Genomic DNA, 40,756 nt, shown 5'->3' on the forward strand with positions numbered 1-40,756 from the left:
GACACCGGCGGGCAGCCGATTGTGGGAGCGACTCACCGAGCACCTGGACCAGAGTCTGGCCGGACCCGGTCCTGCTGCCCAGTATCAAGTAGCCGCGATGAGGACGCTAGTCAAGGTAGAGTCGAGGACCTGGCATCACAGACGTTCTGACGGCTGCGCCGAGGGACATGATGGGCACATGAACGCGGCAACCCATCGGGAGGTAACGCTCCCGAGCATGCCTGCTGCACATGCGAACCCAGCTGAGCGCCACGCGCAGAGTCTCAGAACAAGCACGCGCAGGCCCGCCGGCGACGATCTCTCACCAATTAACGTGGAGCAAACCTGGAGCACAGGCACGGTGCCAACCGCATCCAGCTGCACAGGACCGCGCTCAACGGCAGCGAACTGCGCCACGCGACCAGCAGGTTCTCCATAACCGCAGGTCAGGGCCATGCTCGGCCCATACTGGCAGTGAGGGGGTCACCTACGCTGTTCTCGCTGGTCAACGACGTGCCCGCCAGTCGCCAGCACAAGTTCGATAGCGGTGATCGAGCCGGTTTGAACGATACCTTTGCAGCACGGAGTCCTCCGATGGACTCGATCGGCGCGGCGATGACATACCTGCCTGACCCGGCTGGCCGACATCGTGGTGCACACGGACCGCAGACCGATACGCATCCTCGGCACCTACATCCCCTCCCGCGACGCCACCGAAGCGAAGACCACCCGCAAGCGCACGTGGATCGATGCCTTCTACCGGGCGTACGAGGCCGCCTGGACGGCTGGTCTAACGTCGGCTTCTACTTCTTCGGCAACTTCGCCCCCAGCCGCGGCCTCAGCTTCGGCAGCAATAAGCATGGCAAGTCGAACATATTTGGGGTTCTCGCCCTCAGTCCGGCGTACTTGTTCGGCGTCCTCGGCCTCTGGGCACTGGGCGAGCTCGGCTGGTCGGCCTGCGGTCCAAGCCGGAGCTGGCCGCGACCGTGCCCTCAACGGCCAGGGCGCCGCCCAGACCGTTCCGACCCCCGAAGTAACCCACTGACTCAGGTCCGGGGGTGGCGCCGCCCCGAAGCCGCCACCCTCTGACGTGCCACCTCCGGCATCCGCTACGCAGAGTGCTCACGTATTCTTCTTCCTGGTTGGCCCCGACCAACTGGCAGACCGGGATTCCGTTGCGCCTTGCCCTGTTCCGCGGCTCCCGGCCCCACCCCGAGCACAAAACGTCACGAACAGGGCCGAGGGTTCCGTGCGTACGGCGGTCGTCGCCGAGGACAGAGCCCCCTCGACTTCTCGTAGGCGCGTGATGGGACAAGACGAAGTTGTCCGAGTTTGCCTGGGCGGGGTTGGCCATCGCGGCCATCGCCGCCCTTTCAGCCATCACGATCGTTGGCATGATCCTCGCCTTCCTCCGCCACCTGGTGGATTCGGGGAAGGACACGAAGGTCCTCACCGATGCCGCGCCTGTCGTCCGGGAACTGGGGAAGATCGTCCGTCCCTGGCTCGGTGGGCTCACCGCTCTCGCTCAGGTCTTCCGCCGCACCCCAAAGCAGGAGGACGCAAACGCCAATGGAGGTGAGCCCTCGGCGTGATCTCCGGCGGGATCCGGCGACACTACTTTGCCGGATCCCGCCGGCGCACCGCTCGAGTTGTCCACTCAAGGCCCCTTCATCCCCACCAGCTGGTACTCCCCCAGCCGGCTTCGCCGGCGCGGAAACGAGCTGCCGTGCCGGCGGATTCGCCGCCACCATGTTGCGCGAACGCCCGGTCCTATCAGGCACACGTGTCAGCGCGGAACGTCGCCGGGAAGCGCACGAAGTCGCCGACCGAGTGCTCGACCAGGCTTCCTCGGGGTTCCGGCGTCTTCTGCTGGCCACGCTCCGACCGCACCAGCAAGGTACACACGAACCGGAGCTCGTACATCTCGCCGAAGATGCGCTCCGACCACTGACCAAGGTTCCGGTCGCTTCGCCTCGTCGCACCGCTGGACCTACAACGGCGTCTCCAAATCAGTGCGCAAGCGCCGCACGGGAATGTCCGGCGCGCCACCCGACAGGCCGAGCGTACCCCCGGTCGGGTTGCGGCCCTCTGCTCTTCGCCAAGGGCACCAGGATCGTAACGCACGGCTGTACCAGACCGACTTCGTCGCGAGAAACCACTGAAATTACGGCATCAGGTTGGGGTATAGGTGACTTCCCCACTACGAATTCCCCGACTGTGGATGTTCGTCGCCGTCGCGATCGTCGTGATCGCTTTGGTCACTGGCGGTTGGCTGGTGTTCAGGCCAGGCACCGAGAGCCCAGTTGCCTCTGCGCCGACAGCGGCCTTACCCGTGCATCCTGGTGGTCCCGTCACATGGAGTCCGGACCACCACGTCGGCATCTCAGTCGGACCGGAGACCGCTCCGGACGGAACAACCGTGACCTTCAGCCCAGCACCTGATCGGCTACCGGAGGCGCCGATCTCTGCAGCCGCAGTAGTGCTCGGCGCGGCCGTGGATATCGCTCCCAGCAATCCTCTTACCGAAGCCGATGTCGTCTTCACCTTCGACCAATCAACCGTGCCATCGAGCGCGGCGTCGCCGGGAAAGCCCCTGCCCACTATCGAAAACGCGGGTATCGAAGTCTTCAACGAGGCGATCGGAACCTGGATTGCCATCCCCAGCACCATCGATCGGGAGCACAACCAAGTACGTGCGCACGCACCGCACTTCAGCGACTACCGGCTCGCCATCGGCAAGATCGGCTCAGTGCTGATCAACGGCGCTAAACGCGGCGTGACCGTCGTCTACGACGCCACGATGTCGCTTGTCGACCACTTCCGACAAGCTATCTTCGGTCTGTTCACCGACATCTATCGCGACCTCACCGGCACCTTCGACGACAGCAAGTACCGGTGCGACACACAAGATCCCGCTTACCAAGTCGATATAGCGGACGCAACCCGTCAGCACAAGATCGCCGCGTGCGTCAAGAAAGCCGATGGCAACACAAGCCAGGTTCTGATCAAGAACGGACTCGCCGCACCCCTGGTCTTCCACAGCACCGTGACGGGAATCTCGCCAGAGTTTAGCTCGGAGACCGATGTCGTCGCGATGGCACGCAACTTCGCGGGGCTCCTCCTCGGCAACGCCTACGTCTCCGGTCTCGAAACAACGTCGTTCAGCATCAGCCCGAAGGCTCCGGATACCGTCAACATCGACGGATCGGTCTCCTGGGTCGCGGTTGCCATCGACATGGCTCTGGCCGCTGTCACCGTCATCCTGCCCGAAAGCAAAGCCACAACGACCGAATACCGCACTACGCTCATCGAGGTCCAGAAGAGACTAATGGTCGAGCTCAGGCGGGGCACGTTGCGTATCACCGCCGAGCGCTCGACCACGATCCTGCAAGAAGTGATCCGCGAGACCAAGGTTTCGTCAACCGCTGCGGGACAGGCCACCTTGGTGCTCGACACGCTCAACTGCGTTGCAGCCGGCACAAATGCGACAGTTACCGCGCACGACTGGGTCGCAGCGACCGAAGCTATCACGACGATCATCAAGAACTGCCTCTCGACCGCAGCCAAAGCGGTCAGCTTCACCGATGTGAAAGTCATGCTCGACGCGCTCGGATCCATCGCGTCGACAGTGAAGACGATTCCCGAGATCGGACAGCTGGCCGCAATGCGGATTCTTGCCCTCTTCGGGCAAGACGCGACCACGGTCAGGTTCACGATCAGACGGGGCGAACCGTGGTCGGCCCGATCGTTGACGTTGACCTCGCACGGGCTCGGCGCGGTCAAGATCGGCATGACAGCCGCCCAGGCACAGCGGGCCGCAGGCGTGGTCACCGCAGGACCCAACGGCGCCGGATGCCTCATGTACGGGACCGGAACCAACCCGAACGACGTCGGACAACCGAGCTGGCGCACAGACCAGGCCGGGCACGTTGAACTGATCTTGACCGGCGGCCCCTTGTACGGTCGAAGCCCGTCACAGAGTATTCACACGCCCGAAGGGATCGGGCTAGGTGATCCGCTCGAAAAAGTTCTCGCTGCCTACAAGAGGCACGCGGATCGTCGCATCGACATCTACGACACCACCGTGGTGACCGTGGACAGTGGCGACGGCACCGCACTGCGATTCGACTTCTCAGACGGCTTGACGGTCGCCAGCATGGAGGCCGGCCGCACCGGCGTCATCGGTTTCACCGAGACATGTGGCTGACAACCTCGATCACCACGTCCCACAGGTAGTGGTGGTCAACCATCACCGCACCGTCCTCCGAGCGCCCGCCCAGCTCGGAGGGAGTGATCACGTCCGATCCCGAACCCTGATGAATCGGGTTCGCTGGTGACCACCGCGATGGTGAACCCGCCGTCCGCGATGGGTCGTGGGAAGCATGCGTCCCGACCAGGACGACCCAGGGTTACCAATCCGTTACGTCCAAGCCATCCACGAAGTACCGAAACCACGGTTACAGCAGGTCGACGCGCGGTCGTTGGACGATCGTCAAGATAGACACTAAATCGCCCCTACCCATGGGTAGCAAAAAAGCCCAGGTCGTTGACCTGGGCTTTGCTCCCCCGCTTGGACTCGAACCAAGAACCCTCCGGTTAACAGCCGAATGCTCTGCCAGTTGAGCTACAGGGGAATGTGGCTCACTTCCGGTGCCGGTCTCTCCGACCGACAAGAAGAACTTTAGCCCATGCCCGTACCGCCTCTGACACCACCCCCCACTTGGCGCAACCGCCCCCGCGGGGGCGGTTTTCCTGGACAATGGACAGTCGGACGACCTAACGACGGAAGGCGTGGACGCGGATGAAGAAGTTCCTGCTGGGGGCAGGCCTGGGGTACGTACTGGGCGCCAAGGCAGGGCGGGGGCGGTACGAGCAGCTCGTGCGCACCTACCGCCGGGTCGTCGACCACCCCATGGTCCAGGGCGCCGCCGGTGTTGCGCGGGCCAAGATCGGGGAGAAGCTCAAGCGCTGACGCGGGCCACGAAGAACACGCGGCGGAACTCGAACCACGTCGTGCCGGCGGCGCGGGCCGGGTAGGCCGCGGCCAGGCGCGGGGCCAATGCCGCGCGGAATCGCTGCCACTCCGCGTCGGTCAGGGCCGCGCGGATCGGGCGCAGCGCCGTGCCCGTGATCCACTCCAGCACCGGCGAAGGGCCGCGCAACGGCTGGACGTACGTCGTCTCCCAGGCGTCGACGTCGCAGCCCGTGTCGGCCAGGAGGTTCGCGTACTCCAGCGGGGTCGACACCGCGTCGTCCTCGCGCAGCACCACCTCGGCCAAGCGGGACGCCCAGGCCGGGTCCGCCGCCAGTTCGCGCGTCAGCACGTGCGATGGCGCTCTGAAGTTGCCCGGGACCTGCACCGCCAGGTAGGCGCCCGCGGGCAGCGCGGCCGCCCATCGGCGGAGCAGCGCAGCGTGGTCCGGCACCCACTGCAGGACGGCGTTCGACACCACGACGTCGGTGTCCGGCGCCGGCGTCCAGTCGCGGACGTCCAGCAACGCCGCGTCGAGGCCGCGCGCGCGGGCCGCGGTCACCATTTCGGGTGAACTGTCGCCGCATTCCAAGGTCGCCGAGGGCCAGCGGTCCCGCAGCGACACGGTCAGGTTGCCCGGGCCGCAGCCCAGGTCGACGACGCGCCGCGGTGCCGAAGCGCCGATGCGCGAGATCAAGTCGTAGAACGGCCGGGCCCGCAGGTCGGCGTAGTCGAGGTACTTGCCCGGGTCCCACACGGTCGCCTCCCAAAACAGTACGCCTGTACTGAGTACGAGCGTACTGCTACTCGGCCGGGTTGACCAGCTTCGCGGCGGCCTGCTCGGCGATGGCCTCGACCAGGGCGATGTCGGTGCCGGGGTCCGGCCGGACCTGCAGCACGGTGCCGTCGCGGCCGGGCACCTTGCGCTGGACGAACCACGCTCCCCCGGACCCGATCTCCTGCCGGTGCCGCGAGCGGATCGAGCCCTCGACGCGCTGGTAGGCCTCGCGCGGCACCTTGCCCGGCGACGGCAGCCGGAAGCGCACCGGCGGGAGGTCGGCCAGCAGGACCGCCGCACCCGCCGTGCCCACCTCGGACGACTCCGTCAGCGTGAAGACGCCGTCCGCCCAGGCCGCTTTGCCGATGAGGTGCCAGCCGACGCGGCGAGCGCCGTCCTCGGCGGGGATCCACAGGCCCAGGGCCGTCACCACCAGGTGGCCGCCGCCCTCGACCGGGGCGCTGTCCACGGCGTCTTCACCCGGCGCGAGCGAACCGGCGAAGTCCGCGGGCGTGCGGTCGCCCAGCAACCGGCGCAAGAGATTCATCTCAGCTCCACGCGCCGGCGGCCGCCTGCTCGCCCAGCGACTTCTTGTACTGCTCCAGCGCGACGAGGTCGCCGAACAGCGCGCGGTAGTCGTCCGGCGCTTCGACCGGCGACAGCCGCTGCAGCTTCCCCTTGATCTCCGCGATCTGCCGCCCGACGAGGCCCTCCTGCAGCCGCGCGAGGATCGACGAGATGTACCGGGAGTCGACTTCGTCCTTGGCCTGCAACGGTTCCACGGCCAGCTCCGACAGCACCCGCCGGACCGTCCCTTCCGGACAGTGCGGAGCCGCCGCGTCCAGCAGCGCCGGGCCGGTCAGGCCCGAACCCGCGCCGCCGGCCTTCAACACCGCCTCGTGCACCGCGACGTACACCGGGTGCGTGAACGCCTCCAGCGGCAAGGCGTCGTACTCCGGCCCGGCGATCGCGGGCTGCTGCAGTGCGGCCTTCAGCGCCTCGCGCTGCACGGCGAACCGCGGGTCCTTCGGGGCCGGACGCGCGACGTCCTGAGCCGCCGGAGCCGCGGGAGCGCCGACGCGCGCGGGCTGGCGCAGGGGCGCCCCGCCACGCTTGTCCGTCGCGCCCGCACTGCCGCGGACGCGGTTGACTACCTGCGCGACGTCCTGCCAGCCCACCCACCAGGCGAGCTTCGACGCGTAGCCGTCGCGGGCCGCGCGGTCCTTGATCGACGCCACCATCGGCACGGTCTTCTGCAGGGCCGCGACCTGCCCGTCGACCGAGTCGAGGTCGTAGTTCTTCAGCGTGCTGCGGATGACGAACTCGAACAGCGGCGTCCGCCGCGCGACCAGGTCCTTCACCGCGCTGTCGCCCTTGGCCAGGCGCAGCTCGCAGGGGTCCATGCCGTCCGGCGCCACCGCGATGTACGTCTGGCCGGCGAACGTCTGGTCGCCTTCGAACGCCTTGAGCGCCGCCTTCTGGCCCGCTTCGTCGCCGTCGAAGGTGAAGATGACTTCGCCGCGGAAGGCGTCGTCGTCCATCATCAGCCGGCGCAGCACCTTCATGTGGTCTTCGCCGAACGCCGTGCCCGACGACGCCACCGCCGTCGGCACGCCGGACGCGTGCATCGCCATGACGTCGGTGTAGCCCTCGACCACGACCACCTGGTGCCGCTTCGCGATCTCGCGCTTGGCCAGGTCGAGGCCGAACATGACCTGGGACTTCTTGTAGATCGGCGACTCGGCGGTGTTGAGGTACTTCGCCGAGATGCGGTCGTCGTCGAACAGCCGCCGTGCGCCGAACCCGACGACCTCGTTGCCGACGTCGCGGATCGGCCAGACCAGCCGCCGGTGGAACCGGTCCATCGGGCCGCGCTGGCCCTCCTTGGACAATCCCGCCGTGAGCAGCTCCTTGACCTCGAAGCCGCGGTTGAGCAGGAACTTCGTCAGCTTGTCCCAGCCGCCGGGTGCGTACCCGCAGCCGAACGTCTTCGCCATGGCGGCGTCGAACCCGCGCTCGGACAGGAAGTCCCGCGCCGGGCGTGCCTCGTCGGTGACCAGCTGCTCGGCGTAGAACTCCTGGGCCGCACGGTGTGCCTCGATCAGCCGGCTGCGGCTGCCGCGGTCGCGCTGGATCGTCGCGCCGCCGCCCTCGTAGGTGAGCCGGATGCCGACCCGGTCGGCCAGCCGCTCGACGGCCTCCACGAACGTGATCAGGTCGATCTTCTGGACGAACTTGATCACGTCGCCGCCCTCGCCACAGCCGAAGCAGTGGAAGGTGCCGTGCGTGGGACGGACGTTGAACGACGGGGTCTTCTCGTTGTGGAACGGGCAGAGCCCCTTCAGGCTGCCCCCACCGGCGCGGCGCAGGGCCACGTACTCCCCGACGACCTCGTCGATCCGGTTCCGCTCGCGCACCTCCGCGATGTCGCTCTCCCGAATCCGTCCTGCCACGTCATCCACTCTAGTCTTGCCACTTGCGGCACACTCGGGGCATGGCCTCCACGCCCACCGCCCAGGACACCCTCGCCACGGAGTTCGCCGCGCACCGCAGTCACCTCATCGGGGTGGCCTACCGGCTGACCGGCACGCGCGCCGACGCCGAGGACGCGGTCCAGGAGTCGTGGCTGCGGCTGGCCGGCCTGGACGACGCCGGCCGCGCGGCGATCCGCGACCTGCGGGGCTGGCTGACCACGGTCGTCGGCCGGATCTGCCTCGACCGGCTCAAGTCGGCCGCGGCGCAGCGGGAGCGCTACGTCGGCAACTGGCTGCCGGAGCCGGTCGTCACGCCGTTCGGGCGGCCGGTGAGCGAGGACCCCCTGGACGTCGCGGTCCGTGACGACGGGCTGCGGATGGCCGCGCTCGTCGTCCTCGACAAGCTGACGCCGGAGCAGCGCGTCGCGTTCGTGCTGCACGACGCCTTTTCGGTGCCGTTCGCGGAGATCGCGGACGCCCTCGGCGTCTCGGTCGACGCCGCGCGCCAGTACGCCTCCCGCGGCCGCAAGGCCCTCGCCGACGCCGACCCGGCGCCGCGCGTCCCGCTGGACGACCAGGCGAAGATCCTCGAGAAGTTCGTCATCGCCCTGCAGGCCGGCGACATCCAGGCGATCACCGAGCTGCTCGCCCCGGACGTCGTGCTCATCGGCGACTCGAACGGCAGGGGCCGGACCACGCGCCAGCTCATCGTCGGCGCGGACAAGATCGCCCGGTTCTTCGTGGGCCTCACGAGCAAGTACCCGCCCGGCGTGCTCACCGGCGGCACGCCGGTGCTCGTCAACGGCGATCTTGGCGTGTACCTGGCGCCGCAGCCCGGCCAGGACGGCTTCTTCGCCCTCGACGAGCACGTCCAGGCGATGACCGTCCGCGACGGGAAGATCGTGGCGATCTACGACGTCGTGAACCCGGACAAGCTGGCCCGGATCACGCGTCCCGGCGCTTGACCTGCACGATCCCGGCGGCCAGCAGCACGAGCGCGAAGACGCCGAAGTAGGCCAGCGCCCAGCCCGGGCTCAGCGGCGAGTCGGACAGGACCGCGGCGTTGCCGCCGTCCCGGCCCGCGTTGGCCTCCCCGCTCCCGCTGAGGAACTTCGTGACGGCGTTCAACGGCAGCCACTGGTGGATGGCCCGGCCCGCCCGCGGGATCAGCTGGACGACGTTCTCCGCCATGAGCGGGTAGACGACGAGCACGGCCACGGCGCCGGCCGTGTACCGCACGAGCAGGCCGACGCCGACCCCGCAGACGGCGGCCAGCGCGAACACCGGTCCGGTGCCGGCGACGATCCGCCAGTCCGCGGCGCTGTCCAGGGCGAGGTCGGCCTCCGGCGCGAGGACCCTGGCCACCAGCCAGGCCGTGAACGCGGCGGCTTCGCCGAGCAGGAAGGTGTACCCGGCGACGAGCGCGGCCTTGGCCAGCAGCACCGGGCTCCGGCGCGGCACGGCCTGGAAGGTGCCGTGGATCGTGCCGGAGTGGTACTCGCCGGTCACCGCGAGCGCGGCCAGCACCAGCACGGCGACCAGGGCGAGCTGCGAGCCGAACTGGGTGCTCGCGACCGTGGGCGGCAGGCGGGACTCGCCGGCGCTGAGCGCGGTGATCGCGGCCGGGAAGGCCAGTGCGACCAGGGTGAAGACACCGCACACCCAGGGGGTGGCGATGCTGAAGAGCTTGATCCGTTCACTGGCGACGAGGTGCATGCCGGAACGGTCCCGCGGCGGACCCCGGTGGCGCGTCCCACCGGGGTCGGGTTCGGCGCCTCCTACGGGAGCGGGACCCGGCACGCGTCGCCGGAGGTGAAGCCCTGGTCGACGATGCCGAGCGCGCTGTTCATCCGGGCCCGGGAGTTCTCCAGCGCGATCTGGTAGGTCAGCTCGAGGACGCCGTCGCGGCCGAACTCGCGCTCCAGCTCGGCGACCTGGTCGTCGGTCACCGTCACCCGGTCCGACGACATCGCGTCGGCGTAGGCGAGCGCCAGCCGCTCCTGGTGGCTGAAGGCGGGCGAGGTCGCGTAGTCGTCGATCTTCGTGAGCCGCTCGATGTCGAGGCCGTCGTGCTTCTGCAGCATGGTGCCGAAGTCGACGCACCAGGAGCAGCCGATCCGCGTCGCGACCCGGTAGACGGCGAGCTCCCGCACGTTCGCAGGGATCTTCTTCGCCGCCCGCTCGGCCAGCAGCTCGTGCACCACGGACGTCCGCAGCAGGGCGGGGTGGTGCGCGACGACGGCCATCGGCTCGGGCACCGCGCCGAAACGGCGGCCGGCGATCCGGTAGACGAGCTTGAGGAAGAGCCCGGCTTCGGACGTCTTCTTGGCGGGGATGCGCGGCATTTCGGTCTCCTTCGTCTCGGTGCTACGAACTGGACGAGACGGCTTCCGGAGACGTGACGACCGGCGACGTGAGCCACGCCACCAGCATCGTCACGGCCGCCGCGGCGAACACGACGGTGAGGCCCGGCGTGGCCAGCCCGCCGGTCGTGGCCAGCGCGAGCCAGCCGAACACCGCGGCCCCGGCCAGGCCGCCGGCCTGCCGGGCGAAGGTCAGCGACCCCAGTGTGACGCCGAGCAGTGCCCGGTCGGCCCGCGTCTGGCCGAGGACGGTGTAGGCGGAGGTGCAGACGGCGAAGGCCGCGCCGATCGCGAACAGGCCCGGGGCGAGGAGCCAGGGTTCGCCGTCGAGGGCGGCCGCCACGGCGATCGCGGTGAGCCCGGCCGTGCCGAGCAGGCAGCCGGACCGGCCCCACGCCGTCATTTCCGGGTGCCGCCGGGCCAGTGCGGCGAAGGACGCCGACAGGACGAGCTGTCCCGCGGTCATGGCGACGAGCAGCAGCCCGGTGCCCGCCGCGCCCGCACCCGAAGCGGCGACCAGGGCGACGTAGGTGAAGGTGCCGTAGAGCGCGGCACCCGCCAGGCCGTTGACCACCACCGCGCGCTTGAGGACGGCGTCGGCGAACACCTTCGGCGAGATCAGCGGGCTCGGCGTGCGGCGCTGCCGCCGGACGAACAGGAAGCCCGCCACCACGGTCGTCCCGAGCAGCACCGGCGTCCACAGTGGACTTTTCGCGAGCGCGTCGAAGGTGCCGAGCGCGACGACGGCGGCGCCCGCGACGGTCAGCAGCACGCTGCCCAGGACGTCGAACCTTTCCTCGCCCCGGCGTGGTTTCACGGGGAGCCCGCGCCACCCGAGGACGAGGGCGGGCACGCTCAAGGGCAGGTTGACCAGGAAGATCCACCGCCAGCCGGGCCCGGCCGCGAGCAGTCCGCCCAGTGGCGGCCCGCCCAGGGTGGCGGCCGCGAAGACGGCCGTCTGCCAGCCCTGGCGGCGCAGCAGCTCGTCGCGGTCGAACAGCTCGCCGAGCGCGCTCATCGCCGTGACGATCAGCCCGCTCCCGCCCAGGCCCTGCAGCGCGCGGGCGGCGATCAGCGAGCCGAGATCGGGCGCCGCGGCGCACCACGCGGAGGCTGCGGCGAAGACGAGGACCGACAGCGCGAAGGAGATCCGGCGGCCGTACAGGTCACCGAGCCTGCCGTGCAGCGGCGTCGCGACGGTCAGGGTCAGCAGGCCGGCGGCGGTGACCGCGACGAGCCCGGTCCGGGCGTGCAGGTCGGCGCCGATCGACGGCAGGGCGGCGGTGAGGACCAGGCCGTCCAGCTGGGCCATGGCCATGCCGAGCAGGAGGCCGGCGTAGGCGAGGTTCCGAGATGTGTGCATAAAGCACACGTTATAACGTGTCTTATGCACACATCAAGCGAGGGCGGCCCGGCCCTGTTCCGCCTGGTCCGGCACTGGGCGCGCCAGTGGGCCCCGGACGTCGTCGAGCGCTTCGCCGCCGGCGCGCCGCCGTCGTGGACGGTGCCGAACCTGTTCGTCATCCAGGCGATCGACGGTGCGGCCGGCGAGGAGGTGACCGTCGCGGACGTGGCGCACCAGCTGGGCATCGACCGCTCGGTCGCGAGCCGGATGGTGAGCGAAGCGGCGCGAGAAGGTTTCGTCGAGCGTTCGACGTCGACGCGCGACGCGCGACGCGCGGTCTTGACTCTCACGGACGCGGCGAAAGAGTTCCTCGACGCTTCGCGGGCCCACCAGCGTCAGGCGTTCGAAGCACTGGTGGGCCACTGGCCCCAGGAGGACCGCGAGCGGTTCGCCGGCTACCTGAGCCGGCTCGCGGACGAGGTCCTCGGTTAAGCCAGGATCGCGTTCAGCGCTTCCCAGGCGTGCCAGGCCCGGGTGACGCCGAACTGGGCGTTGAACCGCAGGGCCGCCCGGACGTCCTCCGGCGACGCCCCGCCCCGCAGCGCGCGCCCGACGTGCGTGCGGAAGGTGTCGGCCAGGGTCTGGTAGTGGACGTCGACACTGAGGCTGACCAGGCCGCGCTCACGTTCGCTGAGCGTGCCCGGCCCGTGTCCGGTGCGCATCCGCGACTGCAGGTCGAAGTAACCGGTGAAGTGCGGGTCCAGCTCGGTCAACCGGGCCCGCACCGCCTCCGGCAGCGGGCTGGGTGCCGCGTCCGGGCCGGTCGACACCAGCTCCGCAGCCAGGGGTTCGGCATCCGGACGCGCCAGGCCGAGCTCCGTCTCGAGTTCGGTGATCCGTTCGATCCCGGCGGCGGCAGCGTGGTAACCGCAGTCGTACGAGACGAACCGCAGCAGTTCGCGGATGTCCGCTGTGGACACCCCGGCCGCGAGCCCGGTCCGCACGTGAGCCGCGAACGCGAGGCCGAGGCTCGCCTGGCAGACGTCGGCCGTGACGCACAGGAACGTCTTCTCCCGGTCGGTCAGCTCGGGAATCGACCGGACGTACTTCGCGGTGGCCCCGACCATCTGGGCGAAGACCGGGTCGAGCGCGGCCAGCCGGTCGAGGTTCGACGGCGTTTCGGTGGTGGTCAAGTTCATGCTCCCTCAGGTGGATGAACATTCGTAGCGCTACAGTTGTAGTGCGAGTGACGCTACACCTGTAGCGCAATGGGTGTCCAGCTACACTGGGTGCCGATGGAAGAGACCAGACGCCGCCCGAACGCGCGCGGCCAGGGCGAACTGCTGCGCAACGAGATCGTCACGGCCGCCGTCCGGATGCTCGACGAGCTCGCCGACGACGAGGCACTGTCCCTGCGGGCGGTCGCCCGCGAGGTGTCGATCGCGGCGACGTCGGTCTACCTGCACTTCCCGGACCGCGACGCCCTCGTGCTGGCCGCCATGCAGCGCTGCCACGAGGAGCTGGTCGGCGTCGGCGACGAGGCCGCCGCGGCGGCCTCCGGCCCGGCGGCCGCGCTCCGCGCCCGGATCCTGGCGCAGGCGGCGTGGGCGCAGGAGCATTCCGGGCTCTACAAGGTGCTCCACGAGAGCAAGGTCCACCGGCGGCTCGGAATGCCGTTCAAGGAGGTCATGGTCGCCCGCACGGTCGAGGCGGTCCAGGCATGCATGGACGCCGGCGTGGCCCCGGCCGACGACCCGACCACGGTCGCGATCGACCTGCGGACCGCCGTCAACGGCATGCTGGCCCAGCGGATCAACGAGCCCGACCTGCCCTGGCCGCCCGCGGGCGAGCAGCTGGACCGGTTCCTGGTCAAGCTGGTGGGCCTGCGGCTCTAGGGTCCGGCTACTCCCCCGCGCTGCCGTCGATCGACTCGCGGAGCAGGTCGGCGTGGCCGTTGTGGCGGCTGTACTCCTCGACCATGTGGACCAGGATCCAGCGCAGGGTCGGCGCGCTGCCGTCCCGCCGGGGACGCCGGGCCCGCTGCGCCAGGTCGCCGTTCGCCAGTGCTTCCGTCACCGCCGCCCGTGAGCGCTCGACCGCGTTCGCCCAGAGTCCGCGCAGCTGGTCCGGGGTGTCGTGCGCGGCGGAATCCCAGTCCCAGTCCGGCGTCGCCGCCCAGTCGATCGCGTCGAACGGAGCCATCCGGTCACGGCCCTGCAGCACGTGGCCGAACCAGTGGTCCTCCACGTAGGCCAGGTGCTTGAGCAGCCCGCCGAGCGTCATCGTGGACGGCGGGTGCGTCGCGCGCAGGCCCGCCGCGTCCAGTCCGGCGCACTTCCAGGCCAGCGTCGCGCGGTGGAAGTCCAGGAAGCCGAGGAGCGTGGTCGCTTCGTCACCGTCGAGGGGCGGTTCGGGCCGGCCCTGTTCGTCCACAGTGGTCACGACGCCGACGCCGTCAACGGGCGGACGTCCCAGATCCACACCCCGCCGACGAACTCCGCGGGCTTGCGCAGCAACAGCTCCACAGTGGACTTGAGCGCTTCTTGGTTCTGCCGCGGCCCCACCACGAGCACGTTCGCCTTCCAGGCCCGCAGGTCCGCGAGCGCCTGGGTGCGGTCGGCCTCGGTGACCTCCGCCGCCTGGCCGGTGCGCTCGACCTGGGCGAACAGGTCCGACGTCGGCAGCGGGACGGCGCCGTAGCGGCCGCGGCGGTCGTCCGGGGACGTGGGGCCGACGAAGTAGCCCTCCGGCATCGGGTAGCCGAGGCCCGCGTCGACCTGCCAGTGCAGCGGCTCGGCCTCCCCGGTGCTCGGCAGCGGCACCGGCACCAGCGAACCGCCCGGGGCGACGTACTGGCGCCAGATCCCGTCGGCGAAGAACGGCGGCGAGAGGGGACGCTGGTGCGTCACCAGCTCCGTCGGCGCGATCGGCAGCAGCACCGCCACCACCGCGCCGATCCAGATCATCCGCAGCGGGAAGGCGGGTTTGCCGTCGGACGGCGCCGGCTGCTCGGCCGCCGCCGTCCAGACCCGGTGCGTCGCGATCGCCAGGAGCGCGCCTGCCACCGGGATGCAGCCCATCGCGAGCCGGGACTCGAGCAGCGAGTCGAGCAGCGGCAGCTGGCCCAGCCACTTCCACGGGCCGGCGAAGCCGGTGTCCTCGTGCGCCACCGTGATCTCGACGCCCAGCGACAACACGGCCATCACGTACATCGTGATCGCGAGCGCCCGCGAAACGACGTCGCGCCACAGCCAGATCGTCAGCATCACCATGAGCGCGATCAGCGGCCAGCCGAAGAAGGCGTTCTCCTCGGTGCGGTTCATCGAGACGTCCGCGGCCGCCTCGGGCGCGCCGGCGACCGACTGCGTCGCGAAGCGGGTGAACGCCGCGGTGTCATTGCCCGCCGAACCGTGCAGCAGCGAGTGGAAGCTCTGCGGGCCGAAGAACTGCCAGTACAGCGGGAATCCGGCGATCAGCAGCGCGACGACCGCGCCGCTCCCGATGCCCTTGCCCAGCGGCGCCAGCATGCCGCGGATCTCCGCGCGGCGCGGGATCAGGTACGCCACCACGAAGACGAGGAAGGTGAGCGCGAAGATGGCCAGGGGCTCTTCGCCCAGCAGGATCTGCCACGCGACGAGCAGCCCGAGCATGATGCCGTTGCGCACCGGGCGCTCGTTGCGCGCGATCTGGATCGTCTTGAGCGCGATGAACGGCAGCACGAACAGCACGACGAAGTTCGGGTGCGCGTTGCCGTGCGAGATCATCGGCGGCGCGAAGCCGCAGAAGGCGCCGCCGATCGCGGCCGCCGTCCGGTTCGGCACCAGGTGCCGGGAGAACACCCAGTACCAGCCGGTCGCGGTGCCGGCGAGGCCGGCGGTGAGCACGATCGCCCAGGTCAGCGTCGCGCCGAAGGTCAGCGTGATCGGCGCCAGCGGGATGTTCAGGCCGAACATCGCCGCGTTCGCCGCCATGTTGACGCCGAGCGGGTAGTTCTGCAGGTCGGTGGTGAACGGGTTCTGGAAGTGGAGGACGGCCTTCGCGACGACCGTCGAGTACCACTCCCACTGGCTCTGGTCGGCCCCGCCGTTCCAGAGGTAGCCGCGCTTGAGGTCGAACCACAGCCCGTTGTAGAGCAGGATCGTGAACAGCAGGAACCCGCCGGTGATCGCGGAGTCCTGCCACGCCCAGCGCTTCGGGCCTTCGGGGAGTTCGGGAGCGGGTGGCACCAGCTCGGGGACGGCTTCGGACTTCAAGCTCACGGTTCGACCACCCTGGCGACGAAGTAGAGCGCCCCGGTCCCGGCGTGCCGGACCAGCAGCAGGAACGGCCGGTCCACCGTGACGGCGACCGGGTCGTCGATCATCATCGAGGTGAGGCGCATGACCAGCGCGGTGGCCGCGGCCCCCTCGAAGCCCTGTTCGTCGACGCGCAGCACGGCCTGGTGCACCACCTCGGACACGAGCAGCCGCGGATCCGGCGTGAGCCCGCTCAGGTCGGCCTTGTCGGTGAACATCGTCCGCACACCGAGGCCGCGCAGCACGCCGCCCAGCAAGCTGGACACGTCGAGCGAAACCTTGGGAAGCGCGAGTTCCACCCGCTTGAAGCGGATTTCGCCGAGCAGGCGCGTCAGGGACGGCTGGTCGAGCCGGGGTTCCGCTTCAGCGAGTTCGCCGTCGGGCAGCAGCACCACGGCCTGCAGGCCACCGGCCGCGGCGAGCTGCACCACCTGCCAGCCGTCGCGGTGCGCGTAGCCGAGACTCTCGCTGAGCCACATGGTCGGCACGTCCCGGGTGCCGGACGGCGCGTGGAACGCCGCGTCCGAGGTGTTGGCCTCGCGGAACGGCAGTTTCCAGGCGGCTTTCAGGTAAAGCGCGTTGACCAGCACGGCCGCGACGTCGGAGTCGATCGAGCCGGGCGGCAGCAGGTGCGGGATCAGCCCACGGGTGGTGCGCTCGACGTCGTCGTTGATCAGCGCGCGAGCGGCCTCGGGCTCGTTTTCGAAGGGCGCGCTCGCGACGGCGGCCCCGGGCCACTCGGCGAGTTCGGCCTTGAAGGAGTCCTCGAGCGGAAGGCGGTCGTCCGCCCACAGCGTGTTCGCGACGGCCAGCTCGGGCTGTTCCTTGCTGTGCGTCTCTTCGACGAGCTGGGCGGCCTCCCGCAGCAGGGCGGTCTGCTCACCCGGGTCGCCGAGCAGGGCGACCAGCTCGTCGCGGGTCTGCCCCCGGGCCGCGCGGGCGGCGAGGGTCAGCGCGCTGGCCACGGAATACGGCGAAAAACAGGTGTTCCCGCCCCCGGCACCGAGGGCCGAGTGGACGGCGAGCGCGAACCGGAGGTGGCTGTCCGTGGCCATGCGGGCGAGACTACCGGAACGCCACCCCCACCGGCCGCCTGCGCGCAAGTCCACCCGAGGATGACAAATCCCCCGACCGCGGCCCGGAGCCGAATGCCGGATCGCCGGACGGCGCCGACCGGCCGGTGTCAGCGGTGGAGGCGGGTCACGTGCCAGGAGTACCAGGCGTGGGCCTGGGCGTCGGTGAGGGAGGCGACCTGGTCGACCACCACCCGGAGCAGGGCGGCGTCGTCCGCGGCCGCGTTCCAGGCCGGGGCGAACAGCGGGTCGAGGGACTCCGGGGCCCGGCGCGCCAGGGCGTGGACCAGCTCGGCCAGCAGCTCGCGCTGGCCCTCCTGCATCGCCAGCCGGCGGCGGTCGCTCATCACGTACCGCAGGGCCAGCGCCTTCAGCAGCGCCACCTCCGCCGCCACCTGCTCCGGGACGCACAGGTTCGCCCGGTAGCGCCCCAGCGGCCCCTCGCCGAACTTCTCGCGCGTGCCGGTGACCGCCGCCGTCGTGAAGCGGCCGACCAGCTCGCTCGTAAGCCGTTTCAAAGCGACCTGGGCGCCCGGCGAACCGTCCGGCTCGGCCGAGGCCAGTGCCGCCACCACCGGCAGCGCCAGCAGTTCCGTGGCCGCATCCTCCAAAGTGGACACCGACTGCGCGGAGAAGTGCTTGGCGGCGGCCTCGGCGACGGCCGCGCGTTCGTCCGGGTGGGCGAGCACGCGCAGCTTGATCCGGCCGGCCAGCACCCCGTCCTCGACGTCGTGCACCGAGTACGCGACGTCGTCCGCCCAGTCCATGATCTGGGCCTCCAGGCACCGCTGCTCCGCCGGCGCCCCCGAACGGAACCACTCGAACACCGGCACGTCGTCGCCGTACACGCCGTACTTCACCTGCCCCGGCCGGCGCGGCCACGGGTACTTCGTGGTCGCGTCCAGGCACGCGCGGGTGAGGTTGAGCCCCACCGGGTCACCCTCGGCGGACAGCAGCTTCGGCTCCAGCCGGGTGAGGATGCGCAACGTCTGCGCGTTGCCCTCGAACCCGCCGCACGCGCTGGCCACCTCGTCGAGCGCACGCTCGCCGTTGTGCCCGAACGGCGGGTGCCCGATGTCGTGCGCCAGGCCCGCGGTGTCCACCAGGTCCGGGTCGGCGCCCAGCTCGTCGGCGATGCCGCGGCCGATCTGGGCGACCTCCAGCGAGTGCGTCAGCCGGGTGCGCGGGACACCGGTGACCTCGGCGCCCTCCCCCGGCCCGACCACCTGGGTCTTGCCGGCCAGCCGCCGCAGCGCGGCGGAGTGCAGCACCCGGGCGCGGTCGCGGGAGAACGCGCTGCGCCCGTCCGCCCGGGCGCCGGGCAGCGCCGCACCCTTCGCCGGCTCCGGCAGCAGGCGGGCGGTGTCGTGCTCGGTGTAGTCCACCCGACCAGCCTAAACGGGCCCACCGACAAAACGCCTAACCCAGGAACGTCGCGAACAGGTCGTCGGCCGGGGTCTTGGTCAGCCGGTAGTACAGCAGCGCGCCGGTCTCACGCACGATGTACCGCACCTGGGTGACGCGCTCCTGGACGATCGGTCCGCTGTGCGTCGGCGCGGTCCAGGCGTCCAGGCCCAGGTCGCCGGCCATCGTCCGGGCGCGGAAGGAGTGCCACGGGTCGCTCACCAGCACCGCCGTGCGCCAGCCGCGGGCCTCCACCTGCTGGGCGACCGCGCGCAGGCTCCGCAGCGTGTCGCTGCCTTCGCCGACGGCGAGCGTCGCCGTCGCCGGCACCCCGCGCCGGGTCAGCCAGAGCTGGCCGGCCCTGGCCTCGGTGAAGTTGTCTTCGGCCTTCTTGCCGCCCGCGGTGACGATCGTCTTCGCGACGCCGGCGTCGTAGAGCTGCTTGGCCTTCGCCAGCCGGGCCGCGTAGATGTCCGACGGCTTGCCGTTGTACTGGGCCGCGCCCAGCACCACGATGACGTCGGCGGGGGTCCGGTCGTTCTCGCGGGCGACCTGCCAGACCCGGAACGCCGTGCCGCCGACGAGCGCCAGCAGCAGCAAGACCGTGCCGAGGGCGATCCGGCGCGCCCAGCTCGCGAGCGACGGTTCGGTGCGTTCAGCGGTACCCATCCGCGCCATTCTTTCAGAAGCGGCTCAGAGCCAGCCACGCTCCTCGGCGACGCGCACGGCTTCGGCCCGCGTCCGGGCGCCGGTTTTGCCGATCGCCGCGGACAGGTGGTTGCGGACGGTGCCTTCCGAAAGGTGCAGGGCGCGGGCCACGTCGGCCACCGTGCTGCCGTCCTTGGCCTCCCGCAGGACGTCCCGCTCCCGGCCGGTGAGCGGGCTGACCCCGGTGGCGAGGGATTCCGCGGCCAGCGCCGGGTCCACCACACGCAGTCCACTGTGGACCCGCCGGACGGCTTCGACGAGCTGCTCCGGCGGAGCGTCCTTGACGACGAACCCGGCCGCGCCCGCCGCCATCGCCCGGGCGAGGTAACCGGGACGGCCGAACGTCGTGCAGATGATCACCCGGCACGACGGGAGCGCGGCCCGCAGGTCGGCCGCGGCCGCCAGGCCGTCCTTGCCCGGCATCTGGACGTCCAGCAGCGCGACGTCCGGCTTGGTCTCGCGCGCCGCGGCCACCACCTCGTCGCCGGAGCCGACCTGCCCGACCACTTCGATGTCGTTCTCGAGGCCCAGCACGGTGGCCAGTGCCCCGCGGACCATGGCCTGGTCGTCGGCCAGCAGTACCCGGATCAAGCGAGTCCTCCCGCGGGTTCGGCACGCACGGCCGGGGTGGCCGGGCTCGGTTGGGGCAACGGGATCTCCGCCCGCACGAGCAATCCTCCCCCAGGCCGGGCCGACGTCCGCAGCGTGCCCCCGACCGCGTCCAGCCGCTCGGAAAGCCCGCGCAGGCCGTTGCCCGCGACAACGCCGGTGGCGGTGCCGTCGTCCTCGATCTCCAGCCAGTTGCCGCCCAGCCGCACGCGCACCCGGTCGGCCCCGGAGTGCCGCAGCACGTTCGTCACGGCTTCGCGCAGCACGTAGCCGAAGGTGGGCTGGAACTCCGGCCGGACGTTGTCGACGGCGTGCGGCAGGTCGGCGTCGATCTCCGCGGCCCGCAGCGCCGCGCGGGCGCCGACGAGCTCCGCGGACAGCGACACCTCCCGATTCGCGGACACGGTCGCGCGGACGTCGGAGAGGGCACTCCGGGTGAGGCTTTCGACCTCGCGGATCTCCTCCACCGCGCGCGGGATGTCGCCGGCGCTCTCCAGCACCCGCCGGGCCAGCCCCGCCTTGACGGTGATCGTGGTGAGGCTGTGCCCGAGCAGGTCGTGCAGGTCGCGGGCCAGGCGCTCCCGCTCGTTCGTGACGGCGAGGGTGGCGATCTCCTCGTTGGCGAGCTCCAGCCGGCGGATCGCGCGGATGAGGCTGGACATGAAGAACATCGCCAGGGTGACCGACCCGACGGTGATCAGGTCGCCGTAGTCGTTCCCGAACCGGCCGGCCAGCAGCAGGATCCCGGCCGCCAGCACCAGCGCCGAGCCGTCGAGGATCACCACCCACGCCGGCGGCACCAGGAAGACCATCGCCGCGGTGCCGTAGAGCAGGACGAACGGGCTGGCGGGCAGGACGGTGACCAGGGTGAGACCCAGGGCCAGCATCACCACCCCGTAGCCGAAGCGGGCCCGGCGGCCGCGGTCGAACGCGAACGGGAAGAGCGCGTACGAAAGCGCATAGCCGTAGACGAGCGCCCACAGCCCGATCAGGCCGGGTGTCACGTGGTCCGCCGTCAGCAGCCGCTTCGTCACCGGGATGAGGTAGGGCAACGTGAACGCGATCGAGAAGATCGGCCACCGCAGCTTGTCCGGGCCGCCGCCGCCCCGGCCGGGGACCGGGTCATCCCACCACGCTTCCCGGTTCTGCAAGCCGAACCGGTGGTCCGCGCCCTCGCCCTTCGCCATGGTTCCTCGTCCTTCCGGCCCTCAGACGCGGGCGCTGTCCTTACGGTAACGCCTGATCACCAGCGCCCCCAGCACGACCGTCCACGCGGCGAGCACACCCGCGGCCTGGGGCAGCGAAACCACCATGTCGGTGGTCACCGCGGGCCGCACCACCTGTAGCACCCAGTACGTCGGCATGATCTGCGCGACGTCGTGCATCCAGGCGGGCATCGTCTCCAGCGGGATCCACAGGCCGCCGAGGAAGCCCATGCCGAGGGTGACGATCATGCTGATCGGCTGCATCGAGTCCGGCGTGCCGAACTGCCCGATCAGCAAGCCCAGCAGGACCAGCGGGAGCGTGCCGAGGAAGACGCCGGCGAAGATCCGGACCCAGCCCGCCGCGTCTACGTGCACGCTCTCGACGGTCACGGCCAGCAGCGGCACCAGGACCAGCGCGGGCAGCCCGACGAGCATCCCGGACAGCGCCTTGCCGCCGAGGTAGCCGAACCCGGTCAACGGGGTCAGCCGCAGCTGCCGCTGCCACCCGAGCGCTCGTTCCAGGGCGAGCCGCGCGCCACTGGTGTTGGCCGCGGCGAACGTGCCGAAGGTCATCATGTTGATCATGATGATGGCGGCGATCTTCGCGTGGTCCGGGTCGCTCGTCTTGGTGAAGACGTTGGCCTGCAACAGGAACATCAGCACCGGGAAGGCGATGACGAAGACCAGGAACCGCGGGGCGCGGAAGTTCCGGCGGATCTCGGTGAGCAGGTAGGTGGCGTTCATCGCACGGACTCCGCGGTCTCGTCGGCGGTCAGGGAGAGGAAGGCGCCTTCGAGGCCGATGGCGCTGATTTCGACGTCGTGCACGGCCGGGAGGGCCGCCTTGAGCGCCCACAGCGTGGCGTCGGAGTCGCCGCTGGAGATCGCGACGCGGTCGCCGCGCAGCTCGAACTCCTTGACGCCGGGCAGCGCGGCGATGACCGCGTCGGTCGCGCCCGGGACGGCCGCGCGCAGGGTGCGGCCGCCGGCCAGGGCGCGGACCTCGGCGACGGAACCGTCGGCGACGATCCGGCCGCGGCGCATCAGCACCACGCGGTCGGCGAACTCCTCGGCCTCTTCGAGGTAGTGGGTGGCGAACAGGACCGTGCGCCCGGATTCGGTGAAGGAGTACATCGAGCGCCAGAACTCGCGCCGGGTGCCGACGTCCATCGCCGCGGTCGGCTCGTCGAGGATCAGCAGGTCCGGGTTGCTGACCAGGGCGACGGCGAAGCGCACCCGCTGCTTCTGCCCGCCGGAGAGCTTGTTCGCGCGACGGCCGGCCAGCTCCTCGACGCCGGCGGCGCGCAGGGCCTCGGCCACCGGCATCGGCCGGCGGTGCAGCGCCGCGACCATACCGACGGTCTCCCCGACCGTCAGGTCGTCCATCAGGGCGCCGCCCTGCAGCATCGCGCCGATCAGGCCGGCGCGGACGGCGTCGATCGGCTTGCGCCCGAACACGCGCACATCGCCGTCGCCGGGGCTGGTCAGGCCGAGGATCATGTCGACGGTGGTGGACTTGCCCGCGCCGTTCGGGCCGAGCAGGGCGACCACCTCGCCCGGGGCGATCGTCAGATCGACGCCGTCGACCGCGTGGACTTCGCCGTAGTGCTTCCGCAGGCCGGTGAGGTGGATCGCGGCCCCCGCCGCCACCGCCTGGATGTCTGTTTCTCGCATGCCCCCAGGCTGCCGCCCGGAAGGCCCGGGTCCCCAGACCGTGCGTCACGACTTGGCCGTGACAGGTGTCAGGGGTACCCGGGCCCCGGGTGGTTCAGCAGCCGATGAGGCGACCCGCCAGGTACGACTCGAGCTGGTCGATCGCGATGCGCTCCTGCGACATCGAGTCGCGCTCGCGCACGGTCACGGCCTGGTCTTCGAGCGAGTCGAAGTCGACCGTGACGCAGTACGGCGTGCCGATCTCGTCCTGACGGCGGTAGCGGCGGCCGATCGCCTGGGCGTCGTCGAAGTCGACGTTCCAGTGCTTGCGCAGCGTGGCCGCGACTTCCTTGGCCTTCGGGGTCAGGTCGGCGTTGCGCGACAGCGGCAGCACCGCGACCTTGAACGGCGAAAGCCGCGGGTCGAGCTTCAGCACGACGCGGGTGTCGGTGCCGCCCTTGGCGTTCGGCACCTCTTCCTCGACGTAGGAGTCCACCAGGAACGCCATCATCGAGCGGCCGACACCCGCCGCCGGCTCGATGACGAACGGCCGGTACCGCTGGCCCGAGGCCTGGTCGAAGAACGACAGGTCCTGGCCCGAGTGGTTCGAGTGCGTCGTCAGGTCGAAGTCGGTGCGGTTCGCGATGCCCTCGAGCTCGCCCCACTCCTGGCCGGCGTTGAACGCGAACCGGTACTCGATGTCGACGGTGCGCTTCGCGTAGTGCGAGAGCTTTTCCTTCGGGTGCTCGTAGTGGCGCAGGTTCTCGGCCTTGATGCCGAGGTCGGTGTACCACTCGGTGCGCTGGTCGATCCAGTACTGGTGCCAGCGCTCGTCCTCGCCCGGCTCGACGAAGAACTCCATCTCCATCTGCTCGAACTCGCGCGTCCGGAAGATGAAGTTGCCCGGCGTGATCTCGTTGCGGAAGGACTTGCCGATCTGGCCGATGCCGAACGGCGGCTTCTTCCGCGACGTCGTCTGGACGTTGGAGAAGTTCACGAAGATGCCCTGCGCGGTCTCCGGGCGGAGGTAGTGCAGGCCCTCTTCGGACTCCACCGGGCCGAGGTAGGTCTTCAGCATCATGTTGAAGTCCCGCGGCGGGGTGTACTTGCCGCGCGTGCCGCAGTTCGGGCACGGCACCTCGGACAGGTCGTCCTCGCTGGTCTCCTTGCCGGTGCGCGCCGCGAACTCCTCGGCGAGCTGGTCGGCGCGGAACCGCTTGTGGCACGACAGGCACTCGATCAGCGGGTCGGTGAACACGTTGACGTGCCCCGACGCGACCCAGACCTCACGCGGCAGGATCACCGACGAGTCGAGGCCGACGACGTCGTCGCGGCCCTGGACGACGGTCTTCCACCACTGGCGCTTGATGTTGTCCTTGAGCTCGACCCCGAGCGGCCCGTAGTCCCACGCAGAGCGGGTGCCGCCGTAGATCTCTCCGCTGGCGAAGACGAAACCACGGCGTTTGCACAGGCTGATGATCTTCTCAATGGTGTTCGTGGGCACTCCACGCTCCGAAAAGCTTGCGGGGACGGTTCATCGGACTAGAACGTCCAGGGTATCCGCCGGGGCCCACCGCTTTTCGCGCAGGTGAGCCTACGGCCGCGACACCAGCGACGCCGTCACGACGCGGTTGTCCTCGTACCCCTCGCTGCCACCGACGTACTCGCCGCCGCAGGTGACGAGCAGCAGCTTGTGCGGCCCGGCCGGGTCGAACAGCTGCTCCGACCGGCCGGCGAGGTCCGACTTGTGCACGGTCTCGGTCGCCTCGATCCGGTAGACCCACGCGCCGCCCGCGGCGTCGGTCAGCTTGACGTCCTGCCCCTGCTTGACCTGCCAGAGCTCGTTGAACGGGCCCTTCTTGCCCTTCCAGTTCACGTGCCCGGACAGCAGCGCGACGCCGTGGTCGGCGCCCAGCTGCGCGCCCCACCAGGCGGCCTCGTCGAGCCCCTCCGGGATCTTCAGCGCGCCCGCGGCGTCGAGGTCCTCCTGGATCAGCTTCGCGGTGCCGCCGCCGGGCAGGGAGAGCTGCGCGGGCGCCTTTCCGGTGGCCTGCGGGGCGCCTTGCGGGGCCGGCTGGTTCGCGGCCGGGACGGGCCCACCAGCACCGTTCGCGACGGCGGGTTCATCCTTTCCGGTGAACACCAGCAGGGTCGCGACGAGCGCCGCGACCACGAACGCCCCGGCGCCCCCGACGATCCACCAGCGGCCGGAGCCCTTCTTCGGCTCCGCCGGGTTCCGCTCCTGCATGGGTTGTGCTCCTTCGCTGTCGTGACCAGTGCACGGACAGGCATGCCGCGAAGGGCGCAGGAGGTTGCAGCGAACTCGATCAGCCGGTGGGGCGCGTCACCAGCTCGGCCGTGACCAGGCGGTTCTCGTCGTAGCCTTCGGTGCCGCCGACGTAGTCGCCGCCGCAGGTCACCAGCACCAGCCGGTGCGGCCCGTCCTGCCCGAACCACCGCTCGGCCTGGGACGGCAACGTCTCCTTCGGCAGCGTGACGACGTCGTGGACGCGGTAGACCCACCGGCCGCCGCGCGCGTCGACCACGCTGACCTCGTCGCCGGCACGCATCCGCCACAGCTCGTCGAACGGCCCGCGCCGGCCCTCCCAGTTCACGTGCCCGGACAGCAGGGCCGCGCCGCGGGCCGCGCCCAGCTTGGCGCCCCACCAGGCGGCGTCGCCGAGGCCGCGCGGGATCGGCAGCACGCCCGTGCCGGTGAGTTCGGTGCGGACCAGGCGGGCGGTGGCGCCGCCGGGCAGCCGGACCGTGCCCGGCCGCTGCTGCGCCACGGACTCGCTGTCCGCCGGGAGCACGGCCGGGGCCGCGTCCTCACCCGGCAGCGTGCCGGGTGGCGGGGCCGCCGCGACCGGTGCGGCCGTCGGCGGCAGCCAGGTCAGCACGACGATCCCGGCCGCGAAGGCGGCCACGGCCAGCGCCGCCGCGACGGCGGCCAGCGCGGTGCGCAGCACCTAGCCCGACCCGGTCTTGCGCCGCCTGCCCAGCAGCAGGGCGACCGCGGCGAAGAAGACCCCGCCGAAGAGCAGGCCGATGCCGAGCGGCACGCGGGAGCCGTCGTTGTCGGTGGCCGGGGCGGCCGCGCCCAGGTAACCGGCCGGGACCTGGGTCGGCACCGCGGGCTGCGTCGCAGTCGTGCCACCCGCCGGGCCGCCCGCCTTCGCGACGAACCCCTTCGGGATCGAGCAGCTGACCCCGCCGAGGACGATGCTGGTCCGCACGTCCTGCAGCGCGGCACCCTGCGCGTCCTTGACGTGGGTGGTGATCTCGACCCGCCAGCCGGCGACGGCGGTGTGGTCGCCCCCGCGCCAGCCGTCCTGGCGGATCAGCTGGTCGAACGCGGCGACGCGGGTCAGCTTGAGGTCCGAGACCGTGGTCGCCCGGTCGGCGTTGGTGATGTCGCCGGGCGGGCCGAGCCGCAGGTTCTTCAGCTGCAGACCGGCGTCGCCGCCGGGCACCGGGACGATGCCGAGCGCGCCGCCGGCCTGGCGCACCCACAGCCGGGCGACCGACGAGCCGGCGGAGAGCTTCGCCGGGCCGGTGCAGTCCACCGACGTCTTGGCGCCTTCCAGCACGAGCACGGTGTCGGCGGCCGGCTCGGCGCCGCCCTGCCAGGTGTCCCGCAGCGCGTAGTTCGTCTCCGCGGCGGCGGTGGGCACGGTCGTGGCCTGCAACGCGGCGAAGACGTTGTGGTCCCGGCTCGCGACCCCCGGCGGGTACGGGTTCTGTGACGCGCTGTAGCGGCCGAGGTCGATCCGGTAGTGCCCGCCGAAGGTGGCGCGCTCGCCGTCGTCCTTGGGGACCGAGACGCGGTCCGCGCCGAGCTTCGACTGGCCGGGCAGCAGCGGGGATCGTTGCGTTTCGGTGATCAGGGCGCCGGCGCGCTGGCCTTCGTCCCCGATCCGCACCGAGGCGATGTTCGCGAACGAGACCGGGCCGGTCTTCTCGTCGACGGCCTGGGTCTGCGCCCCCGCGACCCCCACGCCGACCAGCGGGAACACCGCGGCCGCCAGTGCGGCTGCCTTCGTCACGAAACGCGTCATGTCTCCCCACTGCTCTGCTCGGGACGGTCGCCGGCGTCCAGGTCACGGCGAAAACGCTCCGCGACAACCTTGCACCGTCGGCCACGACATGCGAAGCCGCAGGGCCAATATCCCACGAACTCACCCGAACGGGGTAATACGACCGGCCGTACCCCGCAGCTCGACGCCGAGACGGGGGTCCCGGACGGGGGAACACTAGGATGGGCGGCGCCGTTATCGGCAATGACTACGGAATTCATGGTCGCAGGCGGGTGACGAGCAGCGTGGAGGCGGGAATGGCGACGGTGACCGGGAGTGGTGCCCAGCCGGGGCTCGCGGACTGCAGCCCGGCGGCCGAGGCGTCGGCGTCCGCGCCCGCCCACCCCGCGCAGTCGGTGCTGACCGACGCGGGCGACCTGCTGCGTGCGCTGGCGGCCCCGGTCCGGATCGCCATCGTGCTGCAGCTGCGGGCGGCCGATCGCTGCGTGCACGAGCTGGTCGACGCCCTCGACGTCGCCCAGCCGCTGATCAGCCAGCACCTGCGGGTGCTGAAGACGGCCGGGGTGGTCCAGGGCGAGCGTCGCGGCCGCGAGGTCGTCTACCGGCTCGCCGACGACCACCTGGCGCACATCGTGGTCGACGCCGTCGCCCACGTGCAGGAAGGAAAGTGATGAGCACCGCCGCGTCGCGCAGCCAGGCCCCGGTCCCCGGGCGCCGATCCACCCGGCAGCGGTCCGCGGTCGTCGAGCTGCTGAGCACGATCGACGACTTCCGTTCGGCTCAGGAACTCCACGACGAGCTGCGCAAACGCGGCGACGGAATCGGCCTGACGACGGTGTACCGCACCCTGCAGTCACTGTCGGAGGCGGGCGAGATCGACGTGCTGCGCACCGATTCGGGCGAGGCGATCTACCGCCGGTGTTCGGCGCACCACCACCATCACCTGGTGTGCCGCCTCTGCGGCCGGACGGTCGAGGTCGAAGGGCCGGCGGTGGAGCGCTGGGCGGAGAAGATCGCGGCCGAGCACGGTTTTTCGGAGATCTCCCACACGGTCGAGATCACCGGCACCTGCGCCGAGCACTAGTGCGGCGGGGTGACTCCCTGCCGGTCGAGCGCGGTCTCCCCCATGCACGTGAGTTCGCCGGCTGGACCTGCGCCCAGGAGGGACGCCACACCAGCGTCGTGCCGTTCACCCGTGAGCCCAGCAGGCAGTCGATCCCGCCGGTCGACCGATCGCCCGCCCGATAGGCGACGCCGACGTCGTCCCCGCGCAGGGCGACGTCCCGCAGCGGCGCCCGGTCCGCGGTCTGCGTGTCAGGGTTGAACGACCGCGGCGCCGGCATCGAGCGCGCCAACGCGGCGAGCACGTCGTTCTCGATCACGGCCGCGGGAAGCCCGGTGAGCACGGTTTGCAGCGCCGGGTCGAAGCCGTCCGGCACTTCCCACAGCGGGATCGGCGGCGGGTTCACCGGCGTCGCGCCCGCCGGGCAGTCCCGCCGGCTCGGCCCGCTCACCCAGCCGCGGAAGTTGAAGCCGACGTTGTAGCAGGCCGTCCGGAGCCGTGTCGCGCATTTCGACCACCGCGAAGTCCGGCGAACGGCCGAGGTCGGTTTCGAGCGCTTTCCGCGCGTACGCGGCCGCCGAAGCCTGCGGCGGGAGTCGATCTGCGCGGCCACCTGCTCGGCGACCCGGTCGGTCTCCGTGTCCCCAGCCGCACACGCGGCCGGCACGACCGCACACAGCGCGGAAAGGCAAGCCACACCGGCGATCCTCACCGGACCAGGTACGGGGGTTGGGCCGGACGTCAGTACTCGTAGGGATCCTTCGGGGTGGGGACCGGGGTTATCGAGGCCGGGGTGAAGTCCGGGGTGTAGCTGTTGTCCTTCGTCGCCGTGCCGGGGACCACTTCGCCCGTCACCTGGATCCAGGCGTCGCTCGCCAAGTGGTCCGCTTCGCCGCCGCGGAGGCGGACCGTCACCGGGAACGCGTCCGCCGCGCAGCAGCTGATCACCAAGCGGGCCAGCAGCGTGCTGCCGTCGGTGTGGACGACGAATCCCGTCAGGGAAACCGTGCGGCCGTTCAACGTGCCCGCCGAGTCCCAGCCCGCGCGGCTGACGAAGTCGTTCACCGTCAACGGCACCACGTTCCCCGCCGGCAACGGCGGGAACGCCGCCGCATCGGCCACCGCGGCGCTCGCCGGGACGCGGGCCTCCGTGCGGATCACCGAGTCCGCGCCCAGGGCCGGTGGCGCGACCAGGAACACCGCCAGCACCGGAACCAGCAGCAGCCACGCCGGGCGTGCCGAGTGCGCGTGGTCGTCGTGCTCGTCGTGCTCTTCCGGGACGGTCCGCCGCGACGCCACCAGGTCGCGGACGATCGCCACCGCGCCCAGCACCACCATCACCGCGCCGCCCGCGATGATCCACGGCTGCTGCGCCGGCTTCACGTACCGCAGGTAGTCGCCGTTGGCCGCGATCTTGACCAGCGCCCCGCCGAGCAGGATCAGCAGGATGTTCTGGGTTTCCCGCTTCACGCGACCCCCACCAGGAATCCGGCCCCGAGCGCGCAGGCCACCGCCACCACGAACGTCACCGGCGCGAACCGCACCGCGAACGACCGGCCGAACGTGCCCGCCTGCAACGCGAACAGCTTGACGTCGATCGCCGGGCCGACGACCAGGAACACCAGCTTCGGCAGCAGCGGCAACGCCGTCAGCGACGCCGCGACGAACGCGTCCGCCTCGCTGCACAGCGCCAGCACCACCGCCAGCACCGCCATCACCACCACGCCCAGCACGAGCTGGTCGCCCAGCACCCCGAACCACTTCGCCGGCACCAAGACGTTCAACGCCGAGGAGATCAACGCCCCCAGCACCAGGAAACCGCCGGCCTCGACCAGGTCCGTCCGCGCGGTCTCGGCGAACACCCGCCACCGCTGACCGCCCGCCACGTCCGGGAGACGCCGGAGCGCGCGCGAAGTGATCCATTCGAGCTTGCCCCAGCGGGCCCACAGCCAGCCCATCACCATCGCCGTGGCGAGCGAGCCGGCGAACCGCGCCAGCACCATCTCCGGCTTGCCGGGGAACGCGACCGCGGTCGCCACCAGCACCACCGGGTTCACCGCCGGCGCGGCGAGCAGGAACGTCAGCGCCGCGGCCGGCGCCACACCCTGCCCCATCAGCCGCCGCGCGACCGGCACCGAAGCGCATTCGCACCCCGGCAGCGCGACCCCGGCCAGCCCGGCGACGCCGACGGCCGCCCCGGCCCGGCGGGGCAGCACCTTCTCCAGCACGCGCGCGGGCACGAACGCGGCGATGGCTCCGCTGATCAGCACGCCCAGCACGAGGAACGGCAGTGCCTGGACGCAGACGGCGACGAACACGGTCGAGCCGGTCCGCAGCGCGGGCACGTCGAACAGCTGCTGCAGCCAGCCCTGGCCGAGGATCGCGATCAGCAGGATCGCGCACAGCACTTCGACCGAGCTGATCCGGAACCGGCGTGTGCGCCGGCCGGGCTCGGCCTCGGTGTCGGAAACGATGTTCACGACGGCGATGATGCCAGTACCGTCCGACACGACGGGACCCGCACGGTCCGCGAACGGAGGATCACGGTCCGTTTCGGTACCGAATCCTCCGTTCGCGGCGGAAAGTCCACCCCGGACGGGTCAGTCGCCGGGCACGATTCCGGGCAGATCGGTCCGCAGCTGCGAAGCCGTCGACACGACCAGCATCAGCAACGTCCCGAGCGCCGGCGCGTCCAGCCCGGCCGCCGGGAACGCGTACCGCAGCGTCACGTCGACCCCGTTGTCCGAATGCCCGATCCCGAGTGTCCCGAACAGGCCCTGCCCGGCCCGCTCGGCGACGGCGATCGACAGCTCCGGCGCGTCCGCCAAGTCCCAGCCGACCACGCAGGTCAGGGTGAGCACCGTGAGGCCCTCGCCGAGCCGGGTCGCCTGGATCACGCACGGGACGTCACCGTGGGAGAACGTCAGCGCGCCGTCGTCGTCGACGTGGACCTCGAGGTAGCGCTCCAGGGCTTCGCGCGCCCGCGTCAGCAGCTCCGCGGTTTCGACCGCTTCGGTGGCGCTCACGAAGACGCGGCCTGGTCGACGGCGCCGCCGAAGCGGCGATCCCGCTGCGCGAATTCCAGGCAGGCCCGCCACAGGTGGGTCCGGTCGAAGTCCGGGAACAGCGTGTCCTGGTAGACCATTTCGGCGTAGGCCGACTGCCACAGCAGGAAGTTCGACGTCCGCTGCTCGCCCGAAGGCCGCAGGAACAGGTCCACGTCCGGCATGTCCGGCTGGTACAGGTACTTCCCGATGGTCTTCTCGTTGACCTTGTCGGGGTTCAGCTTGCCGTCGGCGACGTCGCGCGCGATCCGCTGCATGGCGTCACCCAGCTCGGCACGGCCGCCGTAGTTGACGCACATGGTCATGTTCAGCGCCGTGTTGTCCTTGGTCTTCTCCTCGGCCGCCTGCAGCTCCTTGATCACCGACGCCCACAGCTTCGGCCGCCGCCCCGCCCAGCGGATGCGCACGCCGATCGAGCCGAGGTAGTCGACCTGGCGGCGGATGGTGTCGCGGTTGAAGCCCATCAGGAACCGCACCTCTTCGGGGCTGCGCTTCCAGTTCTCGGTCGAGAACGCGTACACCGACAGCCACTTGACGCCGAGCTCGACCGCTCCGCTGGCGACGTCGATCATCACCGCTTCGCCGCGCTTGTGTCCCTCGATCCGCGGCAGGCCGCGCTGGTTGGCCCAGCGGCCGTTGCCGTCCATGACCAGCGCGACGTGCTTGGGCACCAGCTCGCGCGGGATTTCCGGCGGCTTCGCGCCCGACGGGTGCGGATCCGGGGCCCGCAGCTCGTATCGCGACGCCTTGCTCTCGCGTCCCCTGCGCAGCACTGCGAGCCTCCCTGACTGGGTGAATCCGATCAGGCCCGACCCTACTGGCCGGGCGCCACCTGTCTTTCGGGGGTTCGGGTGGCGGGGCCTCCGGATGTCACCACCGCCTCGCGTGCGCGTCGCTCGACCAGGGGCAGAGACCGCAGCTGCCGTTCCAGGTGCCACTGCAGGTGGGCCGCGACCAGCCCGCTCGCGTCGCGGCGGGTGCCGGGCAGGGTCGCCTCGGCCAGCGGCCATTCGCCGTGCAGCAGGGCGGTGAGCAGGGCCAGGACCTCGGGGGCGGGGTGCACGCAGCCGGCGATCCGGCAGTCCTGGCACATCGAGCCGCCCGCGGCGACGCTGAACGCCTTGTGCGGGCCGGGCAGGCCGCAGCGGGCGCATTCGGTGAGCGCGGGCGCCCAGCCGGCGTAGGACATCGCGCGGAGGAAGAACGCGTCGAGCACGAGGGACGCGTCCCGCTCGCCGGCGGCGAGCGAGCGCAGCGCGCCGCAGACGAGGAGGTAGAGCTTGAGCACCGGCTCGCCCTCTTCGGCCGAGAGCCGGTCCGCGGTTTCGGCTATGGCGCTGGCCGCGGTGTAGCGCTGGTAGTCGGCGACCAGCGGCAGCTGGAACGCGTCGACGGTCTCGACCTGGGTGATGACGTCGAGCGTGCGCCCGGTGTAGAACTGCACGTCGACGTGGCCGAACGGCTCCAGCCGGGCCCCGAAACGCGACGAGGTGCGCCGCACGCCCTTCGCCACGGCGCGGACCTTGCCGTGCCGCCGGGTCAGCAGGGTGACGATCCGGTCGGCCTCACCCAGCTTGTGCGTGCGCAACACCACCCCGGTGTCGCGGTAGAGGTTCACCACCCCGACATCGTCCCACTTCCGGGCGATGCCGGGGCGGAGCGCCCCGCGGAAGCAGCCGGTTTCAGGAGACGCCGTACGCGATCAGCGGGACCAGGAACGCGAACAGGAACAGGACGCAGCCGAGGCCGCCCAGGATCGAGGAGACCAGGCACAGCGTCTTGGTCGTCCGCGACGCCTGCTCCGCCATCATGTAGTTGCCCTGCATCTTGTACGTGCCGACCTCGTTGGACTTCATGATGGCGAAGATGCCCAGGATGAGGCCACCGAGGAAGAGCGAGGCGATCGCCCAGCCCTTGTAGTCCTTGATCTGGTTGATGTCGCCACCACCGGGCATGCCGTAGCCGGGGGCGCCGTAACCGGGGGCGCCGAAGCCGCCGGTGGGCGGCTGACCGTACGGCGCGGGCTGGCCGTACGGCGCCGGCTGGCCGTAGGGCGCGGGCACGCCGCCGGACGGCGGGCCGTAGCCCGGCTGCTGCGGCTGCTGGCCGTAGGGCTGCTGCTGGCCGTAGGGATTGGTCATGACGTTGTACCCCAACTATTCGTGAACTTCCGCCGGGCGACTCCGGCGGTGGTGCGGACGGACCGGACCGGTCAGCGCTGCTCGTTCGGCGGCTGGCCGAACTGGCCCGGCTGGATCTTCTGGGTCGCCTCGGGTTCACCCTGGGCGTCCGGGCGCAGCATCTGGGTGCGCTCGGCCTGCTCGTCGAACGCGCTGCCGCCGGTGCCCGGGCGCAGCATCTGCGTGCGCTCCGCCTGCTCGTCGAAGGCGCCCCCACCCGGCGGCGGGGCGAGTGGCTGCTGCCCCGGCTGCTGCCCGAAGCCGCCCGGCTGCGGGGGCTGCGCGAAACCGCCGGAGGACGGCGGCTGGCCGAACCCGCCCGGCTGCGGCTGGCCGAAACCACCCGGGGCGGGCTGCTGCTCGAAGCCACCGGACTGCGGCTGCTGGGGGAAGCCGCCGGACGCGGGCTGCTGCGGGAAGCCACCGGAGGCCGGCTGGCCGAACTGGCCGGGCTGGCCCGGCTGCTGCCCCGGCGGCGGGAAGCCGCCGGCGAACCCCGGCGCACTCTGCTGGGCGAACGGCGCGGCCGCGTCATCGGCGTTGATCACGACGGTGCCGAGGATCTTGTCGGAGAGGGTCTGGCTCTTGTCGTCCCACAGCGGCCACAGCCAGCCGACGTAGCAGATGACGCTGTCGACGAAGTGGGCGAGATCGCGCAGGAACGCCATCCCGGGGCCGATCGGCTGCCCGGTGTCCTCGCGGACGAGCTTGATCTTCGCGACCCGCTTGCCGAGCGACTGCCCGGTGTTGCCCTGCTGGATCCACCGGTTGTAGATGGACCAGCCGATCCAGGCGAACCAGCCGAGGCCGCCGATGACCAGGATCGGGCCGGCCTCGCCGACGATCGCCGAGAACAGGCCGCCGATGATGTAGATCACGAAGATCGGGCTGAAGTCGATGAGCCAGCCGAGGGCGCGCTGCCCCCAGCTCGCGTAGTTCCGCGGCGGTCCGAAGGGATTGCCCTGCTGGCCGAAGGGGGCGGGCTGGCCGAACGGCGCCTGCTGCCCGTAGGGCGCCGGCTGCCCGTACGGCGGCTGCCCCGGCTGCGGCTGGCCGAACGGCTGCTGGCCACCGGGCTGCTGCCCGAAGGACTGCTGCCCGTAGGGATCGGTCATTGGGTCTTCCCCTCGCTGGTCACTCCACCGCACGCCCCGTGCGAACCACCGCGGATGTACGGCGCGGTCCGCGGGAGCGTACTCGGTTCGCCTTCGGCCGCGCCGCCCAGGCTTCAGCTGTCCGGGTGAACCGCACGCCGGTCCGACGCGGTGCGTAGCGCGCCGGTTCCCGTCCGGTGGAAATCAGACGCGCAGGCCCGTGAACGGGGCGAACGGGAGGTTGCGGATGACGAACCAGACGACGAACACGATCGAAAACGCCAGCGGCGTCCACCGCCAGTGGAGCCAGCTGTTCATCGCGCGGCCGCGCAGGCGCCCGAGCGTCCAGGCGACGGTGCTCCACACCAGCAGCAGCACGACGACGAGCGACACGGCGTTGTAGTGCAACGCCGCGGGGATGTTGCCGTGCATCAGGCTGTAGGCCATCCGCATGCCGCCGCAGCCCGGGCAGTCGATGCCGAGCAGCGCCTTGGTCGGGCAGAGGGGCAGGAAGCCGCCGGGCGTGGTCGGGTCGCCGATCCAGACGGCCGCGCAACACACACCGAGTCCCGCGACGACGGCCATCGGCGCACCGAGAGCGCGCAGCGTGGCCTTGGCGCCGCGCGCGGGAAATCCCGTGTAGACGGTCGTCGTGGTCACGGCCGCCACCCCGCCGAGAAGACGCCGAGCCCCGCCAGCACGACGAAGAAGAGTACGTAGAGCAGCAGGAGGATCCCGATCGAGATGGCCGACCACATCGCCCACTTGCGGGCGTCGTTCGCGGCCTTCTGCGCCTCGGCGTGGAAGCCCTGGAACCAGAGCGACTGCACCTGGCTGGACTTCACGATCGCGACCACGCCCAAGGGGAGGCAGCAAAGCACGGTGCTCAGGATGGCCCACACCATGTTGTTGTCCGGCGGCGGCCCGTAGTTCGGCGGCGGGTAGCCGTAGCCGTAGCCCGGCCCACCCGGGGGCGGGTACGGCGGCGGGTACTGGTCGGTCACCGGGATCCTCCTGCTGCTCGGCTACGTCAGTATGACGACGTGCCCGTGCCGAACGTCAGCGCACCCGCCATCAGCAGGATGATCCACAGCACGTTGACGACGACACCGACGATCGCGGCGATGATCGCCCACTTCTTGGCGGCGTCGGCGGCCTCCTGCGCGGCCGCGGTCTGGCCCTGCGCCCACAGGCCGTTCACCTTCGCGGCCTGCACGATCGACACGATGCCGAACGGGAGGCAGCACAGGATGGTGGTCAGGATCGCCCACACGAGGTTGTTGCTCGGGGGCGGGCCCGGCTGGTAGCCGCCCGGCTGCCCACCGGGGTAGTTCGGCTGGCCGCCGGGCTGGTTCGGCTGGTCGCCGGGGTAGTTGGGCATGCCCTGGCTGTCGCTCATGATCGGTTGTTCCCCTTCGTCGTGCTCCAGAGACGACCACCGGGTCCGCCGCCGCCCCGATCGGCCGCGGTGTGGTCGAAGCCGCGACTGTAGGGGGCGAGATCATCGCGCGCCCCGCGTTTCGTCCCGCCGCGACCGAATCGAGACCAGGAATTCCCCGGCCGCTCTCCGGGCGGGCGGGGGGAGGAACCGTCAGAACCCGAGCCGGCGCAGCTGGCGCGGGTCGCGCTGCCACTCCTTGGCCACCTTGATGTGCAGGTCGAGGTAGACCTTCGAGCCGAGCAGCGCCTCGATGTTCTTGCGAGCGGCGGCCCCGACTTCGCGCAGCCGCTCACCCTTGTGCCCCAGGATGATGCCCTTCTGGCTGGGGCGTTCCACGAACAGGAACGCGTGCACGTCGATGAGGTCGTCGCGGCCTTCGCGGGGCAGCATCTCCTCGACGGTGACGGCGATCGAGTGCGGCAGCTCGTCGCGGACGCCTTCCAGCGCCGCCTCGCGGATCAGCTCGGCGACCAGCGTCTGCTCGGGTTCGTCGGTGAGCTCGCCGCCCGGGTACAGCTGCGGCCCCTCGGGCAGCTTGCCGACGAGCAGGTCCGCGAGCGCGTCCACCTGGAACCCGTCCACTGCGGACACCGGGATCAGCTCGGCGAAGTCCATCACCTTCTGCAGCGCGAGCAGCTGCTCGGCGACCTGCTGGGGCTGGACGAGGTCGGTCTTGGTGACGATGCCGAGCACGGGAGTTCGCTTGGCGATCTTCTGCAGCTCGGCGGCGATGAACTTGTCGCCGGGCCCGATCTTCTCGTTCGCCGGCACGCAGAAGCCGACGACGTCCACTTCGGACCACGTCGTGTGCACGATGTCGTTGAGCCGCTCGCCGAGCAGGGTGCGCGGGCGGTGCAGGCCGGGCGTGTCGATGAGGACGAGCTGCGCGTCCTCGCGGTGGACGATCCCCCGGATCGCGTGCCGGGTGGTCTGCGGCTTGCTGGAGGTGATCGCGACCTTGGTGCCGACGAGGGCGTTGGTCAGCGTCGACTTGCCGGCGTTGGGCCGGCCGACGAAGCAGGCGAAGCCGGAACGGTGCTCGGTCATCGCTCGCGCACCTCGAGCACCGTGCCGTCGGGGGCGGCGAGGATGATCGGCGCGTACTTCGCGATGTCGCGCACGGCGTGCACGGACGCGCCCTTGAGCAGTCCCTCTTCGCTGACGACGGCGGCGGCTTCGATGCCTTCGGCGCCGCTGGAGAGGGCCGCGGCGACCGCGGCCTGGAGCGCGGTGAGCTTGAACGACGGCTGGTCGACCGTGCCCGCCGCGTAGGTGCGTCCGTCGGTGTCGCGGACCGCGGCGCCTTCTGGGGCCTGGATGCGGGCGCGCGAGGACCGGGCGAGGACGACCAGCTTCTGGTCCTCGGCCTCGAGGTCAGGCATGTTCGACGCTCCTGTCGCGTTCGTCGGGGTGGGGCAGGCGCGTGCGGCGGCGCGTCCGGTCGACGGGGTCCGTCATCGCCTCGGCGTCGGCCGGGTGCACGACCACGGAGGTGATCCGCATGCGGCCGCGCCGGTCCTTGCCCCCTTCGGCGAACAGCCGAAGGCCGGCGACCTCGGCTTCGGCCCCCGGTAGCGGGACCCTACCCAGTCGTTCCGCGAGCAGCCCGCCCACGGTCTCCACGTCGTGGTCTTCGAGGTCGATGCCGAAGAGGTCGCCCAGGTCGTCGATGCCCATCCGGGACGAGACGCGGACGGCGCCGCCGTCGAGCTCCTCGACCTCGGGGCGTTCGTCGGCGTCGGACTCGTCGGTGATCTCGCCGACGATCTCTTCGAGGACGTCCTCGATGGTGAGCAGGCCCGCCGTGCCGCCGTATTCGTCGACGGCGATCGCGATGTGGTTGTGCGAGCGCTGCATTTCCTTGAGCAGCTCGTCGAGCCGCTTCGAGTCGGGGACGAAGGACGCCTGGTTCATCACGGAGTCGACCACCGTGCTCGGCCCGTCGGGGTCGAGGTAGCCGGTCATGAGGTCCTTGATGTTGACGACGCCGACGATGTCGTCGACGGACTCGTCGATCACCGGCAGCCGGGTGAACCCGGTGCGCAGGGCCAGCGCCAGTGCCTGGCGGACGGTCTTGGTGCGCTCGATCCAGACGATCTCGGTGCGCGGCACCATGACTTCGCGGGCCACGGTGTCGCCGAGCTCGAACACCGAGTGGATCATCTCGCGTTCGGAGTCTTCGACGACGCCGCGTTCCTGGGCGAGGTCGACGAGCTCGCGCAGCTCGACCTCGGAGGTGAACGGGCCTTCGCGGAAGCCCTGGCCGGGGGTGATGGCGTTACCGATGAGGATGAGCAGCCGGGACAGCGGGCCGAGGACGGAGCCGAGGACTCGGACGGGCCCGGCCACGTAGCGGCCGATGCGGTAGGGGTGCTGGCGGCCGAGGGTGCGGGGCCCGACGCCGATGAGGACGTAGCTGACCACGACCATGACGACGGCGGTGACCAGCACGGCGACCCCGAGCGGCGCCAGGCGGGTGCCCACGAACACCGTGACGAGCACGGTGGCGGTGAGTTCGCAGCCGAGGCGCAGCAGGAGCAGCAGGTTGATGTGCCGTCGGCGTTCGGCGACGACGGCGGCGAGGTGGCGGGCGCCGGGCAGCCCGAGCCGGGCGAGGCCGTCGGCCCGGGCCTGCGACACGGTGCTGATCGCGGCGTCCGCCGCAGCGAACACGCCCGCCAGGAGCACGAGCGCGATCGCGAAGAAGAGCTGTTCCATGGCTGGCGCCTAGGGCGTTTCCCCGGCGGGTGGCTCGGCGGCGGCGGGGGCGTCGAGCCCGGCGATGCCGAGGACGCGGTCGTCGGTGTTGCGCTGGGCGTCCCGCTTCTCGAGCGCGGCGACGGCGTCCTGGTACTCGCCGAGGATGCGCTTCTGGAGGGCGAACATCTCGCGCTCCTCGGCGGGTTCGGCGTGGTCGTAGCCGAGGAGGTGGAGCACGCCGTGCACGGTGAGCAGGTGCAGCTCGTCGATCAGGGCGTGGCCCGCGGTCTTGGCCTGGTCCTTGGCGAACGCCGGGCAGAGCACGATGTCCCCGAGCAGCGCCGGCGACGCGTCGGGCGCGTCGGGGCGGCGGGAGGAGTCGAGCTCGTCCATCGGGAAGGCCATGACGTCGGTGGGGCCCGGGAGGTCCATCCAGCGTTCGTGCAGGTCTTCCATGACCTCGAGGGTGACGAGGAGGATGGACAGCTCGGCGAGCGGGCTGACCTCCATCTTGTCGAGGGCGTAGCGGGCGGCGGAGACGATGGACGTCTCGTCGACGTCGACGCCGGACTCGTTGGCGATCTCGATGCTCAACGCCGGTTGCCCTTCCAGCCGTCGTTCTGCTGCGCGTCCTGCACGGCCTGCCACTTCTCGTAGGCGTCGACGATGCTCGCGACGAGCCGGTGCCGGACGACGTCCTGGCTGGTGAGTTCGGCGAAGTGGAGGTCCTCGACGCCGGTGAGGATGTCGCGCACGACGCGCAGGCCGCTGCGCTGCCCGCTGGGCAGGTCGACCTGGGTGATGTCGCCGGTGACGACGATCTTGGACCCGAAGCCGAGCCGGGTGAGGAACATCTTCATCTGCTCGGGCGTGGTGTTCTGGGCCTCGTCGAGGATGATGAAGGCGTCGTTCAGGGTCCGGCCGCGCATGTAGGCCAGCGGCGCGATCTCGATGGTGCCGGCCTGCATGAGCCGCGGAATCGACTCGGGTTCGACCATGTCGTGCAGCGCGTCGTAGAGGGGCCGCAGGTACGGGTCGATCTTCTCGTTCAGGGTGCCGGGCAGGTAGCCGAGGCGCTCGCCGGCTTCGACGGCCGGGCGGGTCAGCACGATGCGGGTGACCTGCTTGGCCTGGAGGGCCTGGACGGCCTTCGCCATGGCGAGGTAGGTCTTGCCGGTGCCGGCGGGGCCGATGCCGAAGACGACGGTGTGCTTGTCGATGGCGTCGACGTACCGCTTCTGGTTGAGCGTCTTGGGCCGGATGGTCTTGCCGCGGCGGGAGACGATGTTGAGGCTGAGGACCTCGGCCGGCGACGCGTCCCCGGTGGAGAGCATGCCGATGGTGCGCCGCACGGTGTCGGGCCCGACCTGCTGGCCGCCGGTGGCGAGCTGCACGAGCTCGGCGAAGACGCGTTCGGCGAACGCGACGTCGGCGGGCGTTCCGGTCAGGGTGACCTCGTTGCCGCGTACGTGCACGTCAGCGGCAAGGAGCTCCTCGGCGACGCGCAGGTTCTCGTCGCGGGAGCCGAGCAGGCTGAGAGCGGCAGCGTCAGGGATGGGGAACCGGGACTGAGCCGCCTGCACGGCGGCATCCTCGGTCTTGGCGACGTCCCCGGGGACGTCGGGTCGGGCGGCTCCACCCGGTACGGTTCCGGCCACGTGGCCTCAGGCCTGCTTTCTCGGTGAGGGAGAACGGACCCCACCGATGCTACTGGCACCCACCGACAAGACGCAGGCCGGTTTCCCTAGTCCTCGTCCGGAGCCCCGAACAACCCGAGCGGCTCCCCGCCCAGAACGTGGGCGTGCACGTGGAAGACGGTCTGCCCGGCGTCCTCATCGGTGTTGAACACAACCCGATACCCGCTCTCGACGATGCCTTCGAGCTCGGCGACCTTACGAGCAGTGGCAACAACATCACTCAGCAGCTGCGGCTCGGCGGCAGCAAGCTCGGCAACGTTCCGGTACCGCTTCCGCGGCACGACGAGCACATGAACCCGAGCCTGAGGCCGAATGTCCCGGAAGGCAAAGGTGGTCTCGTCCTGATAGACAACATCGGCAGGGATCTCCCCACCAATGATCCGTTCGAAGAGAGTCTCAGCATCACTCGCGCTCATCCAAGCACCCTACCGACGAAGCGAGAAGGCCGAAGGCCGCCGAGCCGGCAACACGCTGTCCCCACCCGCCCACAACGCAACTCGCGGGGGTCCGGGGCTCGCCCCAGCGGGGGCAACACGCTGTCCCCACCCGCCCACAACGCAACTCGCGGGGGTCCGGGGCTCGCCCCAGCGGGGGCAACACGCTGTCCCCACCCGCCCACAAC

General features: G+C 70.9%; 46 protein-coding genes and 1 tRNA gene. 8 read left to right on the plus strand and 39 right to left on the minus strand.

Translation table 11 applies throughout. The features are described from left to right. Positions 1 to 1,301 precede the first annotated feature (1,301 nt). On the plus strand, positions 1,302 to 1,571 hold the full coding sequence (locus ACFVYA_RS35205; RefSeq protein ID WP_387051199.1) for a hypothetical protein: 270 nt from the start codon (positions 1,302 to 1,304) through the stop codon (positions 1,569 to 1,571). 181 nt (positions 1,572 to 1,752) lie between these two features. Here the strand turns inward: ACFVYA_RS35205 and ACFVYA_RS35210 are convergent, their stop codons facing one another. After that, the gene (locus tag ACFVYA_RS35210; RefSeq protein WP_387051201.1) at positions 1,753 to 1,902 is read right to left on the minus strand and encodes a hypothetical protein; all 150 of its coding nucleotides are present in this window, start codon (positions 1,900 to 1,902) and stop codon (positions 1,753 to 1,755) included. Positions 1,903 to 2,398: 496 nt separating this feature from the next. Here ACFVYA_RS35210 and ACFVYA_RS35215 point away from each other — a divergent pair, with 496 nt between their 5' ends. Further along, entirely contained in the window at positions 2,399 to 4,186 is a 1,788-nt protein-coding gene (locus ACFVYA_RS35215) for a hypothetical protein (RefSeq protein WP_387051203.1), read from the plus strand. Positions 4,187 to 4,540: 354 nt separating this feature from the next. Here the strand turns inward: ACFVYA_RS35215 and ACFVYA_RS35220 are convergent. Continuing rightward, positions 4,541 to 4,613, minus strand: a tRNA-Asn gene (locus ACFVYA_RS35220). Positions 4,614 to 4,780: 167 nt separating this feature from the next. Here ACFVYA_RS35220 and ACFVYA_RS35225 point away from each other — a divergent pair. Further along, positions 4,781 to 4,951 (plus strand): hypothetical protein, encoded by a 171-nt coding sequence (locus ACFVYA_RS35225; protein ID WP_003097798.1) that lies wholly within the window; start codon positions 4,781 to 4,783, stop codon positions 4,949 to 4,951. Here the strand turns inward: ACFVYA_RS35225 and ACFVYA_RS35230 are convergent. The 3 genes from ACFVYA_RS35230 to dnaG are packed head-to-tail and all read right to left on the minus strand — an operon-like array spanning position 4,941 to position 8,182. After that, entirely contained in the window at positions 4,941 to 5,708 is a 768-nt protein-coding gene (locus ACFVYA_RS35230) for a trans-aconitate 2-methyltransferase (RefSeq protein ID WP_387051205.1), read from the minus strand. The genes ACFVYA_RS35225 and ACFVYA_RS35230 overlap by 11 nt on opposite strands. 46 nt (positions 5,709 to 5,754) lie before the next feature. Next, positions 5,755 to 6,276 (minus strand): hypothetical protein, encoded by a 522-nt coding sequence (locus ACFVYA_RS35235; RefSeq protein ID WP_387051207.1) that lies wholly within the window; start codon positions 6,274 to 6,276, stop codon positions 5,755 to 5,757. Between the two features lies 1 nt (position 6,277). Then, on the minus strand, positions 6,278 to 8,182 hold the full coding sequence (dnaG, locus tag ACFVYA_RS35240) for a DNA primase (protein WP_387051208.1): 1,905 nt from the start codon (positions 8,180 to 8,182) through the stop codon (positions 6,278 to 6,280). 41 nt (positions 8,183 to 8,223) lie between these two features. Here dnaG and ACFVYA_RS35245 point away from each other — a divergent pair, with 41 nt between their 5' ends. Beyond that, positions 8,224 to 9,168 carry a sigma-70 family RNA polymerase sigma factor gene (locus ACFVYA_RS35245; RefSeq protein WP_285993712.1) on the plus strand — a complete coding sequence of 315 codons (945 nt, stop codon included), beginning with the start codon at positions 8,224 to 8,226 and terminating at the stop codon, positions 9,166 to 9,168. Here ACFVYA_RS35245 and ACFVYA_RS35250 read toward each other — a convergent pair. The 3 genes from ACFVYA_RS35250 to ACFVYA_RS35260 all read right to left on the minus strand — a co-directional run bounded on the left by ACFVYA_RS35250 (position 9,149) and on the right by ACFVYA_RS35260 (position 11,929). Beyond that, positions 9,149 to 9,919, minus strand: coding sequence for a hypothetical protein (locus tag ACFVYA_RS35250; RefSeq protein ID WP_387051210.1), 771 nt, complete (start codon positions 9,917 to 9,919; stop codon positions 9,149 to 9,151). The two genes, ACFVYA_RS35245 and ACFVYA_RS35250, sit on opposite strands and share 20 nt — an antisense overlap. 62 nt (positions 9,920 to 9,981) lie before the next feature. After that, a complete protein-coding gene (locus tag ACFVYA_RS35255) occupies positions 9,982 to 10,548 on the minus strand; it encodes a carboxymuconolactone decarboxylase family protein (RefSeq protein ID WP_285993714.1) in 567 nt (188 codons plus the stop codon). Positions 10,549 to 10,570: 22 nt separating this feature from the next. Further along, positions 10,571 to 11,929 (minus strand): MFS transporter, encoded by a 1,359-nt coding sequence (locus ACFVYA_RS35260; protein ID WP_387051212.1) that lies wholly within the window; start codon positions 11,927 to 11,929, stop codon positions 10,571 to 10,573. 24 nt (positions 11,930 to 11,953) lie between these two features. On the opposite strand from ACFVYA_RS35260, the gene ACFVYA_RS35265 reads away from it, so the two are divergent. Beyond that, a complete protein-coding gene (locus ACFVYA_RS35265; protein ID WP_285993716.1) occupies positions 11,954 to 12,403 on the plus strand; it encodes a MarR family winged helix-turn-helix transcriptional regulator in 450 nt (149 codons plus the stop codon). Here ACFVYA_RS35265 and ACFVYA_RS35270 read toward each other — a convergent pair. After that, on the minus strand, positions 12,400 to 13,110 hold the full coding sequence (locus ACFVYA_RS35270) for a carboxymuconolactone decarboxylase family protein (RefSeq protein ID WP_387051215.1): 711 nt from the start codon (positions 13,108 to 13,110) through the stop codon (positions 12,400 to 12,402). The genes ACFVYA_RS35265 and ACFVYA_RS35270 overlap by 4 nt on opposite strands. A 96-nt stretch (positions 13,111 to 13,206) precedes the next feature. Here ACFVYA_RS35270 and ACFVYA_RS35275 point away from each other — a divergent pair, with 96 nt between their 5' ends. Further along, positions 13,207 to 13,806 (plus strand): TetR/AcrR family transcriptional regulator, encoded by a 600-nt coding sequence (locus tag ACFVYA_RS35275; protein ID WP_387051217.1) that lies wholly within the window; start codon positions 13,207 to 13,209, stop codon positions 13,804 to 13,806. Positions 13,807 to 13,813: 7 nt separating this feature from the next. Here ACFVYA_RS35275 and ACFVYA_RS35280 read toward each other — a convergent pair whose 3' ends face one another. The 13 genes from ACFVYA_RS35280 to ACFVYA_RS35340 form a co-directional block, all read right to left on the minus strand. Continuing rightward, positions 13,814 to 14,353 carry a DinB family protein gene (locus ACFVYA_RS35280; protein ID WP_387051219.1) on the minus strand — a complete coding sequence of 180 codons (540 nt, stop codon included), beginning with the start codon at positions 14,351 to 14,353 and terminating at the stop codon, positions 13,814 to 13,816. Further along, a complete protein-coding gene (locus ACFVYA_RS35285) occupies positions 14,350 to 16,170 on the minus strand; it encodes a glycosyl transferase (protein WP_387051220.1) in 1,821 nt (606 codons plus the stop codon). Before ACFVYA_RS35285 ends, ACFVYA_RS35280 begins: the two co-directional genes overlap by 4 nt. After that, positions 16,167 to 17,261 (minus strand): serpin family protein, encoded by a 1,095-nt coding sequence (locus tag ACFVYA_RS35290; protein WP_387051222.1) that lies wholly within the window; start codon positions 17,259 to 17,261, stop codon positions 16,167 to 16,169. The genes ACFVYA_RS35285 and ACFVYA_RS35290 overlap by 4 nt, the downstream gene beginning before the upstream one ends. A gap of 128 nt (positions 17,262 to 17,389) precedes the next feature. Further along, entirely contained in the window at positions 17,390 to 18,664 is a 1,275-nt protein-coding gene (locus ACFVYA_RS35295; protein ID WP_285993721.1) for a deoxyguanosinetriphosphate triphosphohydrolase, read from the minus strand. Between the two features lie 34 nt (positions 18,665 to 18,698). Next, positions 18,699 to 19,352 carry a YdcF family protein gene (locus tag ACFVYA_RS35300; RefSeq protein WP_285993722.1) on the minus strand — a complete coding sequence of 218 codons (654 nt, stop codon included), beginning with the start codon at positions 19,350 to 19,352 and terminating at the stop codon, positions 18,699 to 18,701. A 24-nt stretch (positions 19,353 to 19,376) separates the two neighbouring features. Further along, the gene (locus tag ACFVYA_RS35305; RefSeq protein ID WP_387051225.1) at positions 19,377 to 19,982 is read right to left on the minus strand and encodes a response regulator; all 606 of its coding nucleotides are present in this window, start codon (positions 19,980 to 19,982) and stop codon (positions 19,377 to 19,379) included. Further along, positions 19,979 to 21,187, minus strand: a complete 1,209-nt coding sequence (locus ACFVYA_RS35310) for a sensor histidine kinase (RefSeq protein WP_387051226.1) — start codon at positions 21,185 to 21,187, stop codon at positions 19,979 to 19,981. Before ACFVYA_RS35310 ends, ACFVYA_RS35305 begins: the two co-directional genes overlap by 4 nt. Positions 21,188 to 21,208: 21 nt before the next feature. Then, positions 21,209 to 21,949: an ABC transporter permease gene (locus tag ACFVYA_RS35315; RefSeq protein ID WP_387051228.1), complete on the minus strand. Its 741-nt coding sequence runs from the start codon at positions 21,947 to 21,949 to the stop codon at positions 21,209 to 21,211. Further along, positions 21,946 to 22,878, minus strand: coding sequence for an ABC transporter ATP-binding protein (locus tag ACFVYA_RS35320; RefSeq protein ID WP_387051230.1), 933 nt, complete (start codon positions 22,876 to 22,878; stop codon positions 21,946 to 21,948). The genes ACFVYA_RS35315 and ACFVYA_RS35320 overlap by 4 nt, the downstream gene beginning before the upstream one ends. 94 nt (positions 22,879 to 22,972) lie before the next feature. Beyond that, complete coding sequence (locus ACFVYA_RS35325) at positions 22,973 to 24,361, minus strand: glycine--tRNA ligase (RefSeq protein WP_285985060.1); 1,389 nt, start codon at positions 24,359 to 24,361, stop codon at positions 22,973 to 22,975. 90 nt (positions 24,362 to 24,451) lie between these two features. Next, the gene (locus ACFVYA_RS35330) at positions 24,452 to 25,105 is read right to left on the minus strand and encodes a class F sortase (protein WP_387051232.1); all 654 of its coding nucleotides are present in this window, start codon (positions 25,103 to 25,105) and stop codon (positions 24,452 to 24,454) included. A 79-nt stretch (positions 25,106 to 25,184) separates the two neighbouring features. Continuing rightward, positions 25,185 to 25,826 (minus strand): class F sortase, encoded by a 642-nt coding sequence (locus ACFVYA_RS35335; RefSeq protein WP_285985062.1) that lies wholly within the window; start codon positions 25,824 to 25,826, stop codon positions 25,185 to 25,187. Continuing rightward, positions 25,827 to 26,915, minus strand: a complete 1,089-nt coding sequence (locus tag ACFVYA_RS35340; RefSeq protein ID WP_387051234.1) for a hypothetical protein — start codon at positions 26,913 to 26,915, stop codon at positions 25,827 to 25,829. A 275-nt stretch (positions 26,916 to 27,190) separates the two neighbouring features. Here ACFVYA_RS35340 and ACFVYA_RS35345 point away from each other — a divergent pair, with 275 nt between their 5' ends. Together ACFVYA_RS35345 and ACFVYA_RS35350 are read left to right on the plus strand one after the other, a co-directional pair. Next, entirely contained in the window at positions 27,191 to 27,565 is a 375-nt protein-coding gene (locus ACFVYA_RS35345; RefSeq protein WP_387051254.1) for an ArsR/SmtB family transcription factor, read from the plus strand. After that, entirely contained in the window at positions 27,565 to 27,978 is a 414-nt protein-coding gene (locus tag ACFVYA_RS35350) for a Fur family transcriptional regulator (protein ID WP_013228384.1), read from the plus strand. Before ACFVYA_RS35345 ends, ACFVYA_RS35350 begins: the two co-directional genes overlap by 1 nt. Here the strand turns inward: ACFVYA_RS35350 and ACFVYA_RS35355 are convergent. The 17 genes from ACFVYA_RS35355 to ACFVYA_RS35435 all read right to left on the minus strand — a co-directional run bounded on the left by ACFVYA_RS35355 (position 27,953) and on the right by ACFVYA_RS35435 (position 40,550). Then, positions 27,953 to 28,408 carry a hypothetical protein gene (locus tag ACFVYA_RS35355; protein ID WP_387051236.1) on the minus strand — a complete coding sequence of 152 codons (456 nt, stop codon included), beginning with the start codon at positions 28,406 to 28,408 and terminating at the stop codon, positions 27,953 to 27,955. The two genes, ACFVYA_RS35350 and ACFVYA_RS35355, sit on opposite strands and share 26 nt — an antisense overlap. 290 nt (positions 28,409 to 28,698) lie before the next feature. Further along, complete coding sequence (locus ACFVYA_RS35360; protein ID WP_387051238.1) at positions 28,699 to 29,427, minus strand: TIGR03943 family putative permease subunit; 729 nt, start codon at positions 29,425 to 29,427, stop codon at positions 28,699 to 28,701. Then, complete coding sequence (locus ACFVYA_RS35365) at positions 29,424 to 30,431, minus strand: permease (RefSeq protein WP_387051256.1); 1,008 nt, start codon at positions 30,429 to 30,431, stop codon at positions 29,424 to 29,426. Before ACFVYA_RS35365 ends, ACFVYA_RS35360 begins: the two co-directional genes overlap by 4 nt. A 126-nt stretch (positions 30,432 to 30,557) precedes the next feature. Beyond that, a complete protein-coding gene (locus ACFVYA_RS35370; protein ID WP_387051240.1) occupies positions 30,558 to 30,983 on the minus strand; it encodes a hypothetical protein in 426 nt (141 codons plus the stop codon). Continuing rightward, positions 30,980 to 31,795, minus strand: a complete 816-nt coding sequence (locus ACFVYA_RS35375; RefSeq protein WP_285985069.1) for an isoprenyl transferase — start codon at positions 31,793 to 31,795, stop codon at positions 30,980 to 30,982. The genes ACFVYA_RS35370 and ACFVYA_RS35375 overlap by 4 nt, the downstream gene beginning before the upstream one ends. A gap of 41 nt (positions 31,796 to 31,836) precedes the next feature. After that, positions 31,837 to 32,643 (minus strand): DNA repair protein RecO, encoded by an 807-nt coding sequence (gene recO / locus ACFVYA_RS35380; RefSeq protein ID WP_387051242.1) that lies wholly within the window; start codon positions 32,641 to 32,643, stop codon positions 31,837 to 31,839. A 61-nt stretch (positions 32,644 to 32,704) separates the two neighbouring features. Next, a complete protein-coding gene (locus tag ACFVYA_RS35385) occupies positions 32,705 to 33,163 on the minus strand; it encodes a CD225/dispanin family protein (RefSeq protein ID WP_387051244.1) in 459 nt (152 codons plus the stop codon). A gap of 71 nt (positions 33,164 to 33,234) precedes the next feature. Beyond that, positions 33,235 to 34,317 carry an RDD family protein gene (locus tag ACFVYA_RS35390; protein WP_387051246.1) on the minus strand — a complete coding sequence of 361 codons (1,083 nt, stop codon included), beginning with the start codon at positions 34,315 to 34,317 and terminating at the stop codon, positions 33,235 to 33,237. A gap of 183 nt (positions 34,318 to 34,500) precedes the next feature. Continuing rightward, entirely contained in the window at positions 34,501 to 34,956 is a 456-nt protein-coding gene (locus tag ACFVYA_RS35395) for a DUF2752 domain-containing protein (RefSeq protein WP_285985073.1), read from the minus strand. Further along, a complete protein-coding gene (locus ACFVYA_RS35400; protein ID WP_387051247.1) occupies positions 34,953 to 35,300 on the minus strand; it encodes a CD225/dispanin family protein in 348 nt (115 codons plus the stop codon). Before ACFVYA_RS35400 ends, ACFVYA_RS35395 begins: the two co-directional genes overlap by 4 nt. 26 nt (positions 35,301 to 35,326) lie before the next feature. Continuing rightward, the gene (locus ACFVYA_RS35405) at positions 35,327 to 35,695 is read right to left on the minus strand and encodes a CD225/dispanin family protein (protein ID WP_285985075.1); all 369 of its coding nucleotides are present in this window, start codon (positions 35,693 to 35,695) and stop codon (positions 35,327 to 35,329) included. Positions 35,696 to 35,887: 192 nt separating this feature from the next. Further along, on the minus strand, positions 35,888 to 36,784 hold the full coding sequence (era, locus tag ACFVYA_RS35410) for a GTPase Era (RefSeq protein WP_285985076.1): 897 nt from the start codon (positions 36,782 to 36,784) through the stop codon (positions 35,888 to 35,890). Continuing rightward, a complete protein-coding gene (locus tag ACFVYA_RS35415; RefSeq protein WP_013228397.1) occupies positions 36,781 to 37,119 on the minus strand; it encodes a hypothetical protein in 339 nt (112 codons plus the stop codon). The genes era and ACFVYA_RS35415 overlap by 4 nt, the downstream gene beginning before the upstream one ends. Beyond that, positions 37,112 to 38,455: a hemolysin family protein gene (locus tag ACFVYA_RS35420; protein WP_285985078.1), complete on the minus strand. Its 1,344-nt coding sequence runs from the start codon at positions 38,453 to 38,455 to the stop codon at positions 37,112 to 37,114. The genes ACFVYA_RS35415 and ACFVYA_RS35420 overlap by 8 nt, the downstream gene beginning before the upstream one ends. Positions 38,456 to 38,464: 9 nt before the next feature. Continuing rightward, positions 38,465 to 39,031: an rRNA maturation RNase YbeY gene (gene ybeY, locus ACFVYA_RS35425; RefSeq protein WP_387051250.1), complete on the minus strand. Its 567-nt coding sequence runs from the start codon at positions 39,029 to 39,031 to the stop codon at positions 38,465 to 38,467. Then, on the minus strand, positions 39,028 to 40,095 hold the full coding sequence (locus ACFVYA_RS35430; protein ID WP_013228400.1) for a PhoH family protein: 1,068 nt from the start codon (positions 40,093 to 40,095) through the stop codon (positions 39,028 to 39,030). The genes ybeY and ACFVYA_RS35430 overlap by 4 nt, the downstream gene beginning before the upstream one ends. A gap of 86 nt (positions 40,096 to 40,181) precedes the next feature. Next, positions 40,182 to 40,550 carry a histidine triad nucleotide-binding protein gene (locus tag ACFVYA_RS35435; protein WP_387051253.1) on the minus strand — a complete coding sequence of 123 codons (369 nt, stop codon included), beginning with the start codon at positions 40,548 to 40,550 and terminating at the stop codon, positions 40,182 to 40,184. Positions 40,551 to 40,756 lie beyond the last annotated feature (206 nt).

It is taken from the genome of Amycolatopsis sp. NPDC058278 (assembly GCF_042881395.1).
In the GTDB taxonomy this organism is placed as follows: Bacteria; Actinomycetota; Actinomycetes; order Mycobacteriales; family Pseudonocardiaceae; genus Amycolatopsis.

What these genes read in the sequence shown, in the direction of transcription:
- ACFVYA_RS35420 (WP_285985078.1), bottom strand. Translation starts at nt 38,455, where the DNA reads ATGGAACAGCTCTTCTTCGCGATCGCGCTCGTGCTCCTGGCGGGCGTG.
- ACFVYA_RS35385 (WP_387051244.1), bottom strand. Translation starts at nt 33,163, where the DNA reads ATGACCAATCCCTACGGCCAGCAGCAGCCCTACGGCCAGCAGCCGCAG.
- ACFVYA_RS35415 (WP_013228397.1), bottom strand. Translation starts at nt 37,119, where the DNA reads ATGCCTGACCTCGAGGCCGAGGACCAGAAGCTGGTCGTCCTCGCCCGG.
- ACFVYA_RS35300 (WP_285993722.1), bottom strand. Translation starts at nt 19,352, where the DNA reads ATGGGTACCGCTGAACGCACCGAACCGTCGCTCGCGAGCTGGGCGCGC.
- ACFVYA_RS35260 (WP_387051212.1), bottom strand. Translation starts at nt 11,929, where the DNA reads ATGCACACATCTCGGAACCTCGCCTACGCCGGCCTCCTGCTCGGCATG.
- ACFVYA_RS35315 (WP_387051228.1), bottom strand. Translation starts at nt 21,949, where the DNA reads ATGAACGCCACCTACCTGCTCACCGAGATCCGCCGGAACTTCCGCGCC.
- ACFVYA_RS35310 (WP_387051226.1), bottom strand. Translation starts at nt 21,187, where the DNA reads ATGGCGAAGGGCGAGGGCGCGGACCACCGGTTCGGCTTGCAGAACCGG.
- ACFVYA_RS35435 (WP_387051253.1), bottom strand. Translation starts at nt 40,550, where the DNA reads ATGAGCGCGAGTGATGCTGAGACTCTCTTCGAACGGATCATTGGTGGG.
- ACFVYA_RS35345 (WP_387051254.1), top strand. Translation starts at nt 27,191, where the DNA reads ATGGCGACGGTGACCGGGAGTGGTGCCCAGCCGGGGCTCGCGGACTGC.
- ACFVYA_RS35250 (WP_387051210.1), bottom strand. Translation starts at nt 9,919, where the DNA reads ATGCACCTCGTCGCCAGTGAACGGATCAAGCTCTTCAGCATCGCCACC.
- ACFVYA_RS35255 (WP_285993714.1), bottom strand. Translation starts at nt 10,548, where the DNA reads ATGCCGCGCATCCCCGCCAAGAAGACGTCCGAAGCCGGGCTCTTCCTC.
- ACFVYA_RS35245 (WP_285993712.1), top strand. Translation starts at nt 8,224, where the DNA reads ATGGCCTCCACGCCCACCGCCCAGGACACCCTCGCCACGGAGTTCGCC.
- ACFVYA_RS35210 (WP_387051201.1), bottom strand. Translation starts at nt 1,902, where the DNA reads ATGTACGAGCTCCGGTTCGTGTGTACCTTGCTGGTGCGGTCGGAGCGT.
- ACFVYA_RS35275 (WP_387051217.1), top strand. Translation starts at nt 13,207, where the DNA reads ATGGAAGAGACCAGACGCCGCCCGAACGCGCGCGGCCAGGGCGAACTG.
- ACFVYA_RS35225 (WP_003097798.1), top strand. Translation starts at nt 4,781, where the DNA reads ATGAAGAAGTTCCTGCTGGGGGCAGGCCTGGGGTACGTACTGGGCGCC.
- ACFVYA_RS35350 (WP_013228384.1), top strand. Translation starts at nt 27,565, where the DNA reads ATGAGCACCGCCGCGTCGCGCAGCCAGGCCCCGGTCCCCGGGCGCCGA.
- ACFVYA_RS35330 (WP_387051232.1), bottom strand. Translation starts at nt 25,105, where the DNA reads ATGCAGGAGCGGAACCCGGCGGAGCCGAAGAAGGGCTCCGGCCGCTGG.
- ACFVYA_RS35270 (WP_387051215.1), bottom strand. Translation starts at nt 13,110, where the DNA reads ATGAACTTGACCACCACCGAAACGCCGTCGAACCTCGACCGGCTGGCC.
- ACFVYA_RS35235 (WP_387051207.1), bottom strand. Translation starts at nt 6,276, where the DNA reads ATGAATCTCTTGCGCCGGTTGCTGGGCGACCGCACGCCCGCGGACTTC.
- ACFVYA_RS35390 (WP_387051246.1), bottom strand. Translation starts at nt 34,317, where the DNA reads ATGACCGATCCCTACGGGCAGCAGTCCTTCGGGCAGCAGCCCGGTGGC.
- ACFVYA_RS35320 (WP_387051230.1), bottom strand. Translation starts at nt 22,878, where the DNA reads ATGCGAGAAACAGACATCCAGGCGGTGGCGGCGGGGGCCGCGATCCAC.
- era (WP_285985076.1), bottom strand. Translation starts at nt 36,784, where the DNA reads ATGACCGAGCACCGTTCCGGCTTCGCCTGCTTCGTCGGCCGGCCCAAC.
- ACFVYA_RS35290 (WP_387051222.1), bottom strand. Translation starts at nt 17,261, where the DNA reads ATGGCCACGGACAGCCACCTCCGGTTCGCGCTCGCCGTCCACTCGGCC.
- ACFVYA_RS35340 (WP_387051234.1), bottom strand. Translation starts at nt 26,915, where the DNA reads ATGACGCGTTTCGTGACGAAGGCAGCCGCACTGGCGGCCGCGGTGTTC.
- ACFVYA_RS35265 (WP_285993716.1), top strand. Translation starts at nt 11,954, where the DNA reads ATGCACACATCAAGCGAGGGCGGCCCGGCCCTGTTCCGCCTGGTCCGG.
- ACFVYA_RS35405 (WP_285985075.1), bottom strand. Translation starts at nt 35,695, where the DNA reads ATGAGCGACAGCCAGGGCATGCCCAACTACCCCGGCGACCAGCCGAAC.